Origin of the sequence: Arthrobacter sp. CG_A4 (genome assembly GCF_035985125.1) — a bacterium.
In the GTDB taxonomy this organism is placed as follows: domain Bacteria; phylum Actinomycetota; class Actinomycetes; order Actinomycetales; family Micrococcaceae; genus Arthrobacter.
In genome coordinates this window covers 1-51,362 of sequence record NZ_JAXCID010000030.1, presented here as the reverse complement: position 1 = coordinate 51,362, position 51,362 = coordinate 1, and the positions used below count along the sequence as shown (strand labels likewise).

General features: G+C 66.3%; 51 protein-coding genes, 1 tRNA gene, 1 pseudogene and 1 riboswitch. Of the genes and pseudogenes, 31 read left to right on the top strand and 22 right to left on the bottom strand.

Annotation, left to right across the window (positions count from 1 at the left end; genetic code table 11):
- Positions 1 to 504 (bottom strand): annotated as a pseudogene (locus RCH07_RS13250) (HNH endonuclease signature motif containing protein); the annotation flags it as partial.
- A gap of 217 nt (positions 505 to 721) precedes the next feature.
- Here RCH07_RS13250 and def point away from each other — a divergent pair.
- From def to hisF, 13 genes are all read left to right on the top strand, one after another.
- Positions 722 to 1,309, top strand: coding sequence for a peptide deformylase (def, locus tag RCH07_RS13245; protein WP_326967938.1), 588 nt, complete (start codon positions 722 to 724; stop codon positions 1,307 to 1,309).
- On the top strand, positions 1,306 to 2,226 hold the full coding sequence (gene fmt, locus RCH07_RS13240) for a methionyl-tRNA formyltransferase (protein ID WP_326967937.1): 921 nt from the start codon (positions 1,306 to 1,308) through the stop codon (positions 2,224 to 2,226). Before def ends, fmt begins: the two co-directional genes overlap by 4 nt.
- Positions 2,223 to 3,794 (top strand): RsmB/NOP family class I SAM-dependent RNA methyltransferase, encoded by a 1,572-nt coding sequence (locus RCH07_RS13235; RefSeq protein WP_326967936.1) that lies wholly within the window; start codon positions 2,223 to 2,225, stop codon positions 3,792 to 3,794. The genes fmt and RCH07_RS13235 overlap by 4 nt, the downstream gene beginning before the upstream one ends.
- Before the next feature lie 52 nt (positions 3,795 to 3,846).
- Positions 3,847 to 4,503: a ribulose-phosphate 3-epimerase gene (gene rpe, locus RCH07_RS13230; protein WP_326967935.1), complete on the top strand. Its 657-nt coding sequence runs from the start codon at positions 3,847 to 3,849 to the stop codon at positions 4,501 to 4,503.
- Between the two features lie 69 nt (positions 4,504 to 4,572).
- A riboswitch (FMN riboswitch) is annotated at positions 4,573 to 4,723 on the top strand.
- A gap of 96 nt (positions 4,724 to 4,819) precedes the next feature.
- The gene (pnuC, locus tag RCH07_RS13225) at positions 4,820 to 5,521 is read left to right on the top strand and encodes a nicotinamide riboside transporter PnuC (RefSeq protein ID WP_326967934.1); all 702 of its coding nucleotides are present in this window, start codon (positions 4,820 to 4,822) and stop codon (positions 5,519 to 5,521) included.
- 56 nt (positions 5,522 to 5,577) lie between these two features.
- Complete coding sequence (gene ribD / locus RCH07_RS13220; protein WP_326967943.1) at positions 5,578 to 6,684, top strand: bifunctional diaminohydroxyphosphoribosylaminopyrimidine deaminase/5-amino-6-(5-phosphoribosylamino)uracil reductase RibD; 1,107 nt, start codon at positions 5,578 to 5,580, stop codon at positions 6,682 to 6,684.
- The gene (locus RCH07_RS13215; RefSeq protein ID WP_326967933.1) at positions 6,684 to 7,334 is read left to right on the top strand and encodes a riboflavin synthase; all 651 of its coding nucleotides are present in this window, start codon (positions 6,684 to 6,686) and stop codon (positions 7,332 to 7,334) included. Before ribD ends, RCH07_RS13215 begins: the two co-directional genes overlap by 1 nt.
- 104 nt (positions 7,335 to 7,438) lie before the next feature.
- Positions 7,439 to 8,089 (top strand): 3,4-dihydroxy-2-butanone-4-phosphate synthase, encoded by a 651-nt coding sequence (gene ribB, locus RCH07_RS13210; protein ID WP_326967942.1) that lies wholly within the window; start codon positions 7,439 to 7,441, stop codon positions 8,087 to 8,089.
- 13 nt (positions 8,090 to 8,102) lie between these two features.
- Complete coding sequence (ribA, locus tag RCH07_RS13205) at positions 8,103 to 8,798, top strand: GTP cyclohydrolase II (RefSeq protein ID WP_326967932.1); 696 nt, start codon at positions 8,103 to 8,105, stop codon at positions 8,796 to 8,798.
- A 68-nt stretch (positions 8,799 to 8,866) separates the two neighbouring features.
- Positions 8,867 to 9,352, top strand: a complete 486-nt coding sequence (gene ribH / locus RCH07_RS13200; RefSeq protein WP_326967931.1) for a 6,7-dimethyl-8-ribityllumazine synthase — start codon at positions 8,867 to 8,869, stop codon at positions 9,350 to 9,352.
- A gap of 132 nt (positions 9,353 to 9,484) precedes the next feature.
- Complete coding sequence (locus RCH07_RS13195) at positions 9,485 to 9,748, top strand: phosphoribosyl-ATP diphosphatase (protein ID WP_024367461.1); 264 nt, start codon at positions 9,485 to 9,487, stop codon at positions 9,746 to 9,748.
- Between the two features lie 135 nt (positions 9,749 to 9,883).
- Positions 9,884 to 10,726, top strand: a complete 843-nt coding sequence (hisG, locus tag RCH07_RS13190) for an ATP phosphoribosyltransferase (RefSeq protein ID WP_326967930.1) — start codon at positions 9,884 to 9,886, stop codon at positions 10,724 to 10,726.
- 124 nt (positions 10,727 to 10,850) lie between these two features.
- The gene (gene hisF, locus RCH07_RS13185) at positions 10,851 to 11,627 is read left to right on the top strand and encodes an imidazole glycerol phosphate synthase subunit HisF (protein ID WP_326967929.1); all 777 of its coding nucleotides are present in this window, start codon (positions 10,851 to 10,853) and stop codon (positions 11,625 to 11,627) included.
- 131 nt (positions 11,628 to 11,758) lie between these two features.
- Here hisF and RCH07_RS13180 read toward each other — a convergent pair whose 3' ends face one another.
- Positions 11,759 to 12,403 carry a TIGR03085 family metal-binding protein gene (locus RCH07_RS13180; RefSeq protein WP_326967941.1) on the bottom strand — a complete coding sequence of 215 codons (645 nt, stop codon included), beginning with the start codon at positions 12,401 to 12,403 and terminating at the stop codon, positions 11,759 to 11,761.
- Between the two features lie 183 nt (positions 12,404 to 12,586).
- Here RCH07_RS13180 and hisI point away from each other — a divergent pair, with 183 nt between their 5' ends.
- From hisI to pyk, 11 genes are all read left to right on the top strand, one after another.
- Entirely contained in the window at positions 12,587 to 13,054 is a 468-nt protein-coding gene (hisI, locus tag RCH07_RS13175) for a phosphoribosyl-AMP cyclohydrolase (protein ID WP_326967928.1), read from the top strand.
- A 111-nt stretch (positions 13,055 to 13,165) separates the two neighbouring features.
- Positions 13,166 to 14,731, top strand: a complete 1,566-nt coding sequence (locus RCH07_RS13170; protein WP_326967927.1) for an anthranilate synthase component I — start codon at positions 13,166 to 13,168, stop codon at positions 14,729 to 14,731.
- The gene (locus RCH07_RS13165; protein WP_326967926.1) at positions 14,728 to 15,351 is read left to right on the top strand and encodes a Trp biosynthesis-associated membrane protein; all 624 of its coding nucleotides are present in this window, start codon (positions 14,728 to 14,730) and stop codon (positions 15,349 to 15,351) included. The genes RCH07_RS13170 and RCH07_RS13165 overlap by 4 nt, the downstream gene beginning before the upstream one ends.
- 102 nt (positions 15,352 to 15,453) lie before the next feature.
- Complete coding sequence (locus RCH07_RS13160; RefSeq protein ID WP_326967925.1) at positions 15,454 to 15,741, top strand: HGxxPAAW family protein; 288 nt, start codon at positions 15,454 to 15,456, stop codon at positions 15,739 to 15,741.
- 2 nt (positions 15,742 to 15,743) lie between these two features.
- Positions 15,744 to 16,562: an indole-3-glycerol phosphate synthase TrpC gene (gene trpC / locus RCH07_RS13155; protein ID WP_326967924.1), complete on the top strand. Its 819-nt coding sequence runs from the start codon at positions 15,744 to 15,746 to the stop codon at positions 16,560 to 16,562.
- Positions 16,563 to 16,656: 94 nt separating this feature from the next.
- Positions 16,657 to 17,997, top strand: a complete 1,341-nt coding sequence (gene trpB / locus RCH07_RS13150; RefSeq protein ID WP_326967923.1) for a tryptophan synthase subunit beta — start codon at positions 16,657 to 16,659, stop codon at positions 17,995 to 17,997.
- Positions 17,994 to 18,827, top strand: a complete 834-nt coding sequence (gene trpA / locus RCH07_RS13145; protein WP_326967922.1) for a tryptophan synthase subunit alpha — start codon at positions 17,994 to 17,996, stop codon at positions 18,825 to 18,827. Before trpB ends, trpA begins: the two co-directional genes overlap by 4 nt.
- 3 nt (positions 18,828 to 18,830) lie before the next feature.
- Positions 18,831 to 20,066, top strand: coding sequence for a prolipoprotein diacylglyceryl transferase (gene lgt, locus RCH07_RS13140; RefSeq protein WP_326967921.1), 1,236 nt, complete (start codon positions 18,831 to 18,833; stop codon positions 20,064 to 20,066).
- A gap of 172 nt (positions 20,067 to 20,238) precedes the next feature.
- The gene (gene gltB, locus RCH07_RS13135; RefSeq protein WP_326967920.1) at positions 20,239 to 24,855 is read left to right on the top strand and encodes a glutamate synthase large subunit; all 4,617 of its coding nucleotides are present in this window, start codon (positions 20,239 to 20,241) and stop codon (positions 24,853 to 24,855) included.
- Positions 24,848 to 26,305, top strand: coding sequence for a glutamate synthase subunit beta (locus RCH07_RS13130; protein WP_326967919.1), 1,458 nt, complete (start codon positions 24,848 to 24,850; stop codon positions 26,303 to 26,305). Before gltB ends, RCH07_RS13130 begins: the two co-directional genes overlap by 8 nt.
- A gap of 97 nt (positions 26,306 to 26,402) precedes the next feature.
- Positions 26,403 to 27,899 carry a pyruvate kinase gene (gene pyk, locus RCH07_RS13125; protein ID WP_326967918.1) on the top strand — a complete coding sequence of 499 codons (1,497 nt, stop codon included), beginning with the start codon at positions 26,403 to 26,405 and terminating at the stop codon, positions 27,897 to 27,899.
- 149 nt (positions 27,900 to 28,048) lie between these two features.
- Here the strand turns inward: pyk and RCH07_RS13120 are convergent, their stop codons facing one another.
- The gene (locus tag RCH07_RS13120) at positions 28,049 to 28,654 is read right to left on the bottom strand and encodes an ANTAR domain-containing response regulator (RefSeq protein ID WP_326967917.1); all 606 of its coding nucleotides are present in this window, start codon (positions 28,652 to 28,654) and stop codon (positions 28,049 to 28,051) included.
- A 205-nt stretch (positions 28,655 to 28,859) separates the two neighbouring features.
- Between RCH07_RS13120 and RCH07_RS13115 the strand changes: the two genes are divergently transcribed.
- Positions 28,860 to 28,940: transfer RNA gene (locus RCH07_RS13115), tRNA-Leu, on the top strand.
- 87 nt (positions 28,941 to 29,027) lie between these two features.
- Positions 29,028 to 30,158, top strand: a complete 1,131-nt coding sequence (locus RCH07_RS13110; RefSeq protein ID WP_283480684.1) for a tyrosine-type recombinase/integrase — start codon at positions 29,028 to 29,030, stop codon at positions 30,156 to 30,158.
- Positions 30,159 to 30,178: 20 nt separating this feature from the next.
- Here the strand turns inward: RCH07_RS13110 and RCH07_RS13105 are convergent, their stop codons facing one another.
- Both RCH07_RS13105 and RCH07_RS13100 read right to left on the bottom strand, forming a co-directional pair.
- Complete coding sequence (locus tag RCH07_RS13105; RefSeq protein ID WP_326967916.1) at positions 30,179 to 30,424, bottom strand: hypothetical protein; 246 nt, start codon at positions 30,422 to 30,424, stop codon at positions 30,179 to 30,181.
- Positions 30,425 to 30,502: 78 nt separating this feature from the next.
- The gene (locus RCH07_RS13100; RefSeq protein ID WP_326967915.1) at positions 30,503 to 30,742 is read right to left on the bottom strand and encodes a winged helix-turn-helix domain-containing protein; all 240 of its coding nucleotides are present in this window, start codon (positions 30,740 to 30,742) and stop codon (positions 30,503 to 30,505) included.
- Positions 30,743 to 30,859: 117 nt separating this feature from the next.
- Between RCH07_RS13100 and RCH07_RS13095 the strand changes: the two genes are divergently transcribed.
- Complete coding sequence (locus RCH07_RS13095; protein WP_326967914.1) at positions 30,860 to 31,486, top strand: hypothetical protein; 627 nt, start codon at positions 30,860 to 30,862, stop codon at positions 31,484 to 31,486.
- On the opposite strand, the gene RCH07_RS13090 is transcribed toward RCH07_RS13095, so the two are convergent.
- Entirely contained in the window at positions 31,440 to 31,763 is a 324-nt protein-coding gene (locus RCH07_RS13090; RefSeq protein WP_326967913.1) for an ArsR/SmtB family transcription factor, read from the bottom strand. The genes RCH07_RS13095 and RCH07_RS13090 overlap by 47 nt on opposite strands.
- Positions 31,764 to 31,945: 182 nt before the next feature.
- Between RCH07_RS13090 and RCH07_RS13085 the strand changes: the two genes are divergently transcribed.
- The 3 genes from RCH07_RS13085 to RCH07_RS13075 are packed head-to-tail and all read left to right on the top strand — an operon-like array spanning position 31,946 to position 34,749.
- Entirely contained in the window at positions 31,946 to 32,860 is a 915-nt protein-coding gene (locus RCH07_RS13085; protein ID WP_326967912.1) for a hypothetical protein, read from the top strand.
- A 51-nt stretch (positions 32,861 to 32,911) separates the two neighbouring features.
- A complete protein-coding gene (locus tag RCH07_RS13080) occupies positions 32,912 to 33,637 on the top strand; it encodes a hypothetical protein (protein ID WP_326967911.1) in 726 nt (241 codons plus the stop codon).
- Positions 33,637 to 34,749 (top strand): C40 family peptidase, encoded by a 1,113-nt coding sequence (locus tag RCH07_RS13075; protein ID WP_326967940.1) that lies wholly within the window; start codon positions 33,637 to 33,639, stop codon positions 34,747 to 34,749. Before RCH07_RS13080 ends, RCH07_RS13075 begins: the two co-directional genes overlap by 1 nt.
- A 199-nt stretch (positions 34,750 to 34,948) precedes the next feature.
- Here the strand turns inward: RCH07_RS13075 and RCH07_RS13070 are convergent, their stop codons facing one another.
- From RCH07_RS13070 to RCH07_RS13005, 14 genes are all read right to left on the bottom strand, one after another.
- Complete coding sequence (locus RCH07_RS13070; protein WP_326967910.1) at positions 34,949 to 35,245, bottom strand: hypothetical protein; 297 nt, start codon at positions 35,243 to 35,245, stop codon at positions 34,949 to 34,951.
- Positions 35,242 to 35,556, bottom strand: a complete 315-nt coding sequence (gene fdxA / locus RCH07_RS13065) for a ferredoxin (RefSeq protein WP_326967909.1) — start codon at positions 35,554 to 35,556, stop codon at positions 35,242 to 35,244. Before fdxA ends, RCH07_RS13070 begins: the two co-directional genes overlap by 4 nt.
- Before the next feature lie 6 nt (positions 35,557 to 35,562).
- The gene (locus tag RCH07_RS13060; RefSeq protein WP_326967908.1) at positions 35,563 to 37,035 is read right to left on the bottom strand and encodes an aldehyde dehydrogenase family protein; all 1,473 of its coding nucleotides are present in this window, start codon (positions 37,033 to 37,035) and stop codon (positions 35,563 to 35,565) included.
- A 65-nt stretch (positions 37,036 to 37,100) separates the two neighbouring features.
- On the bottom strand, positions 37,101 to 37,889 hold the full coding sequence (locus tag RCH07_RS13055) for an SDR family oxidoreductase (protein WP_326967907.1): 789 nt from the start codon (positions 37,887 to 37,889) through the stop codon (positions 37,101 to 37,103).
- Positions 37,889 to 38,845 (bottom strand): dihydrodipicolinate synthase family protein, encoded by a 957-nt coding sequence (locus RCH07_RS13050; protein WP_326967906.1) that lies wholly within the window; start codon positions 38,843 to 38,845, stop codon positions 37,889 to 37,891. The genes RCH07_RS13055 and RCH07_RS13050 overlap by 1 nt, the downstream gene beginning before the upstream one ends.
- 40 nt (positions 38,846 to 38,885) lie before the next feature.
- Entirely contained in the window at positions 38,886 to 39,719 is an 834-nt protein-coding gene (locus tag RCH07_RS13045) for an enoyl-CoA hydratase-related protein (RefSeq protein WP_326967905.1), read from the bottom strand.
- On the bottom strand, positions 39,716 to 40,984 hold the full coding sequence (locus RCH07_RS13040) for a CaiB/BaiF CoA transferase family protein (protein ID WP_326967904.1): 1,269 nt from the start codon (positions 40,982 to 40,984) through the stop codon (positions 39,716 to 39,718). Before RCH07_RS13040 ends, RCH07_RS13045 begins: the two co-directional genes overlap by 4 nt.
- The gene (locus RCH07_RS13035) at positions 40,981 to 42,345 is read right to left on the bottom strand and encodes an FAD-dependent oxidoreductase (RefSeq protein WP_326967903.1); all 1,365 of its coding nucleotides are present in this window, start codon (positions 42,343 to 42,345) and stop codon (positions 40,981 to 40,983) included. Before RCH07_RS13035 ends, RCH07_RS13040 begins: the two co-directional genes overlap by 4 nt.
- 11 nt (positions 42,346 to 42,356) lie before the next feature.
- On the bottom strand, positions 42,357 to 43,652 hold the full coding sequence (locus RCH07_RS13030) for an MFS transporter (RefSeq protein WP_326967902.1): 1,296 nt from the start codon (positions 43,650 to 43,652) through the stop codon (positions 42,357 to 42,359).
- Between the two features lie 168 nt (positions 43,653 to 43,820).
- Positions 43,821 to 44,429 (bottom strand): helix-turn-helix domain-containing protein, encoded by a 609-nt coding sequence (locus RCH07_RS13025; protein ID WP_326967901.1) that lies wholly within the window; start codon positions 44,427 to 44,429, stop codon positions 43,821 to 43,823.
- Between the two features lie 487 nt (positions 44,430 to 44,916).
- Entirely contained in the window at positions 44,917 to 45,255 is a 339-nt protein-coding gene (locus RCH07_RS13020; protein WP_326967900.1) for a hypothetical protein, read from the bottom strand.
- Positions 45,256 to 45,298: 43 nt separating this feature from the next.
- Complete coding sequence (locus RCH07_RS13015) at positions 45,299 to 46,579, bottom strand: Y-family DNA polymerase (RefSeq protein ID WP_326967939.1); 1,281 nt, start codon at positions 46,577 to 46,579, stop codon at positions 45,299 to 45,301.
- 65 nt (positions 46,580 to 46,644) lie between these two features.
- Complete coding sequence (locus RCH07_RS13010; protein WP_326967899.1) at positions 46,645 to 47,076, bottom strand: LexA family protein; 432 nt, start codon at positions 47,074 to 47,076, stop codon at positions 46,645 to 46,647.
- 625 nt (positions 47,077 to 47,701) lie between these two features.
- Entirely contained in the window at positions 47,702 to 48,016 is a 315-nt protein-coding gene (locus tag RCH07_RS13005) for a hypothetical protein (protein WP_326967898.1), read from the bottom strand.
- A gap of 801 nt (positions 48,017 to 48,817) precedes the next feature.
- Between RCH07_RS13005 and RCH07_RS13000 the strand changes: the two genes are divergently transcribed.
- Positions 48,818 to 49,411 carry a hypothetical protein gene (locus RCH07_RS13000; RefSeq protein ID WP_326967897.1) on the top strand — a complete coding sequence of 198 codons (594 nt, stop codon included), beginning with the start codon at positions 48,818 to 48,820 and terminating at the stop codon, positions 49,409 to 49,411.
- A 417-nt stretch (positions 49,412 to 49,828) separates the two neighbouring features.
- On the opposite strand, the gene RCH07_RS12995 is transcribed toward RCH07_RS13000, so the two are convergent.
- Together RCH07_RS12995 and RCH07_RS12990 are read right to left on the bottom strand one after the other, a co-directional pair.
- The gene (locus tag RCH07_RS12995) at positions 49,829 to 50,596 is read right to left on the bottom strand and encodes an ATP-binding protein (protein ID WP_326967896.1); all 768 of its coding nucleotides are present in this window, start codon (positions 50,594 to 50,596) and stop codon (positions 49,829 to 49,831) included.
- 6 nt (positions 50,597 to 50,602) lie between these two features.
- On the bottom strand, positions 50,603 to 51,362 hold a 760-nt coding region (locus RCH07_RS12990; protein WP_442784828.1), incomplete at its 5' end, for a Mu transposase domain-containing protein.

Sequence of the window (51,362 nt, the reverse complement as noted above, 5' to 3'; positions counted from 1 at the left end):
GCGGCGTGCCTCGGAGGCGCTGATCCGCAGCCGCGCCCGGAGGAACTCGGTGGTGTTCCGGTAGCCGTCGTCACCAGCAACACCGGCAACACCAGCAACACCGGCAACACCAGCAACACCGGCAACACCAGCAACACCGGTAACTTTGGCGACCTCCGTATCTGCCGGGGTGTCGCGCCAGCCGGTGGTCCACGATGTGGTGCCTTTCACCGCGGAGGCGGGCTGCTTCCGGGTCCGGTCCACGGCGGCGGCCGCCACGAGTTGCAGATACTCCACGGTCCGGGAGAGCTCTTCCACCTGCCCGGCGAAGTCCGCCGCTGTCCGGAATCCCCAGCACCCCGCGTCGGCCACCGCCGTTGAAGCGACATCCCGGAGCACCGCAAGGGCGCTGTCCACGCCGGGCTGTTGGTCCAGGGAGGCGCCACGGGGCCCGGCCCGGACCCCGGCCCGGGCCGGGCCCGGATCCGTGTCCTGGAAAGGAATGAATTCCCCGACGGTTTCCATAACTCCACATTACTAAGGGGGTCCGACACGAAACCGACCCCGTGCCTGACGGGCATCTCCGGCGCCAGATCGCCCGCCTAAAACAGATTCAGGACGTGCTGCCGCCTACGTCAGTGCCCCGCACACGGAAGCCGAGCCGTCCCGCTGAACCCGAAGTGGGCTGGTGCAACTAAACTGGTTGGATCCCGTCGCCGCCCACCGTAAGGACCGATTGCACATGGCCATTTTGAATATCCGCATCATCGGGGATCCTGTGCTGCGCACAGTTGCCGATCCCGTGACGGAGTTCGGGCCTGAGCTGGCGAAGCTCGTTGCCGACATGACCGAGACCATGGAAGACGTCGAGGGCGCAGGCCTGGCGGCACCTCAGGTCGGCGTCAGCCAGCGCGTTTTCACCTACCGCATCGGCGGCGTCGAGGGACACATCATCAACCCGGTTCTCGAAAACAGCGAGGATTTCCAGCCGCACGAGGTGGAGGGCTGCCTCTCCATTCCCGGCCTGGGTTTCCCGGTCCGACGGCACCGGCACACCCGGGTCACGGGCGTCGACCTGCACGGCAACCCCATCAGCATCGAGGGGGAGGGCATGCTGGCCCGCTGCTTCCAGCACGAGACCGACCACCTCGACGGCATTCTCTTCACCGACCGGCTCGACGGCGAGGACCGGAAGAGCGCCCTGCGCGCCATCCGGAACGCCAGCTACGGCGCCGTCACAGAGCAGACGACGGCGAAGCGCGCCAAGACCGTCGGCTCCAGTTTCGGCGGCCCCGGCGTCGGGGCAGGTCCTTTCGGAAACAGCCAGTGAGGGTTCTTTTCGCGGGGACGCCGGCCGTCGCCGTGCCGTCCCTGGACGCCCTCATCGACGCCGGGTTCGACGTCGTCGCCGTCATGACCCGGCCGGACGCGCCGCTCGGCCGTAAACGCGTCCTGACGCCGTCGCCGGTCGCCGCCCGGGCCGCCGAACTGGGCATCGAGATCATCCATGCCGTCAAAGTCAACGCGGAGATCACCGCAAGGATCGCCGCCGCCGCCCCGGACGTCGCCGCGATCGTGGCGTACGGTGGACTCATTCCCCGCGCAGCCCTGGACCTGCCACGCCACGGCTGGATCAATCTGCACTTCTCCCTGCTGCCGGCCTGGCGCGGAGCGGCGCCCGTGCAGCGGGCGCTCATGGCCGGCGACGACGTCACCGGCGCCGTCACCTTCCTGCTTGAGGAAGGGCTGGACACCGGCCCCGTGTTCGGCACCCTGACCGAAGCGGTCCGCCCCGGCGACTCCGCCGGCGCGCTGCTCGAGCGGCTGTCCCACAGCGGCGCCGTCCTGCTCACCCAGACGCTGTCCGCCGTCGACGCCGGCAAGGCCGCCGCGGTGCCGCAGCGGGGCGACGTCAGCCTCGCCCCCAAACTCACCCTCGAGGACGGCCGGCTCGACTGGCGCCAGCCGGCCCTCGCGATCGGGCGGCGGGCGCGCGGAGTTACTCCCGAGCCCGGTGCGTGGACCACCGTGGACAGTCAGCGGATCAAACTGGAGCCGGTGCTGCTCCGGCCCGAGGCCGGGGCCCTGCAGCCCGGACGGCTGGCTCTGGACGGCAAGAGCGTCCTGGTGGGAACCGGTTCGCACCCGGTGGAACTCACCCGTGTCCAGCCCTCGGGCAAGAAAATGATGACCGCCGCTGATTGGGTGCGCGGACAGGCAACACTTGAAAGCGTGGTATTCGAATGAGCGAGTCCGGGACTAGCGGCAGCGGCAGGGGCCCCCAGCGCGGGGGCGCAGGATCCGGCAGCCAGCGGAACGCACAGGGCCGGGAGCGCAACCGCGGTCCGCAGCGCGGTTTCACCGAAAACGCACCCTCACAGCGCACCCGCCGGGCGGATCCTGCCCGGCTCGTGGCCTTCGAGGTGCTGCGTGCCGTGTCCTCCGAGGACGCCTACGCCAACCTCGTGCTGCCCGCCCGGATCCGGCACCACGGCCTGGACAAACGGGACGCCGGCTTCGCCACCGAACTCAGCTACGGTGCCCTGCGAAGCCAGGGCACCTACGACGCGATCCTGGCCCGTTGCGTGGACCGGCCGCTGGTAGAGCTGGATCCGGCCATTCTCGACGCCCTCCGGATCGGCGTCCACCAGCTGGTGGCCATGCGCGTCCCGGCCCACGCCGCCCTGGACCAGACCGTGGGCCTCGCCCGCGCCGTCATCGGCGCCGGGCCCTCGGCGCTCATCAACGCTGTGCTCCGCAAAGTCTCGGCGCACAACCTCGAAGAGTGGCTGGAGCTCTTGCTCAGCGACGAGTCGGACGAAACCAAAAAAGCCGCCATCCGCTATGCCCACCCGGAATGGATTGTTCGGGCGCTCAGGCAGTCGCTCGTGGCCCACGGCCGTCCGGTCAGCGACATCAGTGACCTCCTCGAGGCTGACAATGCCGCACCGGTGGTCAACCTCGTGGCGCTGCCCGGATTGGGCAGCCTCGACGAGGCCCTCGACGGCGGTGCCACGCCCGGGGAACTCGTGGAAGGCTCTGCGCTCTCCAGCGGCGGGGACCTGGGCCGGCTCGCCTCGGTGCGCGAAGGCACCACCCGGGTGCAGGACGTCGGCTCGCAGCTGGTCGCCCGCGCCCTGGCCACCGTCGATCTTGGCACTGGCGGCTCCGGCGTCGCCGGGACGGGAAATGACGTTATTGACACTGAAAAGTCGGGAGAACGCTGGCTCGATCTGTGCGCCGGCCCCGGTGGCAAGGCCGCGCTCCTCGCTGCCCTCGCCCGGCAGCAGGGCGCTACGCTGCTCGCCAACGAACCCGCACCGCACCGCGCGAAGCTGGTCCGGCAGGCCCTGGCCGCGGTGCCGCATGAGGTCTGGCATGTACGGACCGGCGACGGCCGCGAGGTTGGCACCGAAATGGCGGAAAGCTTTGACCGCGTCCTGGTCGACGCGCCCTGTACCGGCCTCGGTGCGCTGCGCCGGCGCCCCGAATCACGCTGGCGGCGCACGCCCAAGGACCTCACGGACCTCGGCCCGCTGCAGCGCGAGCTGCTCAAGTCTGCGCTGGACGCCGTCAAGCCGGGCGGCGTCGTGGCATATGTGACGTGCTCGCCGCACCCGGCGGAGACGACCGTCGTCGTGAGTGATGTACTGCGCAAACGCGACGACCTGGAACTGCTCGACGCCGGCGCGGCGCTGGACGCCGTCAGCCTCACCGGCCACCTCGAGGCCGGACACGAATTCACCGCCCAGCTCTGGCCGCATGTGCACCGGACGGACGCCATGTTCCTGGCGCTCATTCACAAGAAGGCTTGAGTTTCAGCGAGACTGGGGCACTGACAGCTACCTACGAACGAGAAGGAAATCCATGGCCCAGTGCTGCATCAACCCGAGCATCCTTTCCGCTGACTTCGCCAATCTCGAGGCCGAACTGCGCCGCATCAGCAATGCCGATGCGGTGCACGTGGACGTCATGGACAACCACTTCGTGCCCAACCTGACGATCGGGCTGCCCGTGGTGCAGCGCATCCAGGCCGTCAGCCCGGTGCCGCTGGACGCCCACCTGATGATCGCCGACGCGGACCGCTGGGCTCCGGCCTTCGCCGATGCCGGAGTGGCCTCCGTGACGTTCCACGCCGAAGCCTCGATCGCTCCGATTAAACTGGCGCGGGAACTGCGGGCACGCGGCGCCAAGGCAGGCCTGGCGCTGCGTCCGGGCACCCCCGTGGAGCCCTACCTGGACATGCTCCAGGAACTGGACCTCCTGCTGATCATGACCGTGGAGCCGGGCTTCGGCGGGCAGTCCTTCCTGGACCTGACGCTTCCCAAGATCCGGCGGGCACGTGCGGCCATCGACGGTTCCGGCGTCGAGGTGGCGCTGCAGGTCGACGGCGGTATCACCGAGGAGACGATCGTACGTGCCGCGGAAGCGGGAGCGAACGTCTTTGTGGCGGGGTCCGCCGTCTACGGTGCCGCGGATCCGGCCCAGGCCATCGAACGGCTGCGGGCGGCCGGGAGCCGCTGACCCGGCGGACCGGGCGCGGCGGGGGAATAGCTTGGGTTCCCCGGCAGTTGTGTCAGAATAACAACACACATACGTGCTCCGGGGTCGGTGTAAGTCCGAACCGGCGGTTATAGTCCGCGACCCGCGAGCCGGCGTTTTCCTTCGGGAGGAAGCCGGCGGACGGTTGAACCGGTGGAACTCCGGTACCGACAGTTAAAGTCTGGATGAGAGAAGCACGTACAGCTGTTGCTGCGGCGAGCCATTGGCGCCGCGGCATTGCGCTGTCGTATACCCCCGGAGCCATCGCGGTTCTTGAGGGAAGGAACGACACACAGGCATGGACCTCTTGCGATGGCTCTTCGAAGCGCAGATTCCGGTAGGCGGATCTGTCCTGATTCTTCGTGAAGTGCTAGGCAACATTTTTGGCCTCATCAGCGCCTTCGGTGGCATGCGCCGCCGGGTCTGGGCCTGGCCCGTCGGCATCGCCGGCAATCTACTGCTCCTGACGGTGTTTCTGGGCAACGTTTTCGGCTCCGCCACGCCCGCGACGCTGTGGGGCCAGGCCGGACGCCAGGCCATGTTCATCGGCGTCGCCCTTTACGGCTGGCACCGCTGGCAGCAGGGCAGGCAGTCCGCCGGCGGCGGCGGGGTAGCCGTCGCGCCGCGCTGGGCCAGTAACAAGACCCGGATCATCCTGGCTCTGAGCCTCGTGGCCGGGACTGCCGCATTGACGCCGCTTTTCGACTCGCTGGGTTCGTATCCGCCGGTCTGGGCAGACGCCTGGACGTTCATGGGATCGCTGCTGGCGACTTACGGCATGGCCCGGGGATGGACCGAATTCTGGCTCATCTGGGTGGCGGTGGACATTGTCGGTGTGCCGCTGCTGTTCAGCGCGGGCTACTACGCCAGTGCCGTCATGTACCTGTTCTACGGTTTTTTCACGCTCACCGGGTTTTTCATCTGGTGGCGCGCCTCGAAGGTGGCGGCCAGCCCGGTCACGGTCGAAACCGCTTTCCCGGACCCGCTGGTGGCCAAGTGAGCGCCCAAGTGAGCTCCCACGATGGAACCGGCTTCAGCGCGGCCGAGGCGACCGCGATGGACGACGCCCTCGCAGCGGCTGTGGCCGGGCCGCGGGGCGCAAACCCGCTGGTCGGCGCCGTCGTCATCGCCGCAGACGGAACCCGGATGGTCACCGGCCACCACCGTGGTGCCGGTACTGCCCACGCCGAGGCCGATGCGATCGCCCAGGCGAAAGCCGCCGGCCACGACCTCACCGGCACCACCATGATGGTCACCCTCGAGCCCTGCAACCACTGCGGACGCACGGGTCCGTGCGCCCAGGCGATCATCGACGCTGGAATCGCCGACGTCGTCTACGCGGTGGACGATCCGCACGACCCGGCCGCCGGCGGTGCCGCCACGCTGCGGGCCGCGGGTGTCCGCGTCCGCTCCGGGCTCAGCGCCGTTGCGGCGCTGGAGCTGAACCGGCGCTGGTTCGGCGCCGTCGCGGCCAAACGCCCTTTTGTCACCCTGCATATCGCGCAGACCCTCGACAGCCGGATCGCAGCGAGCGACGGCACCAGCCAATGGATCTCCAGCCCAGAATCCCTCGCTGACAACCACGCCCTGCGCGGCCGGATCGATGCCATTCTGGTCGGTACCCAGACGGTGCTCGTGGACAACCCGCGGCTCACTGCCCGGAATGCCGACGGCGGGCCGGTAGGCAAGCAGCCGTTGCGCGCCGTGATGGGCTACCGCGGGATTCCGGCAGGCGCCGCGATCAACGGCGACGACGGCAAGGTGCTCCACCTGCGGACCCGCGACCCGTTTGAGGCACTCGACATTTTGTTCGCGGCCGGCGTGCGCCACCTCATGGTTGAAGGAGGTTCCCGGATCCTGAGCGCTTTCCTCGCCGTCGGCCTTGTCGACGAACTCATTGTCTACCTTGCCCCGACACTCCTCGGCTCCGGGACCCCGGCCCTTGAGGACCTCGGCGTCACCACCCTGGCCGGCGCCCAGCACTGGGAATGGGACCCCGCTTCCGGCGGGGCCGTCCAGCAACTCGGCCGCGATCTGCGGCTGCACCTTCGGCCCGCGCAGTCGACAGCGTCGCCGCCGGACGGCGCCGCCAGGGCCGCCACCATGTTATCCGATTCAACCCCGCACCGCACTGGCGCGGACACCGCCGCAGGAGGCCAATGATGTTCACCGGAATAATCGCCGAGCAGGGGAAGGTGCTGTCCGTTGAGCGCGACGGCGAGATCAGCGCCACCGTGCGGGTCCACGCGCCCGGAACTACCGAAGGGCTGGCGCTGGGCGGCTCCATCGCCGTCAACGGTGTCTGCCTTACGGCTACGGAGATCGACGGCAGGGACTTCAGCGTCGACGTTATGGGTGAGACCTTGATCCGCAGCACCATCGGCGAACTCGCCGCGGGCGATGCGGTCAACCTGGAGCGCTGCGTTCCGGCCGGAGGCCGGCTCGACGGGCACGTTGTCCAGGGCCACGTCGACGGCGTCGGCCAACTGCTGGAGCGCGCCGCGCTCGGCAACTGGGACCGGCTGCGCTTCGGCGTTCCGGCCGGGCTGGCACGCTATATCGCCGAGAAGGGCTCCATTGCCGTCGACGGCGTTTCCCTCACCGTCACAGCGGTGAGCCCGGCAGCGGAGCCCGCGCCGTGGTTCGAGGTTGGACTGATCCCCACCACGCTCGCCGACACGGGACTGGGCGCGAAATCGATCGGGAGCCGGGTCAATCTCGAAGTCGATGTACTGGCGAAGTACACTGAGCGCCTGCTCGCATTTTCGGGAGCGGCCGGGGGAGCAGCACGGGCGAAGGGGGCGACAGCGTGAACAACGTCAAGGACATCCACGCCGACCTTTCCGCCCGGCAGCCCATTCGCATTGGGGCCGCCGAGCCGGCAGGCCTCGCCGCGCCGGCAGGCCTCGCCGCGCCGATCATCCCGCCGGCCGGCCTCGATCTCATCGACGACGCCATCCGCGCCATCGCCGCCGGACGCCCCGTCCTGGTGGTCGACAACGAGGACCGCGAAAACGAAGGCGACATCGTCTTCGCAGCGCAGCACGCCACACCTGCCCTGATGGGCTGGACCGTGCGCTACAGCTCCGGCGTGATCTGCATGCCGTTGGCCTCCGGCCGCGCCGACGCCCTCGCGTTGCCGCCGATGGTGGAATTCAATGAAGATGCCAAGGGCACCGCGTACACGGTGTCCTGCGACGCCGCAGTGGGCGTCAGCACCGGGATCTCCGCCACGGACCGGGCCCTGACGGCCAGGATCCTGGCCGGTCCGGGGAGCAAACCGGCGGACCTGACGCGTCCCGGGCATGTTTTTCCGCTCCGCGCCGTTAAGGGAGGAGTGCGGGAACGTCCCGGCCACACCGAAGCGGCCGTGGAACTTTGCCGGCTGGCCGGACTCGAGCCCGTGGGCGTGATCGCAGAGCTGGTGTACGACAACGGAGAAATGATGCGGCTGGACGGACTTCGCAGCTTCGCCCTCGAGCATGGCTGCCCCCTGATCTCGATTGCGGATCTGGTGGCCTACCTCGAGGCGGGACGGCCGGCCGGCCTCGCAGCGGATCCCGTGTGATGGAGGAGAAACGATGACGACGTCTAAAGCCCGGGAAGAACTGAGGGACAGCCGGCCGCATCCGGTCAGCGCCGGTCCCATCGTCCAGCTGCCCACGGCGTTTGGCGACTTCGTGGCGCAGGCCTGGACCGATCTGGAAACCGGGGCCGAGCACCTTGCGGTCAGTTCGCCGCTGCCTCCGGTCGACGGCACCGCGCCGCTGGTCCGCCTGCATTCGGAGTGCCTTACCGGGGACGTGTTCGGCTCCTACCGCTGCGACTGCGGTGAACAGCTGGCCTATGCCCTCGAGATGATTAACGAGTTCGGTGGCACCCTGCTGTACCTGCGCGGCCAGGAAGGCCGGGGAATCGGCCTGGCTAACAAGATCAAGGCCTACGCCCTGCAGGAAGCAGGCTTCGACACCGTGGAGGCCAACGAGCAGTTGGGCCTGCCGGTGGATGCGCGCTGCTACAACGCCGCCGCCCAGATCCTCGCCGAAATGGGCCTCCACGCGATCCGGCTGTTGAGCAACAACCCGGACAAACAGGACCGGCTGGCCCGGGCCGGGGTCAGCATCGTGGAGATGGTGCCCACCGAGGTCCCGTCCCGCCAGCAAAACATCCGCTACCTGCAGACTAAGAAGGACCGGATGGACCACCGGTTGGTCCTGGACATGCAGCCGGCCGTGCCGGCTGCGGGCCCGCGCGGTTTCGAACACGAACAAGACTGACCCGACCACCAGATCAGGCGCTGCAGGAACATCAGCAGCCGCAGACCCAACCGAACAAGGATTCCCAGATGAGCGGACACGGCGCCCCCCAGATTGACCTCAGCACCTTCAATCCGGAGGAAACCTCCCGGCTGAAGCTGGCCATCGTGGCCGCTAGCTGGCACACCCAAATCATGGACGGGCTATTGCACGGCGCCCTCCGTGCCGCGACGGACGCCGGCATCAGCGAACCGACGGTGCTGCGCGTTCCGGGCACCTTCGAGCTGCCCGTCGCCGCCGCCCGGCTGGCACCGCACTTTGACGCCGTCGTGGCGCTCGGCGTCGTGATCCGCGGCGGAACCCCGCACTTCGAGTACGTCTGCGAGGCTGCGACCCTGGGCCTGACCGAAGTTTCGGTGCGCACCGGCGTCCCGGTCGGGTTCGGCGTGCTGACGTGCGACACCGAGCAGCAGGGCATCGACCGGGCCGGGCTGCCGGGGTCCAAGGAAGACAAGGGCCATGAGGCCGTCACCGCCGCCCTCGCCACTGCGGTGACGCTCCGGCAGTTCAGCTAGCGGTCAGCGGCCGGGCTGTGCCGTGAAAACACCACAGCCGGCGTTCCAGATCCTGTGCAATCGCTCACATCCCCGCCGTCACGGAAGGGCCCGGCAGCCGCTGCCCGGCCACGAGCAAGTAGGCTGGAGGGCGTGAAGAATTTCGAGTCGCTGTTCGCAGAGCTGAGTGAGAAGGCCGCCGTCCGTCCTGAGGGCTCGCGCACCGTCGCCGAACTGGATTCCGGAGTCCACGGCATCGGCAAGAAAGTCGTGGAGGAAGCAGCCGAGGTCTGGATGGCTGCCGAGTACGAATCCGATGAAGCCGCCGCCGAAGAAATCTCGCAGCTGCTCTATCACCTGCAGGTCCTGATGCTCGCCAAAGGACTCAGCCTGGAAGACGTCTACAAGCATCTCTAGCCACGTCCGCACCGGATCCGGCCCGAACTTGTTCGCGAAGAGTCGCTGTATTGCGTGGCCTGCTGTGCCTGAACCGGCCGTTCTGGAACTGGCTGTTCCTGAACGGACTCCGTCCTGACCAAGAAAGACTTCCCCATGCTGAGAGTTGCCGTCCCGAACAAGGGATCCCTGTCCGAAGCCGCCTCCGCCATGCTCGCAGAGGCCGGCTACCGTCAGCGCCGCGACACCCGTGAGCTCGTGATGGTGGACCCGGACAACGACATTGAATTCTTCTTCCTCCGCCCGCGCGACATCGCCGTCTACGTCGGCCAGGGCACGCTCGACGTCGGCATCACCGGCCGCGACCTGCTCCTGGACGCCGAGGTTGAGGCCGAAGAACTGCTCCAGCTGGGCTTCGCCGCTTCCACCTTCCGCTTCGCCGGCCCGGTCGGCGACTTCGCCACGGTGGAACAGCTCGAGGGTAAACGCCTCGCCACCAGCTACGACGGACTGCTCCGTGGCTACCTTGCCGAGCGCGGCATCAAGGCCAAGGTGGTCCGTCTCGACGGCGCCGTCGAATCCTCCGTGCGCCTTGGCGTCGCGGACGCGATCGCCGACGTCGTCGAAACCGGCAACACGCTCAAGGCTGCCGGCATGGAGATCTTCGGCCAGCCGATCCTTCGTTCCGAAGCCGTGTTGATCGGCCGCCGGGGCGAGCGGAACCCGGCCGCCGAGGTTCTGATCCGCCGCCTCCAGGGCGTTCTCGTGGCCCGGCAGTATGTGCTGATGGACTACGACATCCGCAAGGAACTGGTTGACTCAGCTTCCGCGCTGACCCCTGGCCTGGAATCGCCCACGATTTCGCCGCTGCGCGATTCGGACTGGGTTGCCGTCCGCTCGATGGTGCCCAAGAAGCAGACCAACCGGATCATGGACGAGCTCTACGACCTGGGCGCCCGCGCTATCCTGGTCAGCACCATCCACGCCTGCCGCATCTGATCCCGCCGCGTCCCTCCGTGAAGAGTCCCTGCGTGAAGTGTCCCTGCTTGAAGTGTCCCTGCTTGAAGTCCCCGTTTGAAGAGTCCCCGAAGGAATTTCCCGTGAACGAAGCCCAGGAGAAGTCATGGCTGTAGCCGTCCGCGTCATCCCGTGCCTGGACGTCGATGCCGGCCGCGTGGTCAAGGGCATCAACTTCGAAGGGCTCCGCGACGCCGGGGATCCGGTGGAGTTGGCGCACCGCTACGATAACGGCGGCGCCGACGAGCTGACTTTCCTCGATGTCACAGCGTCCTCGGGCAACCGGGAGACCACGTTCGACGTCGTCCGCCGCACCGCCGAGGAAGTCTTTATCCCGCTGACCGTCGGCGGCGGCGTCCGCGGTGTGGCCGAGGTGGACAAACTCCTGCGCTGCGGGGCGGACAAGGCGGCCATCAACACGGCCGCCGTCGCCCGCCCCGATGTGATCGACGAGATCACCCGGCACTTCGGCTCGCAGGTCCTCGTGCTGTCGCTCGATGCGCGGCGCACCCGTCCGGGCTCGCAGCCCACGGCCTCGGGCTTCGAGGTCACCACCCACGGCGGACGCCAGGGGACCGGGATCGACGCGATTGCCTGGGCCCGCGAGGCAGCCGACCGCGGGGTGGGCGAAATCCTGCTCAACTCGATCGACGCCGACGGCACCAAGGACGGCTTCGACCTGGAGCTGATCCGGCTGGCGCGGGCCGGCGTCAAGGTTCCGCTCATCGCCTCCGGCGGTGCCGGCAGGCCCGAGCACTTCCCGCCGGCCGTGGCCGCGGGCGCGGACGCGGTGCTCGCCGCCTCGGTTTTCCACTTCGGCCCGCTCGACATGATCGCCCAGGTCAAGGCCGCGATCCGCGAAGTAGGCTTCGAAGTCCGCTGACCCACCCGTTTGAAAGCAACGCGGGGTCACATAGCGCCCATCCCGGAGGGGATTATGGGCGCTATGTGACCCCGCGTTGCTGTGTTCCGGGGGAGAGCGAGGGGAGGGGACCGGGAAGGGTGGCGGGTGTCTTAGAGTCCGACCTCGGCGGACTGCAGGAGGGCAACGGCGTCCGGCTGGCCTTCGAAGGTCACCAGGGCATGGCGGGTCCGGCCGTGGGCGTGCATCAGCAGTTCGCCCGGCTCGCCCACAATGGCCACGGAGACGGGAGCGCGTTTGGCGACGTGCCGAGGCCCGGAGGGGCGCACCAGCACTATCCCTAGGTCCACGCCGCGGTACAGGATGGCGGCGCGCTTGACCAGTTCGTCCCACAGGGCGTCCGAGTACGCCGCATCGAGGGCCCGCGGTGCCCAGCGGTCCCCGGCGCGCCGGACGTCCTCGGTGTGCACAAAATACTCGATCAGGTTGGCGCTTTCGTCCAGGGCTTTGATCCTCATGGGGGAAAACGCGGCAGGGCCGGCGCGGAAGGAGCCGACCAGTTTGTTGTACGCTTCCGGCGTCGTGAGCTTGGCTGCCAGTTGGGCCGTCGCCTGGTCGGAGGCCTTGGCGAGGCGCTTGATCACCAGTCCCAGTCCGACGGCGGCTTTTCGCTCGCGCAGGTACAGATGGGCAGCGAGGTCCCTGGTGCGCCACCCCTTGCAGAGCGTGGGGGAGTCAGGGCCGGCCGCAAGCAGGGTTTCGGCCAGAACTTCTCGGGACGGATCGACGAAATGCATCACTTGTGAAACTAGCACGAGACGGCGGCGCGTGGGCACCTGAACCGCCGTCGTGTTGGCCGTTCGTCAGCATTTCTCCGCGTTGCGGGCGCCGACGCCGGGCCGGTGATGCGCCGACGGCGGAGGGACTTTGTGCGCTGCCGCGGGGGGACTTGGCCCGCCCGAGGCACTAGACTTAACTCGATGTCTGAGCAGCCCGCCTCCGCCCTGTCCCCTGGACTTGCCAATAGGCCGGTCATTGCACCGGTCACTGCACCCGACCATGGAGCCGCCCCCGGTTCTGCCGCGCCCGTGAGCCCCCTCCCGGCCGCTCTCGCCGGAGCCCTGAAGCGGGACAGCGCCGGCCTGGTGGCCGCGATCGTCCAGCAGTTCGATACCGATCAAGTGCTGATGCTCGGCTGGATGGACGACGAGGCCCTGCACCGCACCATGACCAGCGGCCGTGTGACCTTCTACTCGCGCTCCCGCCAGGAGTATTGGCGCAAGGGAGACACCTCCGGCCACGCGCAATGGGTTAAGTCCCTCGCGATGGACTGCGACGGCGACGCGCTGTTGGTTCGCGTCGACCAGATCGGTGCCGCGTGCCACACCGGAACCCGGACCTGCTTCGACGGACGCGATCTCGACGTCGTCACCGGTCAGGCCGGCTGAGCCGGCGCCGGCGGGTACCAGTCGGCGCCGGCGGACGCCAGCGGCGCCGCCGGAAGAAACCCCACACCCAGACGTTCAGGACCACCAAAAGAACAGGCGGAAATTACAGCCATGCAGGACCTTGGAATCATCAGCCCGGGCCTGGCGGAGTTCCGTGAACTCGCAGGCCACAGCCGTGTCATCCCCGTCCGGCTGAAGGTGCTGGCTGACGCGGAAACACCCATCGGCCTGTACCGCAAGCTCGCCCAGGGCCAGCCCGGCACCTTCCTGATGGAATCCGCGGCCGTCGGCGGATCCTGGTCCCGCTACTCCTTCATTGGCGCCCGCTCCCGGGCCACACTGACCACGAAGGACGGCCAGGCGCACTGGCTCGGCGAACCGCCGGTTGGCGTTCCGCTGGGCGGCAGCCCGGTCGACGCCGTCCGTGACACCATCGAGGCCCTCCGCACGGACCGCTTCGACGGCCTGCCGCCCTTCACCTCCGGCCTCGTCGGCTTCCTCGGCTGGGAAACCGTCCGCCACTGGGAAAAACTCACCAGCCCGCCGGAAGACGATCTCGACCTGCCCGAGATGGCGCTGAACCTGGTCACCGACATGGCGGTGCACGACAACATGGACGGCACCGTGCTGCTGATCGCCAACGCCATCAACTTCGACAACAGCCCCGAACGAGTCGACGACGCCTGGCACGACGCCGTCGCCCGGGTCAAGGCACTGCTGGCCAAGGTCAGCGCCCCCGTGGAGCAGCCGGTTTCCGTGCTGAACGCCGCTGCCCTGGACTTCGCCTCCAGCGTGCAGGAACGCTGGGACGAGGCGGACTATCTGGCAGCCCTGGACCGGAGCAAGGAGGCGATCGTCGACGGCGAGGTCTTCCAGGTGGTCATCTCCCGCCGCTTCGAAATGGACTGCGGCGCGGACCCGCTGGACGTCTACCGGGTGCTGCGGAACACCAACCCCAGCCCGTACATGTACATTTTCAGCCTCGAGGACGCCGCCGGCCGGCAGTACTCGATCGTCGGTTCCTCCCCGGAGGCGCTTGTCACGGTGACGGGCGAGGACGTCATCACCCACCCCATCGCCGGCTCCCGGCCGCGCGGCAGGACCGTCGAGGCGGACAAGGCCCTGGCCGTGGAACTGCTCGCGGACGAGAAGGAACGCGCCGAGCACCTCATGCTGGTGGACCTCTCGCGCAACGACCTCTCCAAGGTCTGCGTGGCCGGCACCGTCGACGTCACCCAGTTCATGGAGGTGGAGCGCTTCAGCCACATCATGCACCTCGTCTCCACGGTGGTGGGCACGCTCGCCCCGGCGGCCAAAGCCTACGACGTCCTGAAGGCCACTTTCCCCGCCGGAACGCTCTCCGGCGCCCCCAAGCCGCGGGCGCTGCGCCTGCTTGATGAACTGGAACCCCACCGCCGCGGGATCTACGGCGGCGTGGTGGGCTACCTCGACTTCGCCGGGGACATGGATATGGCCATCGCCATCCGCTCCGCCCTGCTGCGGGAAGGTCGCGCCTACGTGCAGGCCGGCGGCGGGATCGTGGCCGACTCGGTCAACGCCACCGAGGCGATGGAGACCGTCAACAAGGCGGCGGCCCCGATGCGCGCCGTCCACACCGCCCGGTCACTGCGGAACATCACAGCCGATTCCATTTCCGACGCCGGGACGCTGTTATGAGCGGCAGCACCGTCATAAGGAGCAGTCCCGCTGTTCCGCGCTGGGCCCGGAAATCCACCCTGGTCCTGGTCATCGCCGCCCTGGCGCTGGCCGTCTTCGGCACCACCACCCAGATCTGGCTGACGGTCCTTCTCGACCCCGCCCAACTGGGCCAGGCGGTCACCAGCCGGGAGGGACTGCAGGTCCAGGGCAGCAAGGCCGCCACCACGGTCACGGCCCTCGCCCTCGTCGCTCTCGCCGGCGGGCTCGCAGCCTCGATTGCCGGACGGATGGCGCGCTGGATCATCACCGCGATCATCCTGCTGGCCGCCGCCGGAATTGTCGGCGCGGCCGCGATTGTGCTGGGGGACCCGCAGGCTGCGGCCCAGGGGTCCGTCGCCGCCGCCACCGGGATCACCGGCAGTAACGCCCAAGTGGGCGTCACCGTGTTCCCGGCACTCGCCGTCGTGATCGGTTCCCTGCTGGGGCTCAGTGCGCTGGCGATCGTCCCGGCGGGACGCTACTGGAGGGCCCGGACAAAATATGACGCCGCCGCCGCCGGCACCGCGGTTTCACCGGCCGGTCCGTCGGACGAGATCGACAGCTGGGACCGGCTGTCACGCGGCGATGATCCCACCTGAGCGGATGCCGCGGGCGCGGCCTGTGACGCGGCCAGCAACCCGGCAAATAGCCGCGTCAAAAAATGGCAGAATGTAAGCAGTATTAATCCTGAGGAGATTTCAATGAGCAAAGCCACTGTTTCCGCACCCAAGCCCGCGGCCGGAACGGGCGTCTACGACGGCGTCGACCACAGCGAACCCACCGGCCACGGCAACAGCCCCGCCGCCTGGACCACCGTGCTGATCATGCTCCTCGGTGCCCTCATTATGTCCATCGCTTTTGTCATCGCCAACACCCCGATCTTCATCGCCGGCGGCGTCGTCATGGTCATCGGTCTGCTGGTCGGCTTCGGCATGCGCAAGGTCGGCTTCGGCGTGGGCGGCAGCAAGCTGAAGAACTCCGGCCACTAAGGGTGAGCGTTCTCGATGACATCAACGCCGGTGTCAGGGAGGATATGGAGGCCCGGCAGCGCCTCGTCACGCTCGCGGAGCTGAAGGAACGCGCTGCCTCGGCGGCTGCCGCGCGCGATGCCTGGGCCGCCCTGGGCGGCGACTCGGCACCGCACAACCAGCTCAAAGTGATCGCCGAAATCAAGCGGCGCAGCCCCTCCAAGGGCGATCTCGCCAGCATCGCCGATCCCGCCTCGCTCGCCGTGCAGTACGCCGACGGCGGCGCGGCAGCGATCAGCGTCCTGACCGAACAGCGCCGCTTCAACGGCTCGCTCGCCGACTTCGACGCCGTCCGGGCAGCCGTGGACATCCCGCTGCTGCGCAAGGACTTCATGATCGACGAGTACCAGATCTGGGAAGCCCGGGCGCACGGCGCCGACCTGATCCTGCTGATCGTGGCGTCCCTGTCCGACGCGCAGCTGCGCGAGTTCAGCGTCCTCAGCCGCGAACTTGGCATGAACGTGCTGGTCGAGGCACACACCGCGGGCGAAATCGCGCGCGCCGTCGCCGCGGAGGCGCGGATCATCGGCGTCAACGTGCGCAACCTGAAGACGCTCGACGTCGACCGTTCCGTCTTCGCCGAACTCGCCGGGGGCATCCCCGCCGGCGCGCTCGTCATCGCCGAATCGGGCGTGCGGGGCGTCGACGACGTCCGGCACTACGCCGCGAACGGCGCCAACGCTGTCCTCGTGGGCGAAGCCCTGGTCAGTGACGCGGCCCCGCGGGAGCGGATCGCGGAATTCATGACCGCCGGGGCCGAAGAAATCGCTGCACGTTCGTGACCCGCGACGGGCGGGGCACCCCCCGGCCGGACGCAGGCAGTGCATCAGTGCGGTACCCGGATCTAACTAGCAGTGGAACAGGATGGTGAGACCGATGGTCGATGCGCCAGCAGCCGGCTCAGACGACAGCGCCGTGGACGCGTTCCTGCAGGGGGGAGAATCCCTGCGGCACGCCCCCGGACCCTACTTCGGCTCCTATGGCGGCCGATGGATGCCCGAGTCACTCATCGCGGCCCTGGACGAGCTTGAGGACACTTTCGAGAAGGCCAAGGCCGATCCTGAGTTCATCGCGCAGATCGCCGAGCTGAACAAGAACTACTCGGGCCGTCCCTCGCTGCTGACCGAGGCCAAGCGCTTCGCCCGGCACGCGGGGGGAGTCCGGATCTTCCTCAAGCGCGAGGACCTCAACCACACCGGCTCGCACAAGATCAACAATGTGCTGGGCCAGGCGCTCCTCGCCAAGCGCATGGGCAAAACCCGCGTCATCGCCGAGACCGGCGCCGGCCAGCACGGTGTTGCCAGCGCCACGGCCGCCGCGCTGATGGGCCTGGAATGCGTGGTGTACATGGGCGCCGAGGATTGCCGCCGGCAGTCCCTCAACGTCGCCCGGATGGAGCTCCTCGGAGCCACCGTCATCCCGGTGACCAACGGTTCCCAGACCCTCAAAGACGCCATCAATGAGGCGCTCCGCGACTGGGTCGCCAACGTGGACAGCACCCACTACCTGCTGGGCACTGTCGCCGGCGCCCACCCCTTCCCTGCCATGGTGCGCTACTTCCACGAGGTCATCGGTGACGAGGCCCGCGCCCAGATCCTGGCCCAGACCGGCCGTCTGCCGGACGCCGTTGTCGCCTGCATCGGCGGCGGCTCCAACGCGATCGGCATCTTCCACGGCTTCCTGGACGATCCGTCGGTGAAGATCTACGGCTTCGAGGCCGGCGGCGACGGCGTTGAAACCGGACGTCACGCCGCCACTATCACCCTGGGCAAACCCGGCGTGCTGCACGGCGCCCGCTCCTACCTCATGCAGGACGACGACGGCCAGACCATCGAATCGCACTCCATCTCGGCGGGCCTGGACTACCCCGGGGTCGGCCCGGAGCACTCCTACCTTGCGGACATCGGCCGGGTCAGCTACGAGCCCATCACGGACAGCGAGGCCATGGAAGCGTTCCGGCTGCTCTGCCGCACTGAGGGCATCATCCCGGCCATTGAGTCCGCGCACGCCCTTGCCGGCGCCATCAAGGTGGGCCTGCGGCTCGCCGCCGAGGGGGACGCCGCAGACCCGGCCGCCGGCAACGTGGCGGACAAGATCGTGCTGGTAAATCTGTCCGGCCGCGGCGACAAGGACGTGGCTACCGCCGCGGAATGGTTCGACCTGCTGGATACGGACTCACCCGAACACCAGATCGCAAAAGAGGGGGAACAGTTGTGAGCGGCGTCCAATCGACGGGCAGCAGGGGCACTCCCGGCGCCAGCAAATCGGCAGCAGCCATCGACCGCGCCAAAGCGCGGGGCCGAGCGGCCCTGATCGGCTACCTGCCGGCCGGCTACCCTAGCGTCGAGGCGACCATCGCGGCCGGCATCGCCCTGGCCGAGAACGGCGCCGACCTGATCGAGATCGGCATCCCGTATTCCGATCCGGTGATGGACGGCCACGTGATCCAGGCTGCCACCAACGAGGCCCTCGCCAAGGGCTTCCACGTCCGCCAGGTGTTCGACGTCGTCCGCGGCATCACCAGCAGGACCGACGCCGCCGTCCTCGTGATGACCTACTGGAACCCCGTGGCCCGGATGGGCGTGGACGAGTTCTCGCGCCAGCTGGCCGAAGCCGGGGGAGCCGGGCTCATCACCCCGGACCTCATTCCCGACGAAGCCGCCGAATGGATGGCTGCGTCCGACAAGTACGGCCTGGACCGGGTGTTCCTCGTGGCCCCCTCGTCCTCGCCGGAACGGATGAAGCGCACCGTCGAGGCGAGCCGCGGCTTCGTCTACGCCGTCTCGATCATGGGCGTCACCGGCGCCCGCACCTCGGTCAGCTCCGCTGCCAGGGAGGTTGTTGCCGCCGCGCATTCGGCGGGCGCCGAACGCGTCTGCGTCGGGCTGGGCGTCTCCAACGCGGACCAGGTCCGCGAGATCGCGGCCTATGCCGACGGCGTGATTGTTGGCACGGCGCTGGTGGTGGCCATCGGCGACGGCGGCGTGGATGCGGTAGCGTCCTTGACGAAAGACCTCAGCACCGGCCTCACCACGGAAGAAGCTTAAGCAATGCAGTCAGTCCTCCACGCGGCAGTGATGATTCCCGCGAGCATTCCGAGCCCGGACTGGTCCGGCTTCGACATCCCGCTGCCATGGGGGGCACTGCGCATCCATGCCTACGCCCTGTGCATCCTGGCCGGCATCATCGCGGGCCTGTGGCTGACGTCTATCCGCTGGGCACGGCGCGGCGCTCCGGAGGGCAGCGTCTGGGACATCGCCATCTGGGCCATTCCTTTCGGCATTATCGGCGGCCGGCTTTACCATGTGGTGTCCTCACCGGACGCCTACTTCGGTCCGGGCTTTGACGGCACCGGTGACCTGTCCCTGATCCCGCAGCTCCAGCGTGGGGGACTGGGCATCTGGGGCGCCGTGCTGCTCGGCGCCGTCGGCGCGTGGATCGGCTGCCGCAGGGCCGGCGTCAAGCTGACCACGTTTGTCGACGCCGCGGCGCCGGGGCTCTTGCTGGCCCAGGCGATCGGACGCTGGGGAAACTATTTCAACCAGGAGCTCTTCGGCGGCCCCACCACCCTTCCGTGGGGACTGCAGATCGACGCTGACAACCCGAACTTCCCGGCCGGCATGGCTGCAGACACCCTCTTCCACCCGACCTTCCTGTACGAATCCCTCTGGAACCTCGTGGGAGTGGTGATCCTGCTGGCACTGGACCGGAAGTTCCGCTTCCGCCTCGGCCGCCTGTTCTGGCTCTATGCCATCTACTACACGCTGGGCCGGGTCTGGATCGAAGCGATGCGGATCGACGACGCCGAGCAGATCACCCTGTTCGGGATCACCACCCGGCTCAACGTCTGGACCAGCATCTTCGTCCTCGTGGCGGCGCTGATCGCCTTTATCCTCCTGGGCCTGCGCAAGCGCGACGATCCCGATACCCCGTACCTGCCCGGCCGCGAGCCCTCAGGGACAGCGGACGACGCCGGTAAGCCGGCCGCCGTCGACCGTGACGCTGTAACCGACGCAGCTGACGACGCCGGTAAGCCGGCCGCCGTTCCGGCCGAGGCTGTTCCCGCCTCCAGCGGCGATGTCCGCCATCCGGACTCTGGTGTCTCAGATAGTGAATCGGATGGTAGTCTGCGTGATGATCAACGCGGTCCAGGCCACGCTCCCGCCCCAGCCGGAGCGTCACTGGAATCCACCGGCGGCACCACGCCGGCCGCAGGAAAGCCGGCGGCCGTTACACCCGGCCGGCAGGCCACCCGATCCGCGCCGGAAGCTGACGGCACCAAGTAGCTCAGCGCCGGCAAACCGCGTATCTGTTCGCCACGCGTAACTGTTCGAACAGAAGGCCGCGCTGGCCTACAATTCCAGTTAGTAGTACTTTGTTGTGCCCGTCACACCGGCGCACCGATCCGGGCCAACGTTGTCCCTCCCATACGCACGATCAGGAGGAAGGACGTCTTCCATGACCCAAACCCTGCACGGCCCCAGCTGGTCCGAGCCGGATCAGCCGGCCGCCGCCATGTCACCGTTTAAGCGTTTCGCGGCGCTGCCGGAAGCCGCCGGACTCTACAACCCCGAGCAGGAGAAGGACGCCTGCGGACTCGCCATCATCGCCACGCTGCGGGGGGAGCCGGGGTACGACATCGTTGACGCCGCGCTGACCGCCCTGCGCAACCTCGAGCACCGGGGCGCCGTGGGCGCCGACGAAGGAACCGGCGACGGCGCCGGTCTGCTTATGCAGGTGCCGGACGAATTCTTCCGCGCGGTCACCGACTTCGAGCTTCCTGCCCCCGGCCAGTACATCGTGGGCACGGCTTTCCTCCCCGCCGAACAGCGCGAATCCGACGCTGCCAAGGCCGGCATCGAACGCCTCGCCGCCAATGAGGGGCTGACCGTCCTTGGCTGGCGTGAAGTGCCCATCGTGGCCGACCTCGTGGGTTCCATGGCCCGGGCCTGCATGCCGTACTTCTCCCAGCCGTTCTTCGCCGCCAGCACCGGCGAAGTCCTCGAGCGCAACGAACTCGACTCCCGGGCCTGGCGCATCCGGAAGCGCGCCCAGAACAAGTTCGGCGTCTACTTTCCCTCGTTGTCCTCGCGGACCATCGTTTACAAGGGCATGCTGACCACGGCCCAGCTGGAGCCGTTTTACCCGGACCTCTCGGACAAGCGCTTCAAGACCAAGCTCGCGATTGTCCATTCGCGCTTCTCCACCAACACGTTCCCGTCCTGGCCGCTGGCCCAGCCTTTCCGCACTATCGCGCACAACGGCGAAATCAACACCGTCAAGGGCAACCGGAACTGGATGCGCGCCCGCCAGTCGCAGCTGGCCAACCCGCTGCTGGGCGATTCGCCGGAGGAGCTGTACCCGATCTGCACCCCGGGCGCCTCCGACTCGGCGTCGTTCGACGAGGTAGCGGAGCTGCTGTGGCTCTCCGGCCGCCCCATCACGCACTCGATCATGATGATGATCCCCGAGGCGTGGGAAAACCACGCCACGATGGATCCCGCCCGCCGCGCGTTTTACGAGTACCACTCCCTGCTGATGGAACCGTGGGACGGCCCCGCCGCCGTCTCCTTCACCGACGGCAGCCTGGTCGGCGCCACCCTGGACCGCAACGGACTGCGTCCCGGCCGGTACTGGATCACCGAAGACGGCCTGGTGATCTTCGCCTCCGAGGTCGGAGTGATCGACGTCGAACCGTCCAAGGTGGTCAAAAAGGGCCGGGTTTCGCCGGGCAAAATGTTCCTCGTGGACACCGAGGCCGGCCGGATCATCGACGACGCCGAAGTCAAGGCCGAGATGGCAGCCGCCAACCCCTGGGCCGACTGGGTCAAGGACAATCTGATCGATCTGAAAGACCTGCCGGAACGTGAGCACGTGCTGCACACCCCGGCGTCGGTCAACATCCGCCAGCGCACGTTCGGCTACACCACCGAGGAACTGAAGATCCTGCTCGGCCCGATGGCCCGCACCGGTGCCGAACCCCTCGGCGCCATGGGCTCGGACACCCCCGTCGCCGTGCTCTCCAAGCGGCCCCGGCTGCTCTTCGACTACTTCGTGCAGTCCTTCGCGCAGGTCACCAACCCGCCGCTGGACGCTATCCGCGAGGAGCTCGTCACCTCGTTGACCTGCGCGATCGGCCCCAACGGCAACCTGCTGGACACCAAGCAGGTCCGGCAGCCGCAGGTTTCGCTCCCGTTCCCGGTGATCAACAACGACCAGCTCGCCAAGATTGCGAACATCGAGACCGCCGACGGCGACAGGGTCGCCATGAAGGTCCGCGGCCTGTACCGCCCCGAAGGCGGCGAGAACGCCCTGCGCGCCCGGCTGACGGAAATCTGCGAGCAGGTCTCCGGTGCCATTAACCGCGGCGTGCAGTACGTGGTGCTCTCGGACCGTGACTCGAACGCCCAGTGGGCGCCCATCCCGTCCCTGCTGCTCGTCAGCGCCGTGCACCACCACCTGCTGCGCAGCGCCAACCGCACCAAGACTGCGCTGGTGGTCGAGGCCGGTGACGTCCGCGAGACGCACCACGTGGCCGTGCTGATCGGCTATGGCGCCTCCGCCGTGAACCCGTACCTGGCCATGGAATCGGTGGAGCAGCTCATTACGTCCGGCGACGTTGTGGGGGTCACCCCTCAGGACGGCGTCTACAACCTGATTAAGGGCCTCGGCAAGGGCGTCCTGAAGATCATGTCCAAGATGGGCATCTCCACAGTGGCCTCGTATACGGGCGCCCAGACCTTCGAAGCGCTGGGCCTGGGCCAGGATCTGGTGGACGAGTACTTCTCCGGCACGCACTCCCAGCTCGGCGGAGTCGGCCTCGACGTTATTGCGGCCGAAGTCTCGGCTCGCCACCGGATGGCGTACCCCGAGAACGGCATCGAAGTGCCGCACCAGGCCTTGCTGGGCGGCGGCGAGTACCAGTGGCGCCGCGACGGTGAGCCGCACCTGTTCAACCCGGAGACCGTCTTCCGGCTGCAGCACGCCACGCGTGAGCGCCGCTACGACATCTTTAAGACCTACACCCGCGGCGTGGATGACCAGTCCGAGAACCTCATGACCCTGCGCGGGCTGCTGAAGTTCAAATCCGGGCTGCGTCCCGCGGTCCCGCTCGAGGATGTGGAGTCCGTCTCGAGCATCGTCAAGCGCTTCTCCACCGGCGCGATGAGCTACGGCTCCATCTCCAAGGAGGCGCACGAGACCCTCGCGATCGCGATGAACCGGCTGGGCGGAAAGTCCAACACCGGCGAGGGCGGCGAGGACGAGGACCGCCTGCTGGATCCCGAGCGCCGCTCGGCCGTCAAGCAGATCGCTTCGGGCCGCTTCGGCGTCACGAGCCTGTACCTGTCCAACGCCGACGACATCCAGATCAAAATGGCGCAGGGCGCCAAGCCCGGCGAGGGCGGCCAGCTGATGGCGCAGAAAGTCTACCCCTGGGTGGCCCGGACGCGGCACTCCACGCCCGGGGTCGGTCTCATCTCCCCGCCCCCGCACCACGACATCTACTCGATCGAGGACCTCGCGCAGCTGATCTATGACGCGAAGCGGGCCAACCCCTCGGCCCGGGTGCACGTCAAGTTAGTCTCCGAGGTGGGGATCGGCACGGTGGCCGCCGGAGTCACAAAGGCCAAGGCCGACGTCGTCCTGATTTCAGGGCACGACGGCGGCACCGGCGCCTCGCCGCTGAACTCGCTCAAACACGCCGGTGTGCCGTGGGAGCTGGGTCTCGCCGAGACGCAGCAGACCCTGATGCTCAACGGGCTGCGCGACCGTGTGGTGGTGCAGGTGGACGGCCAGCTCAAGACCGGCCGCGACGTGGTCATCGCCGCGCTGCTCGGCGGCGAGGAGTTCGGTTTCGCCACCGCCCCGCTGGTGGTCTCCGGCTGCATCATGATGCGCGTCTGCCACCTGGACACCTGCCCGGTGGGCGTCGCGACGCAAAATCCGGAGCTGCGCTCCCGCTTCAGCGGCAAGCCCGAATTCGTGGTCAACTTCTTCGAATTCCTCGCCGAGGAAGTCCGCGAGATCCTGGCGGAGCTTGGCTTCCGGACCGTCGAGGAAGCGATCGGGCACACTGAAATGCTCGACACCCGCCAGGCGATCAACCACTGGAAGGCCGAAGGGCTGGACCTTGACCCGATCCTGCACGGCCTCGAGTTCGACGACGACGCCCCGCTGCGCAACCTCACCGGCCAGAACCACGAACTGGACAAGCACTTCGACCAGCGCCTGATCGCGATGGCCGCCGAGGCCCTCAGCGACCGCACCCCGGTGAAGATCGTCCTCAACGTCATCAACACGGACCGTTCCGTCGGCACCATGCTGGGCCATGTGGTCACCAGGACCTTCAGCACGGACCTGCTGGCGACGGACACGATCGACATCACGTTGACCGGCACGGCCGGGCAGTCGCTCGGCGCCTTCCTGCCGGCCGGTATCACACTGCGGTTGTTCGGCGACTCCAACGACTATGTGGGCAAGGGGCTCTCCGGCGGGCGCATCATCGTCCGGCCGGACCGCACCAACGTCTTCCCGGCGGAGCGCAACGTGATTGCCGGCAACGTGATCGGCTACGGCGCCACGAGCGGCGAGATGTTCCTCCGCGGCCAGGTGGGCGAACGCTTTATGGTCCGCAACTCAGGCGCCACAGCGGTGGCGGAAGGAATCGGCGACCACGGCTGCGAATACATGACCGGCGGCCAGGTGCTCATCATCGGGCGCACCGGCCGCAACTTCGGTGCCGGCATGTCCGGCGGCACGGCCTACGTGCTGGACCTGCAGACCGAACGCGTCAACAAGCAGGCCCTGGAGTCCGGCGAGCTGCAGTTGCACGAACTGGACGCCGAGGACCGCGACATTGTCCACGGACTGCTGGTGAAGCACTCTGAGGAGACCGGATCGCTGCTCGCGGCCCGGCTGCTGGAGAACTTCGACGACACCGCAGCCCGCACAACCAAGGTGCTGCCGCGCGACTACGCGGCCGTACTGCAAACCCGTCTCGACGCCATGGAAGAGGGTCTTGACCCCGACGGCGAAGAAGTGTGGGCACGAATCCTGGAGGTGACCGGTGGCTGATCCACGCGGATTTCTGAAAGTACGCCAGCGCGAAACCCAACCCCGCCGTCCCGTTCCGGTCCGCATCATGGACTGGAAGGAAGTCTATGAGGCCCAGGAAAAGGGCGTCCTGAAGGCCCAGGCCGGCCGCTGCATGGACTGCGGTGTGCCGTTCTGCCACCAGGGCTGCCCGTTGGGCAACCTCATCCCGGAGTGGAACGACCTCATCTGGCGGGACAAGGGTGAGGAAGCGATGGAGCGGCTGCACGCCACCAACAACTTCCCCGAATTCACCGGGCGGCTCTGCCCGGCGCCCTGCGAGGCGTCCTGCGTGCTGGGCATCAACCAGCCCGCCGTCACGATCAAGCAGGTCGAGGTCTCCATTGTGGACCAGGCCTTCGAGAACGGCTGGGTCAACCCGCTGCCGCCGGCCAGGCTCACCGGCAAGACGGTCGCCGTCGTCGGCTCCGGCCCCGCCGGGCTCGCCGCCGCGCAGCAGCTGACCCGGGTGGGCCACACCGTCGCGGTGTACGAGCGTGACGACAAGATCGGTGGGCTGCTGCGGTACGGCATCCCCGATTTCAAGATGGAAAAAGAGCATGTCGACCGCCGGCTCGAGCAGATGAAGGCCGAAGGCACCCGCTTCCGGACCGGCGTCGCCGTCGGCACGGACGTGACCTGGGAGCAGCTGCGCCGCCGGTACGACGCCGTTGTGGTGGCCACCGGCGCCACCGTTCCCCGTGACCTGCCGACCCCCGGCCGGGAGCTCGAGGGTGTGCACTTCGCGATGGACTACCTGGTGCCGGCCAACCGCGTTGTGGCGGGGGAGGCGGTGGAGAACCAGATCAACGCCGCCGGCAAGCACGTTGTCATCCTCGGCGGCGGCGACACGGGCGCGGACTGCCTCGGCACCGCACACCGGCACCAGGCCGCCTCCGTCACCACCCTGGCCATCGGCAAGCAGCCCCCGGCGGAGCGTGCCGGCCACCAGCCGTGGCCAACGTTTCCCACCCTCTTCGAAGTTGCCAGCGCCCACGAGGAAGGCGGCGAACGCACCTACCTCGCGTCCACCGTCGAGTTCGTCGGCGCCAATGGCAGGGTCACCGGCGTGAAGGTGGCCGAGACCGAATTCGTGGACGGCAAGCGCCTGCCGAAGGCGGGCACCGAGCGGATCATCCCCGCGGACCTGGTCCTCCTCTCCCTGGGCTTCACCGGCCCGGAACCGGCCGGGATCACCGAGCAGGTCAGTGCCGGGTTCGACGGCCGCGGCAACGTGGCCCGCGACGGCTACTACATGACCAGTACGGAAGGCATCTTCGTTGCCGGCGACGCCGGCCGCGGCCAGTCCCTCATCGTCTGGGCCATCGCGGAGGGGCGCGCCTGCGCCGCCGCGGTGGACAAGTTCCTGATGGGCAGCACCATCCTTCCGGCCCCCGTGGCGCCGACCGACCGGGCCATGGCCGTCCTGTAGCCGGCCGCCGGCTCCCGACAGCCGCGGCGTCAAACGGCCGCCGGACGTTCACTCCCGCAACAACTTAATCCATGCAATCGAATACTAAGGTAGGTAAATGAGACGCGCTAAAATAGTGGCCACCTTCGGACCGGCAATCGCGAGCTTCGAGAACACGCTTGCCGTGCTGGAAGCGGGCGTCGACGTGGCCCGCATGAATATGAGCCACGGCGACTACGCCGTGCACGACATCACCTACGGGAATGTCCGCAAGGCGGCAGGACAGCTTGGCAAGGCCGTCGCCATCATGGCGGATCTGCAGGGCCCGAAGATCCGGCTGGGCCGCTTTGTTGACGGCCCGCACCTGCTGGCCGTCGGTGACACCTTCACCATTACCACCGAGGACGTCCCGGGAACCCAGGACATCTGCTCCACCACGCTCAAGAGCCTCACCCAAGATGTGAAGGCCGGCGACGCCCTGCTGATCGACGACGGCAAGGTGGCCCTGCGTGCCATCGACGTTGACGCCGTCAAGGTGGTCACCCAGGTGATCGTCGGGGGGTTCGTCTCCAACAACAAGGGCATTAACCTGCCCGGCGTCGCCGTCAACGTTCCAGCGCTGAGCGAAAAGGACGAGGACGATCTCCGCTGGGCCATGCGCCGCGGCGTAGACATGATCGCCCTGTCCTTCGTCCGTGACGCCACGGATATTACCCGCGTCCACGAGATCATGGACGAGGAAGGCCGCCGCGTGCCGGTGATCGCCAAGATCGAGAAGCCGCAGGCCGTGGAGCAGCTGCCCGAGATCATCGACGCCTTCGATGCCATCATGGTGGCCCGTGGCGACCTCGGCGTGGAGCTTCCCCTCGAGGAAGTGCCGATCGTGCAGAAGCGCGCCATTGAACTGGCCCGCCGCTGGGCCAAGCCCGTCATCGTGGCGACCCAGGTGCTTGAGTCCATGATCGACAACCCGCGCCCCACCCGTGCCGAGGCCTCCGACTGCGCCAATGCCGTGCTCGACGGCGCCGACGCGGTGATGCTCTCCGGCGAGACCAGCGTGGGCAAATACCCGATCGAGACCGTCAAGGTGATGGCCCGGATCATCGAATCCACCGAGGTCCACGGCCTGGAGCGCGTTCCGCCGCTGGGGACGAAGCCGAAGACACGCGGCGGCGCCATCACCCGTGCCGCCGTCGAAATTGCCGACCAGCTGGATGCGAAGTACATCTGTACCTTCACCCAGACGGGAGACTCCGCCCGGCGCCTGTCGCGGCTGCGTCCGATCCGGCCGGTTTTCGCCTTCACCCCGGTGGAGCATGTCTGGAACCAGCTCGCCCTGACCTGGGGCATCCAGCCGGTACTGGTCCCGATGGTGGGCCACACCGACGAAATGACGGCCCAGGTTGACCGCAGCCTCCTGAATATGGACCTCGTCGAGGACGGTGACATGGTGGTCATCGCCGCCGGTTCGCCTCCCGGAAAGGCCGGCTCCACGAACATGCTGAAGGTCCATAAGGTGGGCGACCTCGCCGACGCCGGGAGCCATGGCGAGGCGACGGTGACCCGGGACAAGGTGGGCCCCTGGCCGGAGAGGCAGAAAAACCGTCAGGCTTAGCTCCTCCGGCCCGGCGCAGGCTCTGACACGAAGGTTCTGACAAAAAAGTTCTGACAAGAAGGTTCTGACAAAAAAGGGAGGGTCCCCGCTGCCGGCGGAGGCCCTCCCTTTTTTGCTGCGTGCTTCTTGTCTGTTGCGAGCGAGTAGGGCTAGTTGACCTGGTTGATGATGGTCTCGGCGACCTCGCGCATGCTGAGGCGGCGGTCCATCGAGGTCTTCTGGATCCAGCGGAAGGCTTCCGGCTCGGTGAGGCCCATCTTGGTGGTCAGGAGGCTCTTGGCGCGCTCCACGAGCTTGCGGGTGGCGAACTGCTCCTGCAGGTCGGTGACCTCGCTTTCGAGTGCCTTGATTTCCTCGTGGCGGGACAGGGCGATTTCCAGGGCGGGGAGGAGGTCCGCGGGGGTAAAGGGCTTGACCACGTAGGCCATGGCTCCTGCGTCACGGGCGCGCTCCACGAGTTCCTTCTGGCTGAAGGCAGTCAGCAGCACCACGGGGGCGATCCGGGCCTTGACGATCTTCTCGGCGGCCGTGATGCCGTCCATGATGGGCATCTTGACGTCCATCAGGACCAGGTCCGGCCGGAGTTCTTCGGCAAGCTGCACGGCCTTCTCGCCATTGTCCGCCTCGCCGACGACGTCGTAGCCTTCGCCCCGGAGAATTTCGATGATGTCCAGGCGGATGAGGGTCTCATCCTCGGCGACAACGACGCGTCGCGCCGGCTTGGACGTGGGGTTTGGCTCCGTCTGTTCTGACACGGGAACTCCTTGGAAAGGTACGGCGGGATCTGGACCATCTACGGTTTTGCCCGCTGGTGTACTTGGACCTGTTTGGTTCGATGCGGCGTCACTGGCGCGATTCTGGAATTCAGCCTATCTGCATGTAGAGTAATTCCGCGCACTGGAAGCGATCGCGTTGCTCACAGCACTGTGGTTGAGCGATTGTTACACCGGTGGAGTCCGCGCCCGAGTGGCGGAATGGCAGACGCGCCGCACTCAAAATGCGGTATCGAAAGGTGTGTGGGTTCGAGTCCCACCTCGGGCACAGTGTTTCCGCAGGTCAGTGGCTTTTCGAGGTGCTGAGTGTGGACAAAAGTACTTAAAGTGTGGACAGCGGCGTAGCATTTTTCCTATGGCCAGCATTAGAAAACGCACAAAAAAGGACGGCACGACGTCCTTTATGGTCTGCTGGCGGGACCCGGCCAACCGCCAGGAACAAGGCATCACGCTTCCCACGGAATCCGAAGCGATCACCCTGAAGCGCCTCCTTGATGCCAACAACCAATCCTTTGAGATCGCCCAGCATGCGATGCTCGCGAACCAGACCAAAGCGCCCACCGTCGCGGCCGTGATCCAAGAGCACATCGACCTTCTGGTCCGGCCTTCCGTTGGTACCGTCCACACGTATCAGACCATGCTGAAGCTGCACATCGCGGACGTGATTGGGCATATCCCGGTGGACAAGCTCGACTACCGGCATTTGACCTACTGGATGAAGACGATGCAGACCAAAGGCCGCTCGGCGAAAACCATCAAGAACAACCATGGCTTGATTTTCTCGGCGATGGAGACGGCGGTCCGTCTCGGCTACCGAAAGGATAATCCGTGCCGGGGCGTCCAGTTGCCGTCTGGCGAAAAGGCAGAGGATGAGACCAGGTTCCTGACGCATGCGGAGTTCGGCCTGATCCTGGAGTGCATGGGGGAGCGCTACAAGGCCTTCACAGAGTTCCTCGTCATGACCGGTACCCGTTTTGGCGAGGCCACGGCCGTGACGGTTGCGGATGTGGACCTGATGTCCAGGCCGGCAACCATGCGGATCAATAAGGCTTGGAAACGCGGGTCCGAGTCCGAGTACTACATTGGTGCCACCAAGACAGGGGCCGGGAAGAGGACGGTTTCCTTGAATCCCCACTTGGTGGAAGTCCTGATTCCGCTGGTGGCCAGCCGGCCAGGCGCGGATCTTTTGTTCACCACGCCCAAGGGCGAGCGCATTGTCCACAAGCTGTACTGGCACCACTACTGGACTCCCGCTGTGAAGGCGGCCCAAGCGCGTGGACTGAAGAAGTCGCCTCGGATCCACGACCTGCGCCACACCCATGCGTCCTGGCTGATCCAGGACGGCGTCTCGCTTTTCACCGTCTCCCGCCGTCTGGGGCACGCATCCACGCGAACCACCGAGGAGGTGTATGGCCACTTGATGCCACAGGCGCTCCAGGATGCCGCCGACGCCGTCGAGCGTTCCGCGGTTGTGTGGCGTGGATAGCGTCTGGGTGGATGGGTTACCTAGGAGTACTTCTGGCGGGCCTGTGCCCGCGTCCCGATCATGCGGACGGACTGCGGCGCAGGTCCAGGGGTTCGGACTTCACGTAGCTCTGCAATCTCCCTGAGGTGAATTGACGTGAAGACAATCTTCCCCTTGCCCCAGACGGCGTGCGGGAACTCACCCTTGGCAGCCCCGTCCCTAAGCCATGCCTCTGAACACTTGAGGACGGTGGCAGCCTCGGCTGGTTCGAAGAATTCAAGTTTCATGCCCCTGACCGATCCCTTCGTGGATATGCGGCGAGGACCGCTGGCGCGAGTCCTGCCCCAGTTCATGTAAGCCGGAAATCACGGCGGCATGACGGTGACCTGGAAACTCGCTTCGAGGGCCGCAGCATTGAGTCGCACCTGCTCGGCGGAGGCACTGAACTGAGTAGCTGAGCGCTGCACCAGCCCCGCTTCGGTGAGCAGGCCGAGCTGCCGGCGGATGGCCGAGGGCGAGGCGCCGAGTTCCCTGCCGATCTGGCCACAGGTCGAGGGCCCGTTCCTGAGCAGGAACCGGATAATTCGGCTTCGTGTTCGGTTCATCAAAATGCTCGACATGGGACCACAACCCGGGGAATGGTAAAGGACTGCTGCTGTAGACGGGTCTACAGCAGCAGGCTACTCCGGTTGAGGTCATGTTGGAAAGGCCCGTGCGCGTCAATGAATCCCCACCTGGTTGACGCGGTTGATTGCCGTGCCGGACGACTCAGGCAATACTGGGGCGAAAGGGAGTCGTTGCGCCTGACCGGGCTCTCGGCCCCGCATCAGATCGAGGGGTGGGCAGCGCGGATGGATGAAGCAGGTCGCGGTGACGTGGTGTCTCCCCAGGCCCAGCTGGCCCGTCGTCTGAATCTGCTACTCGACGTCGTGGTTGCCGAACGTGGGAAGCCCGTAACGTTCCGCGAGGTCCAGGCCGAACTTGAGGGGCGGGGCATCAAGTTGTCCCGCGCGCGCTGGTTCTATATGAAAGAGGGGACTGGTCGTCTGGTCAGCGATCCGACGCTATTGGCCGAACTGTGCAACATCTTCAACGTTGACCCCTCGTACCTGATCGGCGACAGCGCCGACTTGCCCGAGCGGATCGATTCGCAACTCGAGTTTGTGAAATCGCTTCGTGCGGCCAGGGTGAAAACCTTCGCGGCGCGGACGCTGGGTGATGTTTCTCCGGAAACGCTGAGGGCCATCTCCGAGTACCTCAACAAGGACATTGATCGCCATCCTGGAGCAGAAGAAGCTGCAGCTAATCCTCCAGAAGATACTGAAGATGAGCCGACAGCAACTCCTTGATCCGCGCGGGGTTGGCTGAATAGCGCGGCGAGCGGCCATGGCGTCGACCCGGCTCAAGGTCCACCGCGATGGCGCCGGTCTCCTCAAGTGCAAGCAAGTGCTTGGCTACGCTCGGCTCCCCGGCGCTTACTGCTACCACGATGTCACCGCGGGTCGCAGGACCGTGCGCGGAGAGGTAGCGGAGGATTTCGTTCCGTGATCTATTGCCAAATGTCGCGACAGCGGCTTCGACGTCGGGGGACCAGGCGACGTCGTGAGGCTGCGTAATCCTAGGCATGCAACCATTCTCACCTAGCGATCCCCGAAAAGTAAGACCCGCACTCTTGACGATACTTTAATTATCTTTGAAAATAGTTTGTATAGCTTTCTTGTCGTAGTGGTCGCCCTTGGGTTTCGCTGCCACTCTTAGGGCGCCGGTGGTGCCGGTGCCGGACTTATTGGAATCGTTTAGTTGAAGCGGTGAAGACCATGCGAGTCGAAGCCAGATTGAATCAGGCCCCACAAGATCATCCAAATGTAGGAAGTATCGACATCTCCCTGCGCGGTGCGCCGGAGTCCGCCGCGGTTGCCGTTCCGGTAGATCAAATCATGATCGCCGTCGATGGCGTTCAGCGGTACGTGGTTTCGCATCTCTCGCGGATCGGCCGGGCCTGCGACGTGGACGACGTTATGCAGGACATCCGGGTCGCGGTGTGGGATGGGGTGACCCGGGGGCATTACCGCCAGCTCCCCGGTATTCCCTTTGGTGCGTGGGTTCAGGGCGTGTGCGCGAACGTGTGCGCCGCGCACACCCGTCGGGAGCTGAGCCATCAGACACTCCCGCTGATCATGGAACCAGGGAATGCCGACGGGCCGGCGGCATTTGCTCCTCTGGCGTTGCTGGGCATGGACCGGGGTGGAGGTCAAAGCGCCGAGCAGATTATTGACCAACAATGGGCGCGAATGGTCATTGAGTTGACCCGGGCCAGCGTGCCGCCAGGAGTTTGGGATCTTGCCGTGGACAGTCTCACCGGGCGGCGACACTATGGTCCGCCGTCGCCACAGGACCGCCGGCGCTGGCACGCGGTGACCGTGGTGCGCAAGACGGCGAAAACCGTTCAAAATGCCCTGGATGTCGATCAGGCGGCCATTAGCAATATCGGAGACGTTTGCCAGCTCGCAGCAGAGTGCCTGCCCACACCGGTACTCCGCAGAACGGCTGAAAGTATCGTTCGCCCCGGCCTACGAGGTCCCGAGCGGAGGAGGGCTCTGGAAGCGTTGGCGGCCCAGTTGGGCGTCACCGAGCGCTATGTGGCTGTCCAGATCGGCTTCGCTCGCCGGTTGTATCGAACGGCGTGGAGGATTCTCCAGGCCGGGAGACCGACTGCCTACTGAGTCATGTTGTGGACCCGTCCTCCCGCCATGAACGGCGAGAAGGAGGCCCGAATGTCCGTATTGCCGAAAAACGCGCTACCTGGTCCAAGCAGCCGGCGTCGATGGTGGATCGCAGCAATCGCGCTCGTGAGTGTGGCCGCGGCGCTCATCGCTGTCACATGGTCGACGCCCACGCCCGCAAAGGCTCCGGTTGCACCGCCGCCGACGATGGACATCCCGCAGAGCCCGGCGAACGCTTCCCCCGGGACGCCGGCGCGAACTCCGGCGGTTTCTCCTGACGTTGTGATTGCCGAGCCTGAGGGCGCACCCCGCACTGCTGATTTCCGCCAGCTCGCCGCCGCGGCAGCGACGGCGATCTACACCTGGGACACGCGAACGTCGTCCTACTCGGAGGTCTACTCACGGCTCCGCGACTGGTGGGACGTGCTGCCGGACGGGTCCAATCCCTTAGCCGTCCTGGTGCAGGAGTTCGAAGCGACCGGGATCAACGCGGGAAGCTACGCAACTTTGGCTGACCAGCAGGCGCACCGCTCGGCCGCGGTCGAATCCCTGCACTGCGACAGCGAGCTGGCCAAGGTTCGGGAGCGGCCGGCGCCCTGGGCGGGACTGCATGTGTGCACAGTCTCCGTCAGCGTTCTGGATCAATCAATTTCTGCTCACAACACCTACACGGCACCGGTCAGCATCATGGTGAACTGTCCGCCGGCTGTCACAGCCCCGACGGATTATTGCGTGATGGTCGGCTTCTACGCCGCACCGAGTAGGATCCTCTATTGATGCCGGCCGCCATGGTGTTTGCTGGGCTGGTCAAGCGCCGGGCCATTCTGCGGGTTTCGCTGGCCGCGGCGTCTCTCTTGATCCTGGTGGGTTCCATTGCGTTCAGCGCAGCCGTGGCGGTGCTCGGCGCGAGCGCAGCCGACACCCCGTCCGTCTGCTCGCAAGATGGCGTGGTCGGCCAGCCAGCCAGCGTATCCGGCGCCCTGAGCCTCCGCTCAAACAGCTGGGCCCCGGTCAGTGTGACCGCGAGGCAAATGGCCGTTGCGGGGGACTACGTTTCCATTGGCCAGCAACTGGGGGTCCCCCGGGAGGGCCAGATCATCGCCATCATGATGGCGCTGCAGGAATCCAGCCTCCGAGTTCTCGCCAACGTGAACTTACCAGCCTCGCTCCAGTACCCGCATGACGGTCTCGGGAGCGATCACGATTCGCTCGGCACCGCCCAGCAACGTCCCGCGGCGGGCTGGGGGACAGTTGAGCAGTTGATGGATTCCAAGTACAACGTTCGAGCCTTCTACGGCGGCCCCGCCGGCCCCAACCGTGGCAGACCGCCCGGGTTGTTGGATATCCGGGGTTGGCAATCCATGAACAAAGGCCAAGCTGCACAAGCCGTTCAGGTATCGGCGTTCCCTGAGCTGTATGCGCGGTGGGAGGCCGAAGCAACGGCCATTGTTGAGGCGCTCGACGGCGCGATATCACCGGCCAGGTGCCCGGATACGCCGCCTTCCTCGACGGACCCGGTCTTGCCCGCAAACCTGAGCGAAATCCGCAAAGATATCCTGCGGTTCACCCAGGAAGGGGTCGGCGGCGCCTACGTATGGGGTGGCACAGCGTACAAGGCGTGGGACTGTTCCGGATACGTCCAGTGGATCTACAGGCAGGCCGGGATCAACCTGCCGCGAGTGGATCAATGGAGGGTCGGTACGCGGACCGAGAATCCGCGGCCGGGAGACCTGGTGGTCCAGAACGCACAAGGAACGAACAACTGGGGACACGTTGGCATTTATGCGGGCGACGGCATGATGTACAGCGCGCTCAATCCCGCTGTGGGTACATTGCTCCATCCGATAGCTTGGAATACCGACACGGCGTATTTTGATCTTTTGACGTGAACGTGCTCCCTTCACTTAAATGATCCATAAGTCGCTGCCGACGCCTCTTCAGCTGATTAGTGGAGGGACAAGAGGCCAACCCATCGGCGACGAAGCAATCAGCGCCCAAATCGCCCGTGAACTATATGGCGGACAGACCACGTGTGGACTTGGGATTTCAATCGTCTTTGAGAGGCCACGCCGCGCGGTCGGCAAGCTGTCAGCGGTGGACTGGATCCGTGATGCCGTCCTCGGTCGAGGCCCGCGCCTGGTCTGTCTCACCTGGGATTTCTGCCTGCCGTCCGCGGTCGAGAGCTCGCAGCCGCCATAGATTTACGAGTATCAGCCCGACGTTCAGCCCTATGCCCGGAACCGCACCGATTAGCGCGTTGTAGGCGATCAGGACGATGCAGGCGCCGATGTTCAGCCGGTGTAGTCGCCAGGGTTGTGCCTGGGCAAGTGACACTATGATCAGGGCGGATCCGAGCCAGCCGATGGTTTCGATAGCTACGTTCACTGGGCCTCCAAAGTGGCGATTATCGGATGGTCACGCCCTGTGTTGCCCACTGGTGCTGCTCCCCTCGGCGACCCCAACTCCTCGAAGAACTCGACGTTGGCCCGGACATAGTCGGCCCATTCGTCCGGGACGTCGTCCGAGTAGTAGATCGCCTCAACCGGGCAGACCGGGTCGCAGGCGCCGCAGTCCACACACTCGGACGGGTGGATGTAGAGCGCACGTTCGCCCTCGTAGATGCAGTCCACCGGGCATTCGTCGATGCAGGCTTTGTCCTTCACATCCACGCAGGGCTGGGCGATCACATACGTCATGGCGCGCTACACACCCGTGTAGACGGTTTTGCCCCAGGTGAAGAAGTCCAGTGCGGACTTCCCCTGTTCACGGAAGGTGTTGGTGGAGGAGTCCTTTACGCCGCCGAACGGGACGTTCAGGTCCAGGCCCGCCGTCGGGCGGTTGACTTTGATGACGCCGGCCTGTGCCCGTGCGGCGAAGTCCGTGGCGCGGGCCAGGGAATCGGTGCAGATACCGGCGGTGAGGCCGTAGCGGGAATCGTTGATCGCGGCGACTCCGGCCTCGTAGTCGGCGACCTCCAGCACGGCCACCACCGGGCCGAAAATCTCCTCGGTCACGGCGGCATCGTCGAACGGAAGCCCGGTGAGCACAGCGGCCGGGAAGACCAGCGGGCCGGCCGGGTCGCCGTCGTACCCGCCGGCCAGCAGCGTGGCACCGCGTTCGACGGCGGAACGCACCGCCGTCTGGTTTTGCTCGAACTGCTGCCGGCTCACCACGGCCCCCATCGCGGCGTTCATGCCGTCGCCGGGGGTGTAGGCGGCGGCTTCCTCGGTCAGCGCCTCGAGGAACGCTGTCCGGATCCCGGGGGTGACGTAGACGCGGGAAGTGGCGGTGCAGGCCTGGCCGGTGAGACCGAACGCGCCGGCGGCGACCACCTTGGCGGCCTTGCGGGGATCGGCGTCGTCCAGGACCAGCACGCCGTTCTTGCCGCCCATTTCCAGTTGCACCCGGGCGCGGCGGCCGTTCAGGATTTCCTGCAGGCCCAGGCCCACCGCTGTGGAGCCGGTGAAGGACAGCCCGGCGATTCGCGGGTCGCGGGCCAGGGCATCACCCACCACGCGGCCCTTGCCGTGCACCACGTTGAACACACCGGCCGGCAGCCCGGCATCCTGCAGGGCGCGGGCGAGGTGGGTGGCGGAGAGCGGGGTGAGCTCGGCCGGCTTGATCACGACGGCGTTGCCGCTGATCAGTGCGGGGGCGGACTTCCACGCCGGGATGGCGATGGGGAAGTTCCATGGGGTGATGAGACCGACGACGCCGAGCGCCTCGCGCCGGGTGGTGATGGTGGTGTCCGGCAGGCCGCTGGGCAGGACTTCGCCGGTGGCGGCCCATCCGAGGGAACCGAAGAAGCGCAGCACGTCGGAGGCGCGCTTGACTTCGCCCTTGGCCTCGGCGAGGGTCTTGCCTTCCTCACGGACCAGGTCCTCGGCGATGGCGGTCTGGCGGTCCAAGAGCAGGTTGCCGGCGGCCATCAGGATGGCGCCGCGGGTCGGGGCGGGCAGGGCGGCCCAGGCCGGCTGCGCGGCAGTTGCGGCGCTGATGGCGGCGTCGACGTCCTGAGCGGTGCCGCTGGGGGAGAGTGCGGCGAGCTCGCCGGGGCGGGCCGGGTTCATCCGCTCGGTGTCCGCTCCGCCAAGCCATTCGCCGTTGATGAAGTGGCGGGCGGTGATGAGCCCGCGGTCGGTGGAGGTGGAGAGGTCTGTTGCCGTGGAAGTCATGGTATTCCTTCGGGTGGTCAGGGAAAGATCAAGGGACAGTTCAGGGAATGGGTGGAGGCAGGCGGCTATAGGCTGCGGATCAGGCCGCCGTCGCACCGCAGCGCGACGCCGGTGATGTACGACGCCGGGGCGCTGCAGAGGAACGCGGCGGCGGCGCCGAACTCCTCGGGTTCGCCGTAGCGGCGGGCGGGAATCGTCTTGCGGGACTCAAGCTGGATTTCCTCGACCGTGGTGCCGCGCCGTTTGGCCGCGGCTTGGTCGAGTTCGGCGACGCGGTCGGTGCCGATCCGGCCGGGAAGGAGCATGTTCACCGTTACAGCGTCCAGTGCGACTTCGGCGGCGAGAGTCTTGAGGTACCCGGCGAGGGCCGCGCGCCCGGTGTTGGACACGGCCAGGTTCGGCAGGGGTGCGACGACGCCGCTGGAACCGACGGCGAGAATCCGCCCCCAGCGCCGTTCGCGCATGCCGGGCAGCACCTGCGAGACGAGTGCGTGGTGCGGCTTGACCAGGAGGTCGAAGGCGGCTGCGATGTCGTCGGCGCTGAGGGTGGCCGCGGCTCCGGGCTTGGGACCGGGGCCATTGAGCACCAGGATGTCGATGGGTCCGAGCTCCGCCATGGTCTGTTCGACGGCGGCTGCCACGCCGTCCGGAGTGCTGAGGTCCGCCTCGATGGCGACGGCGCCCGGCCCGTAGGCGTCTGTGAGTTCGGTGACGATCTCCTTGGCGCGCACCTGGCGGCGTCCGGTGACGGCCACCCGGACGCCTTCCGCGGCGAGGGCCCGGGCGATGGCCAGTCCCAGGCCGCCGGTGGAGGCGGCGACGAGGGCGGTCTTCCCGCTGATTCCGAGATCCATCAGAAGGCCCCCGCAGTGCTGAGGGCTGCCCGCGGCGCCGTCGGCGGTTGCGCGGGAGGGCGCGCTTCCAGGGCCGCGGCCGCCTCTGCCAGATGATTGAGCATGCTCGGCCGGAGGACCTCAGGGAACGGTGCGCCGGGGGCGCGGACGCCGGCGTCGGAGATGAGCCCGCGCTGGCGCAAACATTCTTTCCGGACGGGCAGCGCGATCCGGGCCTGCTGCTCGAAGTTGACCAGCGGCAGGTAGGGCAGCAGCGCATCCCGCGCTGCCTCGTACCCGGCCGACTGCCACGCCCGGACGCAGGCGATGAGGGCTTCCGGGTAGGAGAAGCCGGTCATGGCGCCGGCCGCCCCGGACTGGAGCTCGTCCAGCAGCCCCTGGCCGCCGAGGCCGCCGAACACGGACACGTCCAGGGCCCCGGTGAGCTGCGCGATGGCCACCGGCGTGGGCGGCGCCTCCGCCTTGACCGCGATGACGAAGCGGCAGGCCTGCACCACGGTGATCAGGGCCTCGGTGCTGATGCTCACGCCGCTGGCCAGGGGATAGTCCTGGAGCACCACATTGGCGCCGGTTGCCTGATGGATGGCGTTCAGGTGGGCGATCACCACGGCGGGGTTCGCGGAGTTGGCCTGGACCATGACGGCTGCCATGCGTTCGCCGGCAGCGGTTTGTGCGGCCCGGGTTTCCTCCACAGCGGTGGCGGTGTACAGCGAGGTCACGCCCACCACGAGGGGAAGGCCTGTCTCCTCGACGGCGACCTCCAGGACAAGGCTGCGTTCGGCCGCGGTCAGCGCTGCTGCCTCGCCGAACACACCAAGGACCGTGAGGCCGGTGGCGCCGATGGTTTCGTAGTATTCCACGAGTCCGGCCAGGCTGTCGGTATCCACGTCCAGGGTGCTGCCCTGGAAGGGGGTGGCGACGACGCCCCAGACGCCGGGTGCGAGTGATTCACGCATCGGATTTTCCTTCTCTAGTAGTTCATCAACTGGCTGCATGTCAGCGTCCCGGCCACACGGGCGGGCGCTTTTCCTGGAAGGCGCGCACGCCTTCGGCGGAGTCCTCGCTGTCCAGGGCCGCCATCAAGGCCGGAAGCCGGAGCCCGCGCGCCTCGCTGGCGGTCAGATGCCCGGTCTGCGTGACCATCTGCTTGACCGCCCGGACGGAGGTAGGCGCGCAGGCGAGGATCTGGTCCAGCCAGCGCTGCACCGCGGCGTCGAGCTCCGCCGCCGGCACCACCTCGTTGACGAGGCCCATGGACTGCATTTCTGCGGCCTCGGCCTTCCGCCCGGTAAGGAGCATGCCCATCGCCTGGGTATAGGGAATCCGCCGCACCAATTGGTGGATGCCGCCGTCCAGTGCTAAACGCCCCACCCGCGGTTCCGTCAGCCCGAAGCGGGCAGTGTCCGCGGCGATGACGATGTCCGCGCCCAGCACGATTTCCATGCCGCCGCCGAGCGCGTAGCCGTTCACCCGCGCTATCACAGGGATGTCCAGCGTGGTGCGCAGGCTGAGCCCGCCGAAGCCGTTGGGATCCAGGCCGGCCCAATACTCCAGGCCGGTTTTGCCCACGGCAGAACTGGACATGTCCGCTCCGACACAGAAGGCGCGGGTTCCGGCGCCGGTGATGACGACGGCCCGGACCTCGGGGTCCGCTTCGAGTTGGTCCCAGATCTCGTTGAGCCGGGCCTGGGCGATGCCGTCGACGGCATTGAGCACGTGCTGGCGGTCGATGACCACCGTGGCCACCTGGTTCTCGATGGTCAGCGTGACCCCGTCGGTGGTGTTCGGACCTGCGGCCCGCTGTGTGGGGGCCTCGGATACGGCGGTCACCGGAGCACCCCCAGCTGCTGCAGGCGCTCGATCGTTTCGGGGTCGAAGCCGTTCTCCAGCAGGACCTCCACGTTGTGCTCGCCGAGCCGCGGTGCGGCGCGGCGGACGGTGGGCGGGGTGGCGGAGAGCCGGATCGGGGCGTTGAGCATCTTGACCGTGCCGACGCCGGGGTGTTCGGCCTCTACGATCATGCCGTTCGCTTCCGTCTGGGCATCGGCCAGGGTCTGCTCGAGGGTGTGAACGGGGGCGTTGAGCAGCCCTTGGTCCTCCAGCTGGGCGGTCCAGTACTCAGTGGTGTTGGTGGCGATGCGCTCTCGGAAGATGGCCTGCAGCGCTGGCTTGTGCTGGAACTGCTGCTCCAGGTTCGCGAATTCGGGCCGGAGCGTGAGGTCCTCGGCCAGGCCCAGCGCCTCGGAAATTCGGGCCAGCGGGTCCGGGGTGAAGCCACCCACCATGCAGACGGCGCCGTCGGTGGTTTCAAAGACGCCGCTCAGCGGCATCGCACCCCAGTTGACCTCGTAGCCGCGGTTGAGCTGCATGCACGCCTCCTGCATCTGCAGGTGCAGCATGGAGTCGTACATGGTCACCTCCACCTTCTGTCCTGCGCCCGCGGTTTCCCGGGTGCGCAGCGCCAGCAGGATGCCTTGCATGAGGTGCATGCCCGTGATGTAGTCACACAAAGTGGTGGGGTAGATGGACGGCGGGGTGTCGTCTGATTCGCGGCGCCACATGACGCCGGAGTAGGCTTGCGCGATGGCGTCCTGGCCGCCCTTGTGCGAGTAGGGGCCGTCCGGGCCGAAGCCGGTGCCGGATGCCCAGATGATGCCGGGGTTGGCGGCCTTGAGTTCCTCGTAGCCGAAGCCCATCCGTTCCATCACGCCGGAGCGGAAGTTGCTGACCACGACGTCGGCGTCGGCCAGCAGGCGGCGGAGCACCGCCTTGCCGTCCTCGGTGCGGGTGTCCACGGAGATGCTGCGCTTGTTCCGGTTGATGGACAGGAAGATCGGGTTGTCCTGGCCGTCCTTGTCCGGGAACGAGTTGCGGGAGATGTCCCCGGTGCCCGGGCGTTCCACCTTGATGATGTCCGCGCCGTAGTCGCCCAGGAGCTGGGTGCAGGAGGGCCCCATGAACACCTGCGTGAAGTCCACGATCTTGATGCCGTCGAGGGGGAGCGGGGTGCCGGTGCGCTGAGTGGATGCTGCCGGTGCCGCCGTCGCGCTGTCCGCTGTTGTTGCTGCCAGGAGGTCTTCGATCACGGTGCTCATGCCCCCACCACGGCTTCCTGGTCGAGGGTGGCGTTCGACGACGGGACGTCGCCGGGATCGGCGCCGTGCCGGCGCATGCCCTGCTGGATATCCAGGGCCGAAACGTCGCGGACGAGGATGCCGTTGTCGACGGCGATGGCGGCAGCGACGCCGACCGCCTGGCCCATGGCCATGCAGGGCGGGATCTCGCGGGACATCTTCTGCGCTTCCGGGGTGGCCGAGTAGTGCCGCCCGGCGACGAGCAGCTGGTCCACTTCCTTGGGTAGCAGCGAGCGGTACGGGTAGTAGTAGTCGCGCCCGCGGGCGACGGTGTCCGCGAAGTGCCGGCGGGAGGTGATGTCGTCCTTGGTCATGACGTGCTCGCCTTCGAGCAGGCGGGTCTGCCGGACACCCATCTGGGATGCGACGTCCAGCATGTAGCAGTTGGCGAATCCGGGCAGATTGGCGCGGACGTAGTCCACGGCTTCGGTGATCCGGTCCCGGGCAGCGAACTCGGCGGCGGTCATGTCTGCCGGATCGACGCCGTCGTAGCCGGTCATGTGCGGGGCGTTGCACCAGACGACGCCGTCGATGGGGGTCTTGAGCCACCACAGTTCCCAGGCGCCGCCGAGGAGGCGCTTGATGGTCCGGTTGATGGCGCGGGCTTCTCTGGGGTTGGCCTGTTCGAAGGCCTCCGCGGCGGTGGTGTCCACGTTGCCGAGACGGAAGACCAGCGTGGTGAGGTAGCTGTCCTTGACGTAGCTGGCGCCCGCCCGGGAAGCGACGTCGATGTCGCCGGTGGTGTCGATGACGATGTCCGCCATGAAGGCCTGCGGGCCGGACTTGGTCTCGCAGATGACGCCCTTCATAACGCCGTTGTCCACGATCGGGCGGGAGAACCAGGAGTGCAGGCGCAGGTTGACGCCGGCCTCGCGGACGAGGTCGTTGGAGACGCGCTTCCAGCCGTCCGGATCGAATGCGGCGGCGTAGCAGATGGGTTTGGGATTGACGTGGGTGTGGAAATCGAAGGTGCCGTAGCGGCCCCACTTGTTCCACAGTTCCTCGGAGGCCTTGCGGTCATCGGCAGGCGGGACGATCGCCAGGCCGAGTTTCTGTAGCCGCTCGACATATTCGGAGACGATGCCGGTGACGGTGATCTCCTGGCCGTTGATCATGTCATCGAGGACGAGGACCATGCCGCCGGAGGCGAGGCCGCCGAGGGAGGAGTAGCGTTCCAGCAGCGTGACGGAGGCGCCGGAGCGGGCCGCGGTGACCGCGGCGGCCACGCCGGCGGGGCCACCACCCACGACGAGGACGTCGGAGCGGGAGATGACGGGGGCGGTGAGATCCTTCGTTGTGGTGCTGAGTTCAAGGGAGTTCATGGGAGGGATCCTTAGTTTCCGACGAAGATGCCGTTGGTGCGGCGGGCGGCGAGGTAGAAGATGATGCTGAGGATGGACAGGACGGCGACGTAGACCGGGAAGACCCAGGTGAGGTCCTGGGACTGAAGCCAAACGAGCAGGTATGAGGCGGTGCCGCCGAACAGGGCGACGCCGATCCCGTAGCCCAGCGCCACTCCCGTGCCGCGGCAGTTTTTGGGCATCAGGGACGTGCTGACCACGTTGTAGAGCGTCATGTTCAGGACCAGGACAAGGGAACCGCCGAGCAGGACCGCAGCGAAACCGCCGATACCGGGCTGGACGTACATGAGCATGAGGAACACGGAGGGGATGGCCAGGATGCGGGTGATCAGGAACCAGCGGGACATGGGCTTGCCGTCGGCCAGCTTGCCGATGATCCAGCTGCCGGCCACCAGGATCACGCCCAGGACGGTGGTGAGGGCGAATACCGCCGTCGGGTCTTCCTTGAAGCCGCTGCGGGCGGCGCTGGGTAGGCCGACGTTCCACGCGTAGTTGTAGGCCTGGGCTGCGCCGACGACGAAGATGATGGCCAGGACGGAGAGCCAGTGCTTGCGGACCCCTGACCAGACGGCGCCGGAGGAATTGCCGGCCATTTCTTCCGGACGCATGGTCTCCGGGAGGGCCCGGCGCAGGTAGATGACCACGAAGCCGAAGGCCGCGCCGATGAAGAACGGCACGCGCCAGCCCCAGTCGGCCATCACGGCGCCGCCGAGGGTGAGACTGCAGAGGAAGCTGACCAGCGAGGCGAGCAGGATCCCGATATTGACGTAGAAGGACATGACGCCGGCGACGTAGCCTTCACGGCCTTCCGGTACCAGCTCTACGGCGTGGGAGGTGGAGAGCGGGGCTTCGATGCCGGTGGAGATGCCCTGCAGGATGCGGCACGCCACGAGGATGATGCCGGCCCAGGCGCCGATCTGTTCGTAGCTGGGGCAGACGGCGATGACCAGAGTGGTGCTGGCCATCAACGTGATCGAGAGCAGCATCACCCGCCGTCGTCCGATCCGGTCCGCGAGGGTGCCGAGCAGGATGCCGCCGAGCGGCCGGAAAGCGAAGCCGACGGCGAAGACGGCGAGGGTGTTGAGCGTGGCGGAGAGGGGATCGCTGTTGGGGAAGAAGTTCGGGCCGATGAACGCCGAGAGGAGGCCGAAGACCATCCAGTCGTACCATTCGAGGGCGTTGCCGAGGCCGAGGCCCAGGAGGCCCTTGCGGACCTCGGGGGTGAGTTGACGGGATGCTTTTTGTGACTCGACGGCGGTGTCAAGCATGGGCTTTTCCTTACTCTGGAGCCCTCTCGTGGGGAGGGGACAATGAGGGTATGACGCATCGCCGTCCGGGGTTGGGGGACGGTGGCTGCGAACGTGGCAAGGACTGTCAGCGGGCAGATTCAGGCCCGGCTAGTGCGGGAGAACGGTAACGGCGGCTTAGCGGTGCTGTTACCACGCGTGAGGTGCGTTGACCCAGATCGCTACGCATACCTCTTCGTAGCTGTTCTTGAACCAGTGCGGGGTGTCCGAGGAAAATGTGATGGAATCGCCTTCCCCGAGCGTGTAGCACTCACCGTCCAGGAAGATGTCCTTCCGGCCGGAGAGAATGATGCCGAATTCCTCGCCGCTGTGGCGGAAGGGAGTGGCACTGGTGTCATGGCCGGGCGGACTGACTATCCATTGGGCTTCCAAGGCTCCGTTGAGGTCCGGCGTGAGCAGTTCATAGACCGCCTCACCCACGGACTTCTTGGTGACGCCCTTGAGGTTGCGCCGTTCGGCCTTCCGGACCACGGGGGACCGGGGGTCTTCGTGGCCGATGAAGAATTTGCCGACCGGGATGTCCAGGCCGTGGGCCAGTTGTGCCAGGGTGGTGAAGGACGGGTTCGCCAGGCCGCGTTCAATCTGGCTGACGATGGCCGGGCTGAGGCCCGTGATCTCCGAAAGCTTGGCGAGCGTCATGCCTTTTTCCTTACGCATGGCGCGAACCTTGTTGCCGACCGTGGCCAGTAGGGCGCTGGTCGCAAGGGGTGAACTGCCTGTGACGCTCTCGGCGGTCATTCGATGTCCTTCACTGGGTGACCTGACTCACACAACTATAGTGAAGATTTTTAGCGGGTCAATGATTTCCTCCCAAATAGATGAAATATTTACAGCGGTGCGGTGGATGTGGCGCGAATGCCCGCCACGGCGGCGCCTTGTAGCTGTTGGGGTGGACTGTCAGTGAATCAGCGCGTGGTCCAACGTCGCGAGAGAATCCGCGCCGGTAGCCCGTGCAAGATCGTCCAATGATTTGAAGTAGTTGTGCCGGATATTCAGCTCCATGGCTCTCCGGAAGAGCCCCACGACTGTCGGGTGGAGGTGGCCGCCGGGGAGGAACTGGAATCCAGGTTCCCTAGTCCGGATAAGAAGACGCGGACGAGCAGCCGCAGGACCGGTTGGGGGTCTTCCATGAGCTCTGAAAGCCGACGCCGAACCAGTCCCAGGCTCGGCAGCGTGAACTCCGCCCGGATCGCCGCCCACGTCTGACTGGTGATGGGTTGGCCGTTCATCCTTCTTCCGTTGTTTCGTCGGCGTCGCTGACGTTGTCCAGGAGCCATTGGGGGGAGAGCGGTTCCCGGCGGAGCGTCGCGGTCCGAAGAGCCGAGGTTGAGTCGAGACGGACCTGGACCCGCCAGAATTCGATGCTAACCAGGTCGCCGCTGCCGACGGCGGCTGTGCGCCTGGTGTCCCACCAGGCGTCTCTTCCGCACCAGTGCCGGGAGTCGGTAGCGGGATCGACCAGCCAGATCCGTCCGTCGTGGCGGATGGCGAGGGGTTTGCCTGCCGCGTCGGTGCGGACCTGATGGTCATTGATCTGGGTGGGCGCTTCGATGGAACTGGTCATGGGGTGCGTTCTTTCGTGGTGCGGCGTGCGGGCGAAATTGGGTTTAGGCGGCTTTGACGAGGGGGAGTTCGTCCCAGTGCGTGGTGTAGCGGGGAGAGAGCATGTCCCGTTTCATGGTCCAGTCCGGGCCGCCGCGGATTCCGCCGTGGCCCAGACCGATGGAGCCACGCCCGTACCGGCGGGTGATGTCTTCCAGGAGGGTTCCGACGTGGCGTTCCTCGTGCGGGTTCTCGAACAGGGACAGGGGCGCCTGGTTGCCGGTGGGCCGCAGGTCGGTGACCATGATCCCGGCCCTGGCGTACCGGATGCCCTCCACGATGCGGGGGAGGAGGGCGTGGGCGGCTTTGGTGAGCAGCACGGGATCGGCGGTGGGCATCGGCAAGGGCACGCACACGGAGGGGTAGGAGGTGTCTTTGGGGTTGAAGTGTGAGGTGCCGGCGAACGCGGTGAGGACTTTGGCCTGCAGGCCGTGTTTGGCCAGCCGCGCCGAGGCCTGCTGGCCGTAGACGCTCATGGCCTGCCGGATCCCGGCAGCGGTGGTGATCGGGGTCGCGAAGGAACGGGAGAAGATGAGCTGGTCCCGGCCGATCCGTTCCTCCTCCATCGGGATACAGGGCGTTCCCTGCAGTTCCAGGACGGTACGCATCATGACCACGGAGAACCGGTCCCGGATCATCACCGGATCCGCACGGGACAGATCAAGGATCGAATGAATGCCCAGGGCGTTAAGGCGTTTGGTCAGCCGCGTGGCGACGCCCCAGATCTCGATCACGGACAGGCGGCGCATCAGGGAGTCCCTGTCGGCGGCGGGGACGGAGTCCCAGTGGCAGACGCCGTCGAAGGCCGTGTTGTTCTTGGCCCATTTGTTCGCCAGCTTCGCCAGCGTCTTTGTCGGTGCGATGCCGACGCAGACTGGCACGCCGACGTTGCGCCGCACGGTGGTTTTCATGTCCCGGCCCAGGGCCAGGAGCTCCGCCGGGGTGCCTTTGACGCCGAGGAAGGCCTCGTCGATGCTGTAGACCTCCAGCCAGGCCGAGAACCGGCCCAGCAGCTCCATCACGCGGGCGCTGATGTCCCCGTAGAGCTCGTAGTTACTCGACAGGGCAACGAGTCCCCATTCCTTGGCCCGCGGTGCGAGTTTGAACCACGGCTCACCCATTGCGATGCCCAGACGCTTGGCTTCGGGGGAGCGGGTAACGGCGCAGCCATCGTTGTTGGACAAGACGACGACAGGCCGGCCCTCCAAGGATGGATTGAACGCGCGCTCGGCCGAGGCATAGAAGCAGTTCACATCCACGTGAGCGATCTGCGGCATATGCCGCATGAGAGCCGGCTTAGACATTGCTTGCCCGGCGTCGGCAGAGTTCCCGTTTAACGCAATAGCGCGCCTTAAACATGGTGCAGGCACCGGGTAGCGACGCCCCAGATGACGAGATCGGACAAGGACGGCACACGGATATCCGGGTAGGCCGGGTTCTCCGCCTGCAGCACCACCCCGGCACCCGCGATCCGCAGCCGTTTGATGGTCAGCTCCCCATCCAGGACCGCGACGACCACGGACCCGTCCACCGGTTCCAGGGCGCGGTCGACGATCAGTTCATCGCCGTCGCTGATGCCGGCCCCTTCCATCGATTCCCCGGACACCCGCACGACGTAGGTGCTGGTGATGTCCTTGATGAGGTGCTCGTTCAGATCGATCCGGCCATCAAAGTAGTCCTGCGCGGGCGAGGGATACCCGGCCGAGACGGGGACCGGAGAGATCAGAACCGACAGCAACGACATACCCGCGTCTATCACGCGGGGACCAACTACAACGCCCACAACACACCCTTTATTCGAATATATGTTCGATACATTCAGTGTAGCCGCGAGCGCTGACATTGAGTGGCCACCTTAAGATGACTAGCCATCGCTGATCCAAGTCGGCTGAACGGGGTCACTTCCGGGGCCGACCGCGGGGCCGCACCAGCCTCGGGCATGACCGCGGCGCTTCAGGATCCGTTCGACCGGGTTCAACCGGAAAACATCCCTTGAAGAGAAGCCACCGGACGACGCCGAGCCGGGCCTACGGAAAAGTCCCAGGCACCACAAAATAACGCGTGCGTACGTCGGTGCCGACGAGTAAAGCGTCCAGGATGCCATCTCGTGATCCATAGCCATGAGGACATTATCGTCAGATGCCTAGACGCGTTCATCTGTATGAGCGGCGATTACCACCCGAATTCTGCGCGGCGAGCAGGTGCTGCCTGACGTCTTAGGAGTCGCACATTGCATGGGGGTGTTGAGGGCCGAGCCTTCAGCTTTCGGAGGCTGTTCGTTCGAAAGGTACTCCCCGGATTACCGATAGTCTTTGCCGGCCGCATCGGATGCAGGACCTGATGGCCGCCCGCAGGATCGCCCGGGACAAGTTCGCATTGGCCAATCGGATGTCCCCATCCAACCGCGCCTAACGGGTGATGGTCAGTGGCTTCATTGGCACCACACAGGACGCCCATTGCAAAGTTACAGCTGCTCCATCGGCACGGTTGTTCCTGCCAGTGTCATCGCACCAGTCGATGTTGAATGGTATGGCCGTGACTGCCGCCTCGCCGACGGGCGTTTGAGCTGGGACCTCAAAGGTGAAGGTGAACCCGCCAGCGTCATTCATAGGGGCAGTTGCGTCGATGACCCTCACATTGGTTGCGTCGTTGACGGCTACTTGGATGCGGGCGTTGTCGCCGTAACGGGGATTGCAGTCAGCATCCGGTGCGATGACTGTCACCCTTTCGCCGGCTTTCGCAGTCGACGGTTTCACTAAAAAGGAAGGCGGAAGACAATGCGGTTCGCCGTTCCCTGAGGAAGAAGCGCATCCCGATGCAGCACCTACTAGCAGGATGACACCGACCGCAACGAATATCGGGATGCTGCACCTTCGAACTCGATACCCAGGGGTGAGCACCATTTCCTCATTATTGGTGGGTTGGCATCGAGCGAATACACCGACGCGTTAATCGTCCCCCGATCGTTGTCAGAGCCGCCCGCCGCCGCCCGCACAGATTCGCATTTCGCGGATCGGCAAGGGCCGCAGACAGGGAAATTTCGGACAGCTATTTGTTCAAAAGCTACGCCGCAAGTTACCGATAGACCGTGGCAAATAGCACCTGATGCATGAAGGGCGGGATGCGGCGGTGCTCGCGGTGTCTCAGAACGCTGTCCGGGTCCACTGTCACCTCAGACTCTCCAGACTCTCCAGACTCTCCCGCGGCTAGTGGAGGAAGGTTGCGGCTGAAGGGGGCTGGTTGCTTCTGAGTTGGGCCGGGTGTGTCCGACGCTAGACTCCCGTTATGACAATGGGGGAGAACCGGACCAAGAGTGGGAGCCAGAGGCTCCTGGTCTGGATTCTTGTCACTGCACTGCTGTTGGTGGGGCTCGCCACATGCCAGGGGATGCGAGACCCCAACCCTGTGATCCAAAGGTGCAAAGACGCTGGCGGAACGTGGATCGGCGCAGAATTCAGCCCCAACCCTTACTGTGCTCTGGGTTAGCATGCGCCCGAGGCGGGTCGATTGGGGGATAACGCACCATGGGACGTAGGGAGATCTGGGGTTCAGCCCTGCTCATTTTTACTGGCGCCACGTACACGTGGGTGACCTTCTATTTCTCGGCATATCCGGTGGCTCCCGATGGTCAGCGGCTCATTTTCTTCTGGGGGATTGACGGGGATGCCGTAGTTGGCCTGACCTACCTGGTCGGCGGCTTCGTCGGCTGCGCCGGGCTTCTTCTCCTGGTTCCGCCGCTGATTAGCCGGGTCTCCCTCCGCTGGCTTCGAGTGATCACCGGGTGGGCGACAGCCGTTGCCGGCATTGCCGCAGCCCCGTTCGTAGGGGTTTTTCTGCTGGTCTCGTTGATCCTCTGCTTCGGGACTACCGTCCGTGAAGTAGCCCCGGACGGGCGCTCGATCATCGTCACCCAGGATCAGTTTGACGGCGATGTTGTCCATATCTACTCGGAATTCGATGCCTTCCACTACAGGTGGTACGGGGAAGCGCCAGAGTTCTCCGGCCCGCGGACCATCAGCAGCGAGAACTGCCGCCTCGAAACTTCCGGGGAAGCGCTTGTACTTAGCTGCGGCGCAGGCACGGTGACGATCCATTCCGACCAGCGCCCCGCTGGCTAACAGAAGCACCGATAAGCCGCCGAGGGCTCCCTTCCGGGGATCTCCGTTCCCTTTCGGAGAGCTATTCGTTCAAAAGCTACTCCGCAAGTTGCCGACATTCTTTACTATGTTGCATCCGATGCAGGATGCCCAAGGAGGTCCGAACCCGTCCCGAAAATCAACAACAGTCATGTCGCCCCGCCCCGCAACCTCTATGAAGTCGTGAGCCCAAAACCCTCATTCCATTCGAAGACGACAGATGGAGCGCCCGATGTTGCTGGCTGGCGAGTACGGGCTGATGGTACGGGCAGTCCGGTCAGGTGGTACCGCTGGTTTCGATGACCCGGTACCGGCCAGGAACCGCTCTGCGCAATTTCTGGCCGGCGTCCGGGCGTCCGGTCCAGGCGGCGCCGTTGGGATTGCCGGGGTGTTGTGCGGTTATTCCCAGAAGTCGCTGGCCGCCTGTGCCTCTTGGGCGCCCATCCGGCGCATGTCGACGTCGCCGAGGGTGATCGTGCGGGCCCGGCTGGCCAGGCGGTTCACGATCGAATCAGCGGCGACTTTCTCAGGGAGGGTTTCGACCCAGTACGTCGGGCCTGACTGGCTGGCGATCACGGTGGGCAGTCGGTGGTCCCTGTTGACCAGGACCGTGAACAGGTCGTTTGCTGCGGTCTCGTCGATGCCGATGGTGAGGAAGTCATCGATGATGAGCAAGTCGACGTCGCTGAGCTTGTTCAGCAGGTTTTGGTGGGCGATCCTGTCGCCGCGGGCAATGACCAGTTCACGGGCCATTTCGTCCATTCGGGTGTAACGGACGGTGTGCTCTGCGTGGCAGGCTGCGATTCCGATCGCGCAGGCGATGTAGGTCTTCCCTCCTCCGGTGGGAGAAATCAGCAGCAGGTTTGTTGGATCCGCACGCCAGTCATGGGCTGCGTAGCGTTTCATCCGCACGGCGGTGACCCCGCGTCCTGGCAGATAGTCGATCTCGGCAATCGATGCGTGCGGGAGGGGGAATCCTGCTTCGCGGATGAGCTTGTCGATCCGGTTCGAACGCCGGACCTCCAAGGCCTCGTCAACGGCGGTCAGGAACAAGTCTTCCGGCGTTCTGGTGTCATTGCCGTCGTCCTTGAGCAGCTCCTCGAACTGGAGGGCGACCTGGGTGATCCGCAAGGCCCGGAACTTGTCATAGTCAACACTGGTGAACATCGCCGGCTACCGGTTTTCCTGGTAGTAGTTGGCTCCGCGCACAAACACGTCGCTGCGTTCACCGGGATCCGGGGCACTCGGGGCTTTCTTCGTGTTCGGCGCCGCCGGCAGCGGCGGCTGGGTCCGTTGGCTGTCGCTGTTCACGGAGGCCATCAACCGTTTGAGCGTGGTGTAGGTCGGATACCCGCGCTGGTTGAGGACCTGCTGGCACGCCGCTTCCAAACGCTGCCTGTTCCGCTTCCCCAAGCCCATCAAGATGTTTTGGCAGTCCAGATAGGCCTGGGCCTCAATGGCCGCACGGTCAAGGATCATCTCGATCACCGATATGGTCGCCGGCCCGTAACTGCGGGCCCGGTCCAGGAACCATTGCCGGGACCACAAGCCGTGCATGTCCTGATGCTGTTTCGGGACGTGTTCGCCCAGCGTGGAGTACTGGCCCCTGCGCCCGAGCTTGCGGGGATGTTCACACAGCACCGATTCGCCATCGAAGACCGTGACTTTCAAACCGGTCAGCCGGACCTTCAAGATCCGGCCGGTGAACTTGTAGGGCACCGAGTAGTGCTGGTAATCGGCGGTGACGTGATAATTCCGGGCGGCTTTTAGCTGCTTCCATTCCACCGACCCGAACTGCTCCGGCGGCAACGGCTGCAGCAGGTGCGCTTCCTCCTGGTTGAATTGTTCGTACCTGGTCGAGCCGTCCACGCGCCGTATCTGGCCGTTGATCTCTGCGACGCGTTCATCAATGGCCGTATTCAACTCCGCCAGT

Coding starts and splice junctions, on each gene's coding strand:
- hisF (WP_326967929.1), top strand. CDS start 10,851: ATGGCTGTAGCCGTCCGCGTCATCCCGTGCCTGGACGTCGATGCCGGC.
- hisI (WP_326967928.1), top strand. CDS start 12,587: ATGTCTGAGCAGCCCGCCTCCGCCCTGTCCCCTGGACTTGCCAATAGG.
- RCH07_RS13110 (WP_283480684.1), top strand. CDS start 29,028: ATGGCCAGCATTAGAAAACGCACAAAAAAGGACGGCACGACGTCCTTT.
- RCH07_RS13025 (WP_326967901.1), bottom strand. CDS start 44,429: ATGACCGCCGAGAGCGTCACAGGCAGTTCACCCCTTGCGACCAGCGCC.
- RCH07_RS13165 (WP_326967926.1), top strand. CDS start 14,728: ATGAGCGGCAGCACCGTCATAAGGAGCAGTCCCGCTGTTCCGCGCTGG.
- def (WP_326967938.1), top strand. CDS start 722: ATGGCCATTTTGAATATCCGCATCATCGGGGATCCTGTGCTGCGCACA.
- RCH07_RS13100 (WP_326967915.1), bottom strand. CDS start 30,742: ATGAACCGAACACGAAGCCGAATTATCCGGTTCCTGCTCAGGAACGGG.
- hisG (WP_326967930.1), top strand. CDS start 9,884: ATGCTGAGAGTTGCCGTCCCGAACAAGGGATCCCTGTCCGAAGCCGCC.
- RCH07_RS13105 (WP_326967916.1), bottom strand. CDS start 30,424: ATGAAACTTGAATTCTTCGAACCAGCCGAGGCTGCCACCGTCCTCAAG.
- RCH07_RS13090 (WP_326967913.1), bottom strand. CDS start 31,763: ATGCCTAGGATTACGCAGCCTCACGACGTCGCCTGGTCCCCCGACGTC.
- RCH07_RS13050 (WP_326967906.1), bottom strand. CDS start 38,845: ATGCGTGAATCACTCGCACCCGGCGTCTGGGGCGTCGTCGCCACCCCC.
- RCH07_RS13060 (WP_326967908.1), bottom strand. CDS start 37,035: ATGACTTCCACGGCAACAGACCTCTCCACCTCCACCGACCGCGGGCTC.
- RCH07_RS13040 (WP_326967904.1), bottom strand. CDS start 40,984: ATGAGCACCGTGATCGAAGACCTCCTGGCAGCAACAACAGCGGACAGC.
- lgt (WP_326967921.1), top strand. CDS start 18,831: ATGCAGTCAGTCCTCCACGCGGCAGTGATGATTCCCGCGAGCATTCCG.
- RCH07_RS13215 (WP_326967933.1), top strand. CDS start 6,684: ATGTTCACCGGAATAATCGCCGAGCAGGGGAAGGTGCTGTCCGTTGAG.
- RCH07_RS13235 (WP_326967936.1), top strand. CDS start 2,223: ATGAGCGAGTCCGGGACTAGCGGCAGCGGCAGGGGCCCCCAGCGCGGG.
- RCH07_RS12995 (WP_326967896.1), bottom strand. CDS start 50,596: ATGTTCACCAGTGTTGACTATGACAAGTTCCGGGCCTTGCGGATCACC.
- RCH07_RS13080 (WP_326967911.1), top strand. CDS start 32,912: ATGTCCGTATTGCCGAAAAACGCGCTACCTGGTCCAAGCAGCCGGCGT.
- pyk (WP_326967918.1), top strand. CDS start 26,403: ATGAGACGCGCTAAAATAGTGGCCACCTTCGGACCGGCAATCGCGAGC.
- RCH07_RS13015 (WP_326967939.1), bottom strand. CDS start 46,579: ATGCGGCATATGCCGCAGATCGCTCACGTGGATGTGAACTGCTTCTAT.
- RCH07_RS13030 (WP_326967902.1), bottom strand. CDS start 43,652: ATGCTTGACACCGCCGTCGAGTCACAAAAAGCATCCCGTCAACTCACC.
- trpB (WP_326967923.1), top strand. CDS start 16,657: ATGGTCGATGCGCCAGCAGCCGGCTCAGACGACAGCGCCGTGGACGCG.
- RCH07_RS13180 (WP_326967941.1), bottom strand. CDS start 12,403: ATGCATTTCGTCGATCCGTCCCGAGAAGTTCTGGCCGAAACCCTGCTT.
- gltB (WP_326967920.1), top strand. CDS start 20,239: ATGACCCAAACCCTGCACGGCCCCAGCTGGTCCGAGCCGGATCAGCCG.
- pnuC (WP_326967934.1), top strand. CDS start 4,820: ATGGACCTCTTGCGATGGCTCTTCGAAGCGCAGATTCCGGTAGGCGGA.
- RCH07_RS13055 (WP_326967907.1), bottom strand. CDS start 37,889: ATGGATCTCGGAATCAGCGGGAAGACCGCCCTCGTCGCCGCCTCCACC.
- RCH07_RS13075 (WP_326967940.1), top strand. CDS start 33,637: ATGCCGGCCGCCATGGTGTTTGCTGGGCTGGTCAAGCGCCGGGCCATT.
- RCH07_RS13170 (WP_326967927.1), top strand. CDS start 13,166: ATGCAGGACCTTGGAATCATCAGCCCGGGCCTGGCGGAGTTCCGTGAA.
- ribH (WP_326967931.1), top strand. CDS start 8,867: ATGAGCGGACACGGCGCCCCCCAGATTGACCTCAGCACCTTCAATCCG.
- rpe (WP_326967935.1), top strand. CDS start 3,847: ATGGCCCAGTGCTGCATCAACCCGAGCATCCTTTCCGCTGACTTCGCC.
- ribA (WP_326967932.1), top strand. CDS start 8,103: ATGACGACGTCTAAAGCCCGGGAAGAACTGAGGGACAGCCGGCCGCAT.
- RCH07_RS13000 (WP_326967897.1), top strand. CDS start 48,818: ATGGGACGTAGGGAGATCTGGGGTTCAGCCCTGCTCATTTTTACTGGC.
- fdxA (WP_326967909.1), bottom strand. CDS start 35,556: ATGACGTATGTGATCGCCCAGCCCTGCGTGGATGTGAAGGACAAAGCC.
- ribD (WP_326967943.1), top strand. CDS start 5,578: ATGGACGACGCCCTCGCAGCGGCTGTGGCCGGGCCGCGGGGCGCAAAC.
- RCH07_RS13035 (WP_326967903.1), bottom strand. CDS start 42,345: ATGAACTCCCTTGAACTCAGCACCACAACGAAGGATCTCACCGCCCCC.
- RCH07_RS13020 (WP_326967900.1), bottom strand. CDS start 45,255: ATGACCAGTTCCATCGAAGCGCCCACCCAGATCAATGACCATCAGGTC.
- RCH07_RS13160 (WP_326967925.1), top strand. CDS start 15,454: ATGAGCAAAGCCACTGTTTCCGCACCCAAGCCCGCGGCCGGAACGGGC.
- RCH07_RS13095 (WP_326967914.1), top strand. CDS start 30,860: ATGAATCCCCACCTGGTTGACGCGGTTGATTGCCGTGCCGGACGACTC.